Below are 57,671 nucleotides of genomic sequence, written 5' to 3'. Positions count from 1 at the left end.
TGCGCGCGGAGTGGCAGTCGACCAGCAAGTGGCACCAGTCGACCAGCCGGACCGCCGGCTTCGCGCGCACTTCGGACGGGTCGGCCGAGATCGTCGCGGCGAACCCGACCCTGAGCGCCTACCGCGACCACCACATGCCGTACTACGAGAAGCTGCGTGCTGCCGCGCTGCGGCCGTGAGTCCGCGGGCAGGAACGGACAGGGCGATTGTCCGGCGGGTGCACAGAGCGGCATTTCGAGAATTCAAGACGCTCAGGGCGTGGGCGAAAGGAAGGACTGACCGTCCGGTCCTCGGCAGCCCCGGGCTGCTGAGACTTGAGGAGGTCTGTAATGAGGTGGGTCACTTGACGGAAATCTCGGCACTCCCCGCCGGAATCGGACTGTACGACACGGTCGACATCTCCGGCCATCGCAACAACACGGCCATTTCGGCGGCGACGGAGACCGGCGCGGGCGCATTCAATGTGTGGAGGAACTCTTTTGCCGCCGAATACCTGCCCGCGGGCGGAAGTCTCGTCCACGTGGACGGCGTTCCCTTTGAGTTCCCCCCGGTCTGTGAAGGGCCGGACAACATTCGCTGCGCCGGGCAGTTCATCCGTGTCCCCGAGGGCCGTTACGACTGGATCCATGTGCTGGCGGCGTCCGAACGCCGCAGCGAGGACACCGTCGAGCTGAACTTCGCCGACGGCTCGGTCGACGCGGAAGCGCTCCGGGTCTCCGACTTCTGGGCGGCACCTCCGTGGTTCGGAGAGGTCAGGGCTTTCGAGAGCCTCGTCATGCACTACCCGCACCACGTGCAGCGCGGCATCCCTGCGGTCATGTGGGCGCAGCGGGTCCCGGTGACCCGGCGCGCCGGTCTCACCGGCATCCTGCTGCCCCGCAACGTCGCGGTGCATGTCTTCGCCCTCACCCTGCAGCGGACGGAGTCCTGACATGACCGTCGAGGCGACGGCACGTACGTACACGATCACCGGTCCTGAACCCGAGCTCTGGTATCGCGACCTCATCAGCTGCCTGCAGGCCACGTTCGGTTCGGTGCTGGCCCGGGCGGGCGCCGACCCGCTGGCCGTGCTCGGCGCAGGCTGGGAGTTCCTGCACGTGCCGGGAGACGTCAGGTCCGAAGAGTTCTACTACCCGTGCGCCGACGGGGACCTGGGCCGTGCCCTCGCCCCGCACCACGATCTGGGCGCCCGCTGGTGGCAGCCCGCGGACGAGGACGACGTGTGGCGGGAGGTGCGCGAGCAGCTGGCCGCCGACCGGCTCGTCATCGCCGCCGTGGACAATTTCCACCTGCCGTTCAGGCCCGCGTACGGGGATGTGCACGCCGCGCACCTCGTGGTGATCCACGGTCTGGACGAGACGCGTGGCGTGGTCCACGTCTCGGACGCGATGCCGCCCGCCTTTCGCGGCGCCGTTCCCATCCAGGCGTTCCTGCGCAGCTGGGGCTCGGCCAATCCCACCGACGTGCAGGACGCCTTCTTCAGCGACTCGAAGATCGGCCGGCGCTGCCTCGACGTCCGTCTCGGCACGCAACCGGCGCCCCTGACACCGGAGCTGCTGGGCGGATACCTGCGCGCCAACACCGAGGGCTTCACCACGGAGACCTCCGCCCGTACGGGGCTCTCCGGGTACGACGCGTTCGCCGCGGAACTGGCAGAGCGGTGCCGGGCCGGGGACGCGGGAGCGCTGCGCGAGCTGTACCCGTTCGGCTGGGCCATGCAGGCCCAGGCCTCGCTCCACGGCGAACTGCTGCGCCGCTGCGGCCGTGACTGGGACGACCCGGTGCTCGCCGGGGCGGGCCGCGCGGTCGAGTCCGTTGCCCACGCGTGGACCGGCCTGCGGTTCACCGGCGCGCACGGCCTCGACGCACCGCGCGCGGTCACGGCCGACATCTCGCACCACGCCACGCTGCTGCGCGGTGCCTACGCGCGCGCGATCGACGCCGTCGGCGCGGCGGCGGCACGGCTGTGACCCCACCCGGACCGACCTCCGCGACCGAGCGGAATGGAGAGTGATGAGCAAGCTGGCAGCGTTCGGCGGCACGGCGTCCGTGCCGAGGGACCGGCGCCATGTGCAGTGGCCGCTGATCGAGGACGAGGACCGGAAGGCCGTCCTCGACGCACTCGACGGCCCCCGCCTGGTGTCGGACACCGACGGCGTGAACGCGGTGTCCCAACTCGAGGAGTACTGGGCCCGCCGCTTCGGCCACGAGACGTGCGTCGCGGTGTCCAACGGCACCGCGGCCCTGGCCCTCGCCCTGGCCGCGCTCGGCATCGGTCCCGGCGACGAGGTGATCGTGCCCGCGTTCAGCTTCATCGCCACCGGGCTCGCCCCCGTCCACCAGATGGCGGTGCCGGTCTTCGCCGACATCGACCCGGTCACCTTCAACATCGATCCGGACGACGTCGAGCGCCGGATCACCCACCGGACCAAGGCGATCATCCCCGTGCACCTGCACGGCGCGCCCGCCGACATGGACCGGCTCACCGCGATCGCCCGCAAGCACGGCCTCGCGATCGTCGAGGACGCCGCCCAGGCTCCCGGCGCGACGCACCGCGGACGGCCGGTCGGCGCCATCGGTGACGCGGGCGCCTTCAGCCTCCAGGTCAGCAAGAACATACCGACCTGTGGCGAGGGCGGCCTGGTGGTCACCCAGGACGCCGGACTGGCCGCGGAGATCCGCCGCGGACGGCAGTTCGGCGAGGACATCGTGGCCGGCCGGGACCGCGACTACATCTCGTACGGCCTGGGCTGGAACTACAAGATGAACGCCCTCCAGGCCGCCTTCACCATGACGCAGCTCGACCGGTTCGACGCCTACGAACGGGCCCGGCAGGAGAACGTCACGGGCTTCCTCGCGCGCCTGGCCGGGCTGCCGGGCCTGACGGTGCCCACCGCACTGCCGGACACCACTCACGCCTGGCACATCCTGCGCTTCCGCTTCGACCCTGCCGCGTTCGGCCTCGACGGCGTGCGGCCCGAGGCGCTGCGCTCGGCGCTGCGGCGGCTGCTGCGCGCCGAGGGCGTCCCGATGTCGCAGTACCAGCTGATGCCGCTGCCCGACCAGAAGGTCTTCGTGGACCGCGTCGGCTTCGGCTCCGGCCACCCGTGGTCCGTGACCGGTGCGAGCGGTACGACCGCGGGCGAGGGCTACCCGGTGACCCGTGCGGTCATCGCCGACTCGCTCACCATCCAGAAGCGCCATCTCCACCCGGGCGCCGGCGAACTGCTCGGCCTGTACGCCGACGCCTTCGAGAAGGTCTGGGCGAACCGGGACATGGTGGCCACGCTCGCGAAGGCGGCCTCATGACCGTCACCCGGATCCGGGAGCGGGAGACCCTGCAGGCGGTCGCCGCACGCATCCGCTCGCACGTCGTCGACATGTGCGCGGGGCCCGAAGGCGGCCACCTCGGCGGCGCGTTCTCCAGCGCCGACATCCTCGCCGCGCTGTACTCCTCGGTGCTGATGGTGGACCCGCAGCGGCCGGACGACCCGGATCGCGACCGCTTCCTCCTCAGCAAGGGCCACGCCGCCGTCGGTCTCTACGCGACGCTGGCCGAACACGGCTTCTTCCCGGTCGAGGAACTCGCCGGATACGGACGCCCCGGCAGCAGGCTGATGGGCCATCCGGTGCGCGCGGTGCCCGGTGTGGAGCTGCCGACCGGTTCGCTCGGTCACGGACTCGCGCTGGGCTGCGGGTTCGCGCTGGCCGCCCGGTACGCCGGCCGTGACGCGCGCACCTTCGTACTGCTCGGTGACGGCGAGCTCCAGGAGGGCTCGGTGTGGGAGGCGGCCATCGCGGCCGCGTCGCTGCGCCTCGACCGGCTCGTGGCGGTGGTGGACCGCAACGGGCTCCAGCTGACCGGGGCCACCGAGGGGATCGCCCCGATGGAACCACTGGCCGACCGCTGGCGCAGTTTCGGATGGGCGGTGCGCGACGTGGACGGCCATGACCCGGACCGACTCGCGGACCACCTCAACGCCGCACCGTGGGAACCGGGCAAGCCGAGCGTGCTGATCGCCCGCACGGTCAAGGGCCAGGGCCTTCCCTTCCTCGCCGGCCGCAGCGCCAGTCACTACGTGACCCTGTCGCCCCGCAATCACGCGCGGGCGGCCCGCGCACTGCAAGCCATGGAGGCCACCGGATGACGCGCGCGACCCGAGAGGCCTACCGGGACAGCCTGCTGCCCCTGCTCCGGCGGCATCCCGAACTGATCTGCCTGGACTCCGACACCGGTCTCTTCAACGCCGAGTACGCCGCGACCGCCGGCGACCAGTACCTCAACCTCGGCATCGCCGAGCAGAACCTCATGGGCGTGGCGGCGGGGATGGCCGCGTGCGGGCGGATCCCGTTCGTCAACACGATGGCGGCCTTCGCCACGTCCCGGGCGCTGGAAGCAATCAAGATCGACATCGCCTACAACAAGCTGCCGGTCCGCATCATGGCCACCCACGGCGGTCTCGCCGCGGGCCACCTCGGCCCGACGCACCAGGCCCTGGAAGACCTCGCCGTGATGCGGGTACTGCCCGGAATGACCGTGGTGGTGCCCGCCGACGCCGCCGCCACGGAGGCGTTCGTCGAGCAGAGCCTGAACCTGGCCGGACCGCTCTACGTCCGGCTCGGCCGCAAACCGACCCCGGCACTGCCCGCGGCCCCGCCACCGGTCATCGGAAAGGCGCAGACACTGCGGCAGGGCGGCGACGTGGTCCTCGCGAGCTGCGGACCCTACCCGGTACTCGCCTGCCTCGCGGCAGCGGACGTCCTCGCCGGACAGGGCATCGAGGCCACCGTGCTGAACATGCACACGCTGCGCCCGTTCGACACGGAGACGCTGGTGACCGCGGCCCGCCCCGCCTCGCTCGTCGTGACGCTGGAAGAGCACTGGCGCAGCGGCGGCCTCGGCGGCGCGGTCGCCGAGACTCTGGCGGAGGCGGCGCCCACCCGGGTGCTGAGGCTGGGGATGCCGGACCGGTTCGTCGACGAGGTGGGCAACCAGGAACACCTCGTCGCACATTACGACCTCACCGCGGAGCAGGTCGTCAGGGCGGTCCGTACCGCCCTCGACACGGAGGCCCGCTCCGGCAGGACCGATCGAAGGGAACTCATCTCGTGACCGCGACCATGACCAAGACCACCGCACAGGCCTGTCCGGAGTGCGAGGAACAGGTACGGATCGGCGATTCGGTGCGGCTCAACGAGATCCTGGAGTGCGTGGGCTGCCGCAGCGAACTGGAGATCGTGGCACTGAACCCCACGGTGCTCGCCCTCGCCCCCGAGGTCGAAGAGGACTGGGGCGAGTAGGCCCGGGGCAGACCGCCGGCAGGAAAGCCGAACGGCGGCGCAGCACCAAGGAACGCGACGGCTCCTCCACAGGACCCGGTCCTCCGGCGGCAGGCCTTCAGAGCCGGCCGCCGCGGACCGGGTCCGCTTCCTCGCAGCCGCACACACGAACCCCGAAGCCCCTTCTGGGCCATCTCCCAAGCACACCCCGAACCAAGGAGGCGCCATCCGTGGCTGACCGAAACCCCCCGCTCGAGGTCGAGGAGCTGCGCCGCCTCGTGGACAGCGGCGAGATCCACACGGTCATCCTCGCCTTTCCCGACATGCAGGGGCGCCTGCAGGGCAAGAGGTTCGCCGCCCCGTTCTTCCTCGCCGAGGTGCTCGAGCACGGCACCGAGGGCTGCAACTACCTGCTCGCGGTGGACGCCGACATGAACACCGTCGACGGGTACGCCATGTCGTCCTGGGAGCGCGGCTACGGCGACTTCGCGATGCGGCCCGACACCGCCACGCTGCGCCGCGTCCCCTGGCAGCCCGGCACCGCGCTGGTCGTCGCCGACCTCGCCTGGAACGACGGCTCGCCGGTCGCCGAAGCGCCGCGCCGGATCCTGCGCCGGCAGATCGAGCGCCTCGCCCAGGCCGGACTGGAGAAGGAGGGGCAGAGGTGGACTGCGCAGGTCGGCACGGAGCTGGAGTTCATCGTCTTCCGCGACACCTACGAAGACGCCTGGAAGCGCGCCTACCACGACCTCACCCCGGCCAATCTGTACAACATCGACTACTCGGTCCTCGGCACCGGCCGCGTCGAGCCCCTCCTCGCCCGCATCCGCAACGACATGGCGGGCGCCGGGCTCACGGTCGAGTCCGCCAAGGGCGAGTGCAACCTCGGCCAGCAGGAGATCGTCTTCCGCTACGACGAGGCGCTCGCCACCTGCGACCAGCACGCCATCTACAAGACCGGCGCCAAGGAGATCGCCTCCCAGGAGGGCATGGCGCTCACCTTCATGGCGAAGTTCAACGAGCGCGAGGGCAACTCCTGCCACATCCACCTCTCCCTGACGAACGAGGCGGGGCGCCCGGTGATGGCCGGGGACGGCCTCGGCGGCATGTCCCCGGTGATGGAGCACTTCCTCGCCGGGCAGCTCGCCGCCCTGCGTGACTTCACGCTCCTCTATGCGCCCCACATCAACTCCTACAAGCGGTTCCGGCCCGGCTCCTTCGCGCCCACGGCCGCCGCCTGGGGCTTCGACAACCGCACGTGCGCACTGCGCGTCGTCGGCCGCGGCCCGTCGCTGCGCCTGGAGAACCGGGTGCCCGGCGGTGACGTCAACCCCCACCTCGCCGTGGCCGGCCTCATCGCCGCCGGCTTGTACGGCATCGAGAACGAGCTGCCCCTGCCGGCACCCTGCGCGGGCAACGCCTACTCCGCCGCCGACGGCGTGCGCGTCCCGACCGTCCCCACGACGCTGGGCGAAGCCGCTGCTCTCTGGGAACGCAGCGAGATCGCCCGCGAGGCCTTCGGGGACGACGTCGTCGAGCACTACCGGAACATGGCGCGCGTCGAACTGGACGCGTTCGACGGCGCGGTCACCGACTGGGAGCGGTTCCGCTCCTTCGAGCGCATGTGAGGGAACGGCTGTGGACCTGACGGGCACCGGAGCACGCGTTGTGGACGACGTGCACGTCTGGGCGCTGCAGCTGCCGGCCGGTGTCCCGGACGCGTGGCTCGACCGGTCGGTCCTGGACGAGGGGGAGCGCCGTCGCATGGCGGCCCTCACCCACGACGGTGACCGTGTGCTCTACGGGTTCGCCCACGTGGCGCTCCGTGTGGTCCTGGCGGCTCTGACCGGCGCGGCACCCGGCGCACTACGCTTCGCCCGCGCCCCCTGCCCTTGCTGCCGGGAGCCCCACGGGCGGCCCGTCCTGCCCTCCGCACCCCTGGAGTTCTCGCTGTCACACAGCCGGGATCTGGTGCTGATCGGAGTCGCGCCGGTCCCGATCGGCGTCGATGCGGAGCCCGTGCCGGACCCGGAGGCCGCGGCGCAGCTCGCGCACTTGCTGCATCCGTCGGAAAGCGCGGAAGTCGAGGCTGCGGCCCCGGAAGACCGGCCGGCAGCCTTCGCCCGCCTGTGGGCTCGCAAGGAGGCCTATCTGAAGGGCCTGGGCACCGGCCTTCGCCGCGGCCTCGCGGTGGACGACGTACGCGCCGGCCTGCCGGGCTGGCAGCTCACCGACGTCCCGCTGGGCACCGGATACGCCGCTGCCGTTGCGGTGAATTCCCCGGAACCCTGCGCGGTCCGCATGCACCGCGCCCTTCCGGCGTGCCCGGACGTGACGGCGACCGGCAGCTGATCAGGCGGTACCGGCGCCGGACGGCCAGGCGGGAGGAGCCCGGGCCGCGCGCTCGTGGTCCGCTCCACCGGTCGGGTGGAGCGGACCACGGGGCGCCGCCAAGCCGTGGTCACGCCGCCAGCGAAGCGCTCGCGGTGACCACCGATGACGTCCTGGGCCCTGCCGCCCGGTCAAGACCACCGGGGCCGGCCCTCACGCGCCGATCATCCCGGCGGCGAGCGTCGCCCCGTCCTGCGGGTCGATGAGCAGGAACGAGCCGGTCCGCCGGTTCTCCAGGTAGTCGTCGACGGCGAGCGGCTCGGCGGTGCGGATCCGCACGCCGCCGATGTCGTTGACGGCCAGGACGTCATCGCAGGGCAGCCGGTGCGCGTCGGTGACGTCCAGGCGGTAGTCGATCTGCTCCACCATCGCGGGGACCGTCCTGGTGGTGTGCTTGAGCAGCACCCGCTGGCGCGTGCGCAGCGGACGGTCGTGCAGGTTGCAGACCTTGGCGCTGAGGTGACGGACCGTCCGGGGAGCGGCGCCCGCGGTCAGCATGTCGCCCCGGGAGATGTCGACGTCGTCGGCGAGCCGGACGGCCACCGGCTGGAGTGCCCTCACGGTGTCGGTCTCGCGGCCGAGCACGCTGAGGCCGGCGACCGTGGAGGCCGTCCCGGACGGCTGCACGACCACGGGGTCGCCGACCCTGAGCAGGCCGGAGGCGAGCTGCCCGGTCAGCCAGCGTTCCACCGACTGCCGGTCGCCGGAGGGGTTGCGGATCACGTACTGCACCGGAAGCCGCACCGGCATGTCGGCCGGTTCTGCGCCGAGCGGCACGTTCTCCAGATGGGACAGCAGCGTGTCACCGCCGTACCAGTCCATGCGTGCCGACGGTACGACGACGTTGTCGCCCGTCAGCGCCGACATCGGGATGGCGGTGACGTCGGCGATGCCCAGCTTGCCCGCCCGCTCGGCGAACTCCTCCGCGATCTCGGCGAAGACCGACTCCCGGTAGCCGACGGTGTCCATTTTGTTGACCGCCAGCACGACCTGCGGGACCCGGAGCAGGGCCGCGATCGCGCAGTGCTTCATCGTCTGGGCGACCACCCCCTGGCGCGCGTCGACGAGGATCACCGCCAGGTCCGCGGTGGACGCACCGGTGACCATGTTGCGCGTGAACTGCACGTGGCCCGGTGTGTCCGCGAGGATGAACCGCCGCTTGGGCGTCGCGAAGTAGCGGTAGGCCACGTCGATGGTGATGCCCTGCTCCCGTTCCGCCCGCAGGCCGTCGGTGAGCAGCGCCAGGTCGGGCCCGTCCTGGCCCCGCCTGCGTGAGACCTCCTCGATGGCCGCCGCCTGGTCGGCGAGAACGGACTTGGTGTCGTACAGCAGCCGTCCGACCAACGTGGACTTGCCGTCGTCGACCGACCCGCAGGTGGCCAGCCGCAGCAGGCCACCCGGGAACCGGCCGGACGCGCCGCCCTGAACTGCCTTCTCCATGACGCCTGTTGACATGTCTAGAAGTACCCTTCTCGCTTGCGGTCCTCCATGGCTGCCTCGGACAGCCGGTCGTCGGCCCGGCTCGCACCGCGCTCGGTCACCCGGCTCGCCGCGATCTCCGCGATCACGGCGCCGACCGCCCCGGCCGACGAGTCGACTGCGCCGGTGCAGGACATGTCACCCACCGTCCGGTACCGGACCTGGCGCTCGCACAGGGACTCGTCGTCCCGGGGGCCGCCCCAGTCACCGGGCGCCAGCCACATGCCGTCGCGCCGGAACACCTTGCGCCAGTGCGCGAAGTAGATCTCCGGCAGCTCGATGCCCTCCTGCTCGATGTACTGCCAGACGTCGAGTTCGGTCCAGTTGGACAGGGGGAAGACCCGGACGTGCTCGCCCGGCTGGTGGCGCCCGTTGTACAGCTGCCACAGCTCGGGCCGCTGCCGGCGCGGATCCCAGCCGCCGAACTCGTCCCGCAGGCTGAAGATCCGCTCCTTGGCGCGGGCCTTCTCCTCGTCGCGCCTGCCGCCGCCGAAGACCGCACCGAAGCGGCCCTCACGGACTGCGTCCAGCAGGGGTACGGTCTGCAGCGGGTTGCGGGTGCCGTCGGGCCGCTCGCGGAGCCTTCCGTCGTCGATGTACGACTGTACGGACGCCACGTCGAGGCGGAGTCCGTGCTTCTCGACGATGCGGTCGCGGTAGGCGATCACCTCGGGGAAGTTGTGGCCGGTGTCCACGTGCAGCAGCGAGAACGGCAGTGGCGCCGGAGCGAACGCCTTGAGCGCCACGTGCAGCATGACGATCGAGTCCTTGCCGCCGGAGAACAGCAGCGTCGACCGGTCGAATTCTCCCGCCACCTCACGGAAGACGTGTGCCGCCTCGGCTTCCAGGGCTTCGAGGTGGGTCATGGGGGAGGGTGCCGGGGAGTGCTGCGGGCCGGCGGGCGCGGCCGGGGTCATGACGCTCATGACAGACCTTCCTCGGTGAGCAGCGCGTGCACCTGCCGGACCGACTCCTCGACGGTCAGGTCCTGCGTGTGGAGGCGCAGCCGGGGGCGGACCGGCGCCTCGTAGGGGTCGTCCGCGCCGGTGAGACCGCTGAGTCCGCCCGCGGCCTGCATGGCGTACAGGCCCTTCACGTCCCGGTCCGCGCAGATCTCCACCGGAGTCGCCACATGCACCTCGAGGTAGGGGACGCCCTGTGCGGCGTGCCGGTCACGCACCGCGTCCCGTGACATCGCGTACGGAGCGATCACCGGCACCAGCACGGTGACGCCGTGTGCGGCGAGCAGGCCGGCCACGTAGCCGATCCGACGCACGTTGGTGTCCCGGTCCTCCTTCGAGAAGCCCAGTTCCGCCGAGAGCGCCGCACGGACCTCGTCGCCGTCGAGTACCTGCACGCGGTGTCCCTCGGCCTGCAGCCGCTCGGCGAGGCCCACCGCGATGGTGGTCTTGCCTGCGCTCGGCAGTCCGGTCAGCCATACCGTGCCGCCCTGCCACGCGGCTGGTTTGCCATTCGGTTCGGTCATGCGCGGATCTCCGTTTCGCGGGAGCTGTGGACCGGCTCGTCGGCAGGGGCGATGCGCACCGTGGTGCCGGCTCCTGCGAGTGCCCGGCTGACGGGGTCGGGGGTACGTCCGTCCGCGATGCGCACGGTGCCGACACCGCCGGCGAGTGCCTCGCGTGCGGCGATGAGCTTGAGTGCCATGCCGCCGGTGGCGGACGGGTCGGGCGGGCCGGTCGGGGATACGTGATGGGTGCCCTGCACGCTGGTGGGGTCGTCGGGGTCGGCGAGTACGCCGGGTGCCCCGGTGAGCAGCAGGAGCCGGTCGGCGCCGAGCGCGACGGCGAGCGCCGCCGCGGCACGGTCGGCGTCGACGTTGACCGGGTGGTCGTGTTCGTCGATGGCGGGCGGCGAGACGACCGGGACGTGACCGATGCGCAGCAGCGTCTCGAGCAGTTCGGTCCGGACGGTGGTGAGCCGGCCGCTGTGGTTGTCGCGGATGAGCACGGTGCGGCCGTCGACGACGGTGCGGATGACGGACTTGCGGCGGGCGCGGAGCATGCCGCCGTCCATGCCGGTGAGTCCGACCGCGGGCACGTCGTGGCGGGCGAGCTCCGCGACCAGCTTGGGTTTGACCGAGCCGGTCAGCGCGAGGACGACCACGTCGAGCGTGGCCGGGTCGGTGTAGCGCGTGGTGACGTTGTCCGGGGCGACGAGTGTGCGCTGCGGCACGCCGAGTTCCCCGGCGAGCCGCCTGATCTCTCCGGAGCCTCCGTGGACCAGGACGACGGAGTGCCCTTCGCGGACGAGGCGGGCGATGTCGGCACAGATGCCCGCGGCGTCGACGGCCGGATTGCCGCCGCACTTGACGACGGTGAGTGGTGTGCTGGTCACGATCTCTCCGGTGGGCGGGGGCGGGAGGGCTGGGTGCAACTAAAGGGGGTGGAGGCCGGGGAAGGTCAGGCCGAGTGCTTCGGGCCGGCCCATGCGGATGTTGAGGCACTGGACGGCGTTGCCCGCACCGCCCTTGACGAGGTTGTCGAGGGCGCCGATGGCGGTCAGGCGCCCGGTGTCCTCGTCCAGTGCGTACCCGACGTCGCAGAAGTTGGATCCCAGGAGGATCTTCGGGTCGGGATAGCGGAAGATGCCGCGCTGGTGGGCGACGACGCGGACGAAGGGTTCCTCGGCGTACTGCCGGCGGTAGGCCCGCCGGACGGCGGCTTTGTCGACGCCGGGACGCAGGGTGGCGTGGCAGATGGTCTGGACCCCGCGGACGGCTTCGACGCCCGTGGCGGTCATCCTTGCCGGCACTCCCAGGTGCTGGGAGATCTCCGCCTCGTGACGGTGGCTGGTGGGAGCGAACACCCGCATCGCGCCGCTGCGTTCGGCGTGCAGATTCGCCGGGCCGGCGGTGGACCCGGAGCCGCTGGAGCCGGTGCGGGCGTCGATCTGGACCCCCGCACCCGTCTCGATCAGACCGTGCTCGACGAGCGGGTGGAGGGCCAGCACGCCGGACGTGGCCATGCAGCCGGGCACGCTGATCAGGTTCGCGCTGCGCAGCCGCTCGCGGTGCAGTTCGGGCAGGCCGGGCACGAAGGCGTCCAGCAGATGCGGGGCCTGGTGCTCCTCGCCGTAATAGCGCTCGAAGGCCGACGGGTCGTCGAGGCGGAAGTCACCGGTCAGGTCGATGACGAGTTCGGCCCGCTGGGTCCAGTGGTCGATCTGGGTCATCACGGCCCGGTGCGGCAGGGCCAGGAAGACCGCGTCGCACTCGCCGACCTCGTCGGCGGAGCAGAACAGCAGATCGGTGGAGGCCCGCAGATTCGGATGCACCCCGTCGACCCGCTTGCCGGGGAAACGCGAGGAAACCGCGCCGACCACCTCGACCTCGGGGTGACCGATCAGCAGTCGCAGCAGCTCTCCGCCGATATAGCCGGCCGCTCCGGCCACCGCCACCCTTATCACGACTCCACCCCGATCAAGAATTCGCTCAAGGCCACGGCCATGCGGCTCTCCCTTTCACTCACACATGCCTGATCGACCGGCGCAACCGTCCGCCGCATCGAAAACGCAACCTACGAACCCATCCGCCCCGGACACGTCCGCGGCAAAAGCATTCCCGATGACGCATCGGGATGACATTCCGGCCGCATGACTACGCGTCCCGATTACTCGGCGGCAATCCCGTCCGTGTCACCCTGAAAGACGCACCGGAATGTTGCGACGCGCCCTTCTGCTCCGGCTTACCCGCCGGAGGGCGGCGAGCGTGTGAACCACGCAGAATCTGCACCCGGCTCCGGTCCGCGAGGGCAGGGCTCGCCCTGTTTCGTCAATCGATCGTCCATCACTGCCGAACACCAACCCTGGAGGGTCACGGCGTGAAATCCGTACTCATCTTCTCCAAGCTGCATTTCGGCGGCGTGGCTCTTGTCGCCGAACAGCTGCGAGCCCGTGGGCTGCGTTCGGTGCTGGTCTCCGAACTGCCCGACAACCGTCACCGCGACACATGCGACGACCATGTCCTGGTCGACTGGGAGAGCGAGGATTTGTCCGTCCTCACGACCCGGCTCGAACAGCGTGGGATCGTCCCCGTGGCGGTCGTCAACATGCTCGAATCACTGGCCTCCTGGCATATGGGCCTGGCCGCGCACTACGGCATTCCGGGCGCCGAAGAGAGTCGCCGCGTGCTGCTCGACAAGGTGCTGGTTCGAGAGCGCATGCAGGCCCTGGGGCTGTCCGGCATTCGCTTCTCCGACGACCCGGCGACCGCGGACTTCTTCCCCGCCATCGTCAAACCCTCGCGTGATTCCGGGGCCTCGCGGCTGGTAAGCCGAGTGGACGGTCCGCAGGAGCTCCTCGCCTACCGGCACCGCCTGGCCGACGCCGGCCTGGCCGACACCGAGCTGATCATCGAGGAGTACCTGCCCGGAGTCGAGTTCTCCGTGGACGGCCCCGTCGTCGACGGCCGGTTCCATCCGGTCCTGGCGGTCGAGAAGCCCGAACACGACGACGTCAGGCACCATGACGCGGGACTCGAGTTCCATCCGCCCCAGCAGGACCACGTCCGCGAGGGCGTGCGCGTCCTGTGCGAGAGGATCACCGCGCTCTGCACCGACCTCCGTCTCGGCCCTGTCTGGCTGCACCTGGAGGGCCGGGCCGCCGAGGACGGCCGCACGGAGCTCATCGAGATCAATCCACGCCCCGGCGGCGGCATGATCCCCGCAGCGGTCCGCGAGATCAGCGGGATCGACCCGATCGAGGCACTGGTCTCCATGGCACTCGGGGAATTCACGCTGGATGGTCCGATTCCTCTTCGGGACCGGCCGGTCATCGGCTGGATCGACATGGAAGGCAGCGAGCTCGGCACCGTCCAGGTGGACACCACGGAGGCCGATCTGCGCGAGCTGCCCGGCGTGGTCGGCGCACTGATCACCAACGGCTACCGGATCACGGACTTGGAGCAGGAGAACTTCTTCCTCCGCTTCGCGGTCGTCGCCGATTCCGTGAGCCGGTTGCGCGAACGCGTGGAGACCGTCCGGAGCAAGGTCGAATACCGCATCACGCCGCCGCCGGCGAGTTGAACGACCGGGCGGGCAGGGCCCGCAGTCGCGGCGGACCGACGAAATCCCAGCGTGAAGAACCCCACCGAGGTGGAGGCAGGGAGGGTGAGTGACCACCGACGCAACGACCTGGGCGTACACGGGTCGGCGATACACCATGTACCGCTTTCCGGCAGATGTGGAACGCGACCTGAAGGAGCTGAACAAACCTGACAATGTGCGCGCGTTGCTGGCATGGCTCGCGGACCTGGTGTGGATGGCCGGCTGTGTCCTGCTGTGCGTGTACGGATCGTATGGGTTCTATCCCCTGGCAGCCCTCGTCATCGGTGCCAGGCAACGCGGCTTGTCGACGATCCTCCACGATTGTGCGCACGGGGTCGGCATATCGAATCGCAGGCTGCAGATGTTCGTCGGCACCGTGCTGACCGCGTACCCGATTTTCCAGCAGCACTACGCGTACAAGGTGTCGCACGTCTACACGCACCACCCCCGCCTCGGCAGCCCCGAGCTCGATCCCGACCTGCGTTTCTTCATCGAGCAGGGCGCCTATCGGCAGGACACGGCGCCGTCGTACATACGGCGGGTCGTGCTGATGCCGCTGCTCGGTTCCCAGACGTGGGCCTATATCCGCTACCTCGTCCGCAACCGCTACCGGGTCCTCACCGGGGCGGAGAAGAATTCGGCCTCCGCCAACCCCGTGCAGCGGCGCAAGCGGATTCTCGACGGGCTCGGATTCTGGATGTTCTGGACGACCGTCGCCGGTGCGGCCTGGCAGGGGGACTGGCTCCTCGAACTGCTGCTCTTCTGGGTCGTCCCGTATCTGACGAGTTTCCAGATCCTGGGCTGGTACATCGAGCTGTCGGAGCACACTCCTTTGGTGCGGGACTCCTCGGTGGACCTCTACATGACACGCAACCGCAAGAGCCGCCCGTGGGAGCGGCTGCTCACCGGGATTCACAACGACCATTACCACCTGGAGCACCATCTCGACCCGCGCACGCCCTTCTACCGTCTGCCGCAGGCTCGCGAGATACGCATGCGCGATCCCAAGTACGCAGAGGTGGACGCCCAGTTCGGTGGCCTGTGGCACCGAGGTCCACAGGGGCAGCCGAGCGCGATCACCGCGATAGTCCGCTCCATGGTCCGGGAAAAGGAGTACAAGAATGCCGCAGCATGAGGCACCCATGAAGGCCAAGACATTCCGTACCGCGGAGACGGCCGCCGTTCACGGCGGATACGAATGGCGGCTCGGCATCACACCGCCGATCGTCACGCCGATCTTCCAGACCTCCGCGTACGAACTGCCCAGTACGGCGGACGCGGCCGGGATCTTCGACCTCCAGCAGGACGGACATGCCTACTCGCGCCTGAACAACCCCACGTGCGATGTGCTCGAGGAGCGCATGGCCGCCGTGGAGGGGGCCGCCGCCGGGCTCGCCGTGGCCTCCGGCCAGGCGGCGATCGCGCTCGCCGTGCTGAACCTGTGCCAGGCCGGGGACAACATCGTCAGCTCCAACGAGCTGTACGGCGGCACGTGGAACCTGCTGGCCAACACCTTCAAGCGGATGGGCATCGAGACCCGCTTCGTCAGTCCTTCGGACCCGAAGAACTTCGCCGCCGCCACGGACGAGCGCACCCGCTGCTACTTCGGGGAGACCCTGCCCAATCCGCGGCTGAGCGTGTTCCCCATCGAGGCCGTCGCAGAGCTGGGGGAGCAGGCGGGGGTGCCGCTGATCCTCGACAACACGATGGTCCCGTACGTGTGCCGGCCGATGGAGCACGGTGCCCACATCGTGGTCTACTCCGCCACCAAGTACATCGGCGGGCACGGATCGACCCTCGGCGGGCTCATCCTCGACTCCGGACGCTTCGACTGGGAGGCCCACGCGGAGCGCCACCCGCTGCTGACCCGGCCGGACGCGGCGCACGGCGGAACGGTGTGGACGCGTACCGGCAAGCACCTGGACACCGCGCTCGGGCGGAGCAGCTATCTGCTCAAGGCCCGCGAGACCCTGATGCGCGACCTGGGCCCCTGCCTCAGCCCGTTCAACGCCTGGCTGCTGCTCCAGGGCATGGAGACGCTGCACCTGCGGATGCGTGCCCACGGGGAGAACGCGACCGCAGTGGCACGCTTCCTCGAGAAGCACCCCAAGGTGGGCGCGGTGCGCCATCCCAGTCTCGCCACCGGCGAGCAGGCCGAGCTCGCCGCCCGCTACTTCGGTGCGAACGGCGGGCCGCTCGTCCAGTTCGAGCTGACCGGCGGACGGGAAGCCGGCTGCAGGTTCATCGAGTCGCTCGGACTCATCTCGCATGCGACGAACGTCGGTGACGTCCGCTCACTCGCCACCCACCCCGCCTCGACCACCCATGCCCAGCTCCCCGAGCAGGAGCAGCTCGCTGCCGGAGTCACCCAGGGATCCATCCGCCTCGCCGTCGGCATCGAGCACGTCGACGATCTGCTGGCCGACCTCGGTCAGGCGTTGGACCGCTCATGACCCGGCCGCTCGTCGCTCTCGCGTGCTCGGCCGAGACCTGGGACGACGTACGGCACGACGCGGTGCGCCACGCCTACGTCGCCGCGCTGGAGGAGGCGGCCGAGTGCGACGTCGCCCTCATCCCGGGGGCCGGCCACACCTTCGCCGCCCACCTCGACCGGTACGACGGACTGGTGCTCGGCGGTCATGAGACGAACGTCGCGCCCGAGCGCTACGCGGCGTCGTCCGGGCCCGGCCCGTTCGATCCCGATCGCGACGCACTCGCGCTCGCGCTGATCCCGGCGGCCGTCGGGGCCGGTCTCCCCGTCCTCGGCATCTGCCGAGGACTGCAGGAGCTGAACGTCGCCCACGGCGGCACCCTGCGCACCCTCGAACCGGGGACTCATCGCGAGGACCTCTCGCTGCCCCGGGACGAGCAGTACCTTCCCGCCCACGTGATCCGGATCGTCGTGGGCGGACTGCTGGACGAGCTGACCGACCGCGTCGGTTCGGCTCGGGTGAACTCCCTCCACGGCCAAGCGATCGACCGTCTGGGCGAGGGGCTTCGGATCGAAGCCGTGGCTCCGGACGGCGTCATCGAGGCGGTGTCCGTCACCGAAGGCGGCCACCCCTTCGGGTTCGCCGTGCAGTGGCACCCCGAGTGGTACGCCACCACGGACCCGCTGTCGAGGAGGATCTTCCACGCTTTCGGTGAGGCCGTCCGGAAACACACGGCGGGCCGCTGACTTCTGGAGAACTGACAATCTTGAACACGTCTCTCGCCACCGAAGACCCCAGGGCCACCACCCCCGGCCTGCCCGCAGCCCTCAGCCGTCATCTGGAGGTCGCCACCCTCTTCACCCGGGACAGTCCGCTCGTCCTCGAGTCGGGCCGTTCGCTCTCCCACGTGCAGGTCGCCTACGAGCAGTACGGGACCCCCTCGCCCCACCACGACAACACGGTGTTCGTCTGCCATGCCCTGACCGGGGACTCACACCCGGCGCAGCACGACCCGGACGACATCCCCGGGTGGTGGGACGTGATGGTCGGCCCGGGCCGGCCCATCGACACCGACGTCTTCCACGTCGTGTCCGCCAACGTGCTGGGCGGCTGTGCGGGAACGACGGGGCCGCTGTCCCCGGGGGCGACCGGCCGGCCGCTCGGACCGGACTTCCCCGAGATCACGGTCCCGGACATCGTCACCGTGCACCGGGCGCTGCTCGCGCATCTCGGCATCGGCCGCCTGCACGCGGTGGTCGGCGGCTCGCTGGGCGGCATGCAGGCGCTGGAGTGGCTGCTGCGCCATCCCGGCGACGCGAGGCGCTTCGTGCTCATCGGGACGGCGCCCCGGCTGACCACCGACGGTCTGGCGGCCCACGCGGTCGGCCGGGCGGCGATCCGCTCCGACCCGCACTTCGACGACGGCCGGTACGTGGACGGTCTCTTCGGGCCGGGCCCCCGACAGGGCCTCGGGATCGCACGGATGGTCGCCCACCTCACGTACATGTCTCCCGAATCACTGGAGGCCAAGTTCGGGCGCTCCGTCCAGATCGGCTCCGAGCCCGTCGGGCCGGCGCACGGACGCTATGCCGTCGAGCGCTACCTCGAGCACCAGGCCGGCAAGTTCGTGGACCGCTTCGACGCCAACACCTATCTCCACCTCACGAGCGCGATGGACCGGTTCGACGCCTTCGCCCGACCGCACGTCCTGTCACCGGACGCCGATCCCGCGGTCCACGTGTTCAGCTTCGCCTCGGACCGGCTCTTCGGCAGCGACGTCACCGGGGAACTCCTGGACGAGCTGACGGCCACGGGGCTCACGGAAGTCACCCACTACCGGGACACCACGTCGAGCGCCGGTCATGACGCCTTTCTGCTGGAGGTCCCCGGATACCTGGACGAGCTGAGAGCCGTCCTCACGCCGCCGGCCGTGTGACGCCGTACGCCCGGAGCAGTGCACACCTTCATCCGCAACGTCTGTAGGGACATGTCTTGATCGAGAACACGCCGACCGCGGTGAACACCCAGGGAGGGGACCTGAGGGGTCTCCTCGACCGGGAGTACCTGGACCTGGGGACCTGTGTGAACCGCTACGGTCCGCCTCCCGTCGTGGAGGCCGCACTGCGGTCCATCAGGCCGGAGCACCTCCTCGCGCACCCCTACGGATCCGAGGAGCGCTTCACCGGGGCCTACGCGGACTTCATGCGGACGGCGCCGGAGCAGCTGATACCCGGACGCGGGATCACCGAGTTCATCCGCGTCCTCGCCGAGGTTCTGCCGACGGAGCAGGTCGCCGTCATCACGCCCGACTACACCGACACCATCCGCTGGTTCCCCACGCACCTGGACCCGCCGCCGGGCACCGTGGAGACGCCCCGGTCGCGCCTGGACCGGGTGGCCGCAGGAATGCGGAGCCATCCCTACGTCTTCCTGTCCAACCCGAACAATCCGCTGGGCTTCCATCTGCACCGGGACGATCTGGCGGAGATCTGCCGCGCCAACCCGGACTCGGTCCTCATCGTCGACGAGGCGTACATCGAGTTCCTGCCCGAGCACCGCGAACTCTCGATGACGCAGACCGGCCTGACGAACGTGGTCGTGCTGCGTTCCCCGAACAAGTTCTTCGGCATCGCCGGCACCCGCACCGGCGCGCTGTGGACGCTGAACCCGGAGATCCACGCGAAGGTGGCCGAGCGCAAGCGCAACTGGTCCCTCTCGTACGTCGACGTGGCCCTGGCGACCGCCGCCCTCGCCGACACCGAGTGGGAAGAGCGCACCCGGTCCGCGCTGCTGATCAACGCCCTCGTCCTGGAGGAGATCCTCGGCGACCGGTTCCCCGGACTGGTGCGCGGCGTCCCCGTGCACTACCGCTTCATCGCCGTCGACGACCCCGTCGAGGCGCACCGGTTCTTCCTCGACCACGGAGTGGCCGTACGGGCCTTCGACGGCACGCAGCCGGGGCGTGTCTCCGGGCTGCGCATCACGGCACCCACCGCCGTGGAGCTGGCGGACCTCAAGGCCTCGATGACGCCGCAGTTGTCGTACGCGTGAGCGACCTCCGACGGCATGATGCCGCCCCCGTCCTTCGGCGGGGGCGGCATCATGCCGTCGGACGTCGCCCGGGCACGCGAGTGGCCGGGGGCGCTCGTGCCCCCGGCCACTCGTCGCGCCACGTGCTACGCGGCGTTCTGCCTGCGTGCGTCGATCAGCAGGGCGAGGTCCGCAATGCTCTTGTCGCCGATCAGCTCGCCCATCTCCACCTGGACCGAGGTCTCCTGGAGGATGCGGTACTGCACGCCGACCGTCTGCAGCGAGGTGGCCGCGAGCTCGCGCAGGGTCCGCGCGGCGACCTCCTCGGGCCCGGACAACTGCAGCACCCCCCGGACGGTGTCCTGCAGCCACGACAGCGTGGTGGGCCCGGCGTCGACACTCTTGTGCACTTCGGTGACTCCTTCGTGGGGTGACTGGAGGCGGGGGCGGCTCATGCGGCCCGCAGCAGGACGCACATCCGCAGCCCTGACACGCTCGACGCCAGCAGGTAGAGCCCGCCCGGGCGGACACCGCCGGCCGACTGCCGGTCGACGAGGTTGATCAGCGGGTCCGCGGCGAAGCAGTGGCCGACCCTGGTGACGTTGGAGGTGTCCAGCTGGGACGGGTGGAACCCGGCCTGGAGCTCCTTCATCGTCACGATCGGCAGGAAGATGTTGTTGTGCAGCAGCCCGTCGATCTCCTCGACGCCGATGCCGGCCTCGGCGAAGAGGCGCTGGTTGGCCGCCCTGGCCAGGTCGGCGCTGATCTCGGTGCCCCGGAGCATGGCGGCCGGGTCCTGGGCGTGCGCGTCGGCGACCCACCCGTAGGACTCGGGAGCGCCGTCCACCGGCTGTGAGACCAGGCAGGCGGCCGCGCCGTCGCTGAACAGGGCGAAGTCGGCCAGCCGCGCGGACTCGTCGGGCACCGCGTCGGTGGTGATCACCAGCACGGTCCGGTGCCGGCCCGCGGCGACCATGGTGGCAGCCGTCTGCAGACCGGTGAGCAGGGTCGCGCACCGGTTCAGGGTGATCCCGGTGACCGGGACACCGCCGAGTCCGAGACCGTGCAGGACCGCCGCGACCAGGTCACCGTGCGCCCCGACCTCGCCGGGGAAGGTGGTGGAGCACAGGACGAGCGCGTCGACCGCGTCCGGTGCGACGCCCGCCGCGTCGAGGGTCTGCCGGCCGGCCTGCACGGCGAGCGCGGCCGTGCCGCGTTCCGTACGGTGCACGGTGCCCCAGCCCCACATGCCGGCATCGGGCAGCATCCGCCGCTCGTCGACGAATTCGGCGAATCCCTTGATCGCGGAGTGATCCGTCGCGATCTCGCCGAGGACATACCTGGGCGCGCGCAGCACCACGCGTCGGTTTTCGGCCATCCTCATGTCAGCTCAACCGTCGGTGCAGGAAATCGCCGATCAGACGCATCGCGTTCCTGGACGTCTCGAGCACCGCCGAGAGCTGGAGAAAGCCGTGCGGCAGGTCCTTGTACGGGTGGAACTCCACCGGCACACCCGCGCCGGAAAGCAATTTCGCGTACTCCTCGCCCTCGTCGTACAGCGGGCAGTACTCGGCGGTCATGAGCAGAGCCGGCGGAAGTCCGCTGTGATCGGCCGCCTTGGCGGGTGAGGCATAAGGAGATTCGCCGTCGGCGGGATAGGCGAGGTAATGCCCCCAGAACCAGGCCGAAGACTGCGCGTTGAAGAACATCGGATCGACGTTGTCCCGCATGGACTGCGTCGTGGCGTCATGGCGCGTCGGCGGGTAGACGAGCACCTGGGCGGAGACCTTCGGCCCGCCCTTGTCCCGGGCCATCAGGGCCATGACCGCGGCGAGATTGCCGCCGGAGCTGTCCCCGGCCACGGCCATGCGGGCAGGGTCGGCACCGAGTTCGGACGCGTGCTCGCCCACCCACTCCAGGGCGGCGTAGCAGTCGTCGATCGCGGCCGGGAACGGGTTCTCGGGCGCGAGCCGGTAGCCGACGGACACGACCACGCAAGGGGTCAGGGCGGCCACCGCGCGGCAGATCGCCTCGCACGTGTCCAGGGAACCGACGACCCAGCCGCCGCCGAAGAAGTACACCACCACGGGGAGCGGGCCGTCGTTCGCGCTCTCGCTCTGCGGGCGGTACACCCGCAGGGTCAGCGGACCGGCCGGACCGTCGATGTCGAAGTCGAATACCTCTTTGGGTTCTTCCACCCAATCCCAGATTTCGGCTTCGGTATCCCGATCTGCCACCCGGGCCCGGTCCACCGGCATGGTGTACAGCGGCTTGAATCCATTGGTGACGCGATATTCCCTGATTCCCGTGTAGATGGGGTCAAGTGGCATGAAAGATTCCTCAGCTCCCGGGGCTTGTCAAGAAAATCCGGTCCACCATCGAGAGTGGCACGGACCCGGACCGCGCCCGGGTAACCCGGACGATTAGCCGAGGTGAGAGGGGGTCAGCATAATGTGTGCCACACAATGAACTTGCCGCGGACGCAGGGGAGTCTGCGCGCTCGTAGCGTCCCTTTGGCCCGAGAAGGCGGCTAGGGGGTGTTGCGAAAGTCCCGCACGGCGCCCACGGCGCCCGGCACGCCCTCTCGCCGCACCGGCCGAAGCCCCGAGTACGCCCAGTACGAGGGCCTTCGCCCGGCACGCCGAGAGCACGCACCGGACACCGCGGGCACCGCACAGGCCCTTCGCAACACCCCCTAGGCACGGAACAAAGGAGACACGGCGTGAGTACCATGGAGTCGGATCGGCCGAGCATAGAAAAACCGCGGCTCCGTGACACGCTGCGCGGCCTGCCCCGCCGGGTCTGGGTCGTCAGTCTCGGCAGCCTGATCCTGAGCGCCGGCAGCTTTCTTCCCTCGTTCATCGTGCTCTATCTGGCCGGGAACGGACACTCTTCGTCGGCCGCGGGGCTCGTCCTCGGCGCGTCCGGCGTGGGCAGTGTCCTGGGCAGCGTCATCGGCGGCCACCTCACCGACACCATCGGCCGGCGCGCGGCCATCCTGCTGTCCGTCGTGGCCACCGCGGGCCTGACGGCGATGGTGCCGTTCGTCGGTCCGATCGCACTCATCGTCGTGCTGGTCGGTCTCATCGGCCTGGTGTCGCAGATCCACCGGCCGGCCATGGCCGCGGTGCTTGTCGACTCCGTGACTGCGGACCAACGGCTGGCCGCCTTCGGCGTGCTGAGGTTCGCCCAGAACATCGGCGTCGCCCTGGGCGGCGCCGTCGGCGGCGTGGTCGCCAGCATGTCCTACGTGGGGCTGTTCCTCGGCGAGGCCGCGGCGCTGCTGCTGTTCGGCCTGATCGTGACCGTGCTGCTGCGGGACGCGCCCGCTGTGCAGACCGACGCCGAGGAGGCGGAGAAGGACACGGAGGCCGGGTACCGGCAGGCGCTCGGCGACCGCACCCTGGTGCGCTTTCTGCTGATGAGCGTGTTCGCCATGTTCGTCTACATCCAGACCACCGTCGGCCTGCCCCTGCACGTCGGTGACGTGGGCATGAGCGCCCGCGATTTCGGTCTCCTCATGGCGCTCAACGGCGTGCTGGTGGTGCTCTTCGAACTGCCCCTGATCGGCGTGGTCTCCAAGTACCGGCCGCACTACGTCCTGGCCGTCGGCAACCTGTTCACCTGCGTCGGTCTCGCCCTGACCGGGTTCACGACCGGCATGGGCCTGCTGGCGGTGACGGTGCTGATCTGGACGATCGGCGAGATGGTGTACTCCTCCGTCGCCCAAGCCCATCTGGCGAGTCTGACCCCGCCCGGCATGACCGGGCGCTACCAGGGGCTGTACGGCGCCGCGTACACGGTCGGCACGGGCGCGGGGCCGGTCATCGGCGGTGCCCTGTACACGCTCGCGCCCTGGGCGCTGTGGGTCATGGTCGGCGTCCTCGGGCTGGTGAGCGCCCAGCTCTGCCTGCGACTGCGCCGCCCGGACGACGTGGTGGCCGTCGCGCATTCCTGATAGTTCCCCATGTGACAGGAGAGAACCGGTGAGTGACTTCGAAGGACTCGTGGCGATCGTCACGGGCGGTGCCCAGGGCATCGGTCTGGCCACGGCGAGACTGCTGACCAGCAGGGGCGCGAAGGTTGCCGTCCTCGATCTCAGGACGGAGGGCCTTCCGGACGACCTCTTCGGCGTCCGGGCCGACGTCGGCGACGACGCACAGGTCGAGGCGGCGGTGGAGGCCGTGGTCGAGCGGTTCGGCCGCCTCGACATCGTGGTGAACAACGCCGGCGTGGCGGCGGTCGGCGACGTCGCCACGAACAGCTCCGAGGAGTGGCTGAACGTCCTGAACGTCAACGTGGTCGGCATGGTCAGGGTCTCGCGGTACGCCCTGCCGCATCTGCGCCGCTCGCCCGCCGCGGCGATCGTCAACACGTGCTCGATCGTGGCGTGGGCCGGACACCAGGCGCGTGCGCTGTATTCGGCCAGCAAGGGCGCCGTGTACTCGATGACCCTGGCCATGGCGGCGGACCACGCCCGCGAGGGCGTGCGCGTCAACTGCGTCGCGCCCGGCACGGCGGACACCCCGTGGGTGCAGACACAGCTGCAGAGGACCGCGGATCCGGAGGCTGCACGGGAGTCGCTGCTCGACTTCGTCGTGCCGGGCCGGCTGGTGACGGCCGACGAGGTGGCGGGTGCGATCGCCTACCTGGCGAGCCCGCTGTCGAGCGCCTCCGTCGGCATGATGCTCGCCGTGGACGGCGGCCAGCACAGCCTGCGCCTGCGGCCGCAGAACCAGCAGCACCTCATCGGGCGCTGACCCGAACCCGCGGAAGTGCCTTCCGAGCCGGGACGACGAACCCTGTCGAGGAGTTCTGCCGGTCCGGCCGGAAGGCACTTCCGCGTGCGGCGTGTCGGTACGCGTCCCGGGGTCACGTCTCCGCAGGCGGTGCAGGGACGAGGGGCGAGACGATCACGGCCCGGCCCGGTGCAGGGAGTGCACTTGCTCCGGCACGGCGGACGGGTCGCCCGGCCACAGCCGCATTTCCCCCAGGTCCGGGCGCAGGATCACGGCCGCGACGGTGCGCTCGCGCCGGATGTCGCCGTTGTCCGGCACCAGGATCGGCGGGGTCGCGAGGAGCCGGTGATGGCCCTCGGTGTCGTCGGCCTTCGGGATGCCCGCGTCGAGGACTGTCTGAAGGCGCCGCCTGGAGGAGTTCTTGGCGAAGATGTTTATCTCGTCCTGCTCGGCGAGCCCGGCGTCCAGGAAGTGGTTGGTGTGAACCAGTTCGTCGCCTTCGAGGACGCGTCGCCGCGCGCCCGTCGCCTCGACGCACACCGCCCGGTCCACGCCGCAGATCGTGAACGCCCGCGAGCTGGCCAGCGGCATCTCCCGAAGGGTCTCGACGGCCTGCTCGACGGTGTCGGCGGTGTCGAGGACGTGCCGGATCGCCAGGTAGGGGGGCACGCCCGGCTGCCAGTCGCCGCCGAGGACGAGGTTGATGCCCACGGCGATCCCGGCGTCGTTGACACCGAGGTAGCCGAGGAGACCGGCGAAGCTGAGCACCAGGGAGCGGTGGCGCGGCCCGGAGACCGACAGCACGGCGATCTGGTCGTCGAGGTTGCCGTTCAGGTCGACCGTCTGGGCGAGCACCGGCGCGGCGCCGGCCGAGGCGTACGTGGTGCAGTCCCCGGCGGTGACCCGGCTGTAGCCGATCAGCTCGCGGCGCAGTTGCAGCAGCCAGGCCGCGTCGCGGTCGATCCCGGCGCCGGCGGCGAGGCCGTCGATCTCGGTGGCCAGGTCCGGCAGCACGTCGGCGATCACCGTACGGTGGGCCGCAATGCCGGGCCGCAGCGCATCGAGGTCGACCGCCCGGTCCGTGAGGTGGCCCAGTCGCGCGAGCGAGTCGCCCAGAAAGCCGCGGAGCCGCCCGGCCAGCGCATGCCCGTGGGTGAGGCCACGGGCATGCGGCGGGCCGGACAGCTCCAGAAGCGGCGCGTCGGTCACGCGCACGGGTTGACCGCCCTGCCGACGCCGCCGAGCTGCTCCTCGACCGAGGGCCATTCGGCGCGGAGCACCGAGTAGTAGATCGCGTCGCGCCTGCGTCCCTCGGGCATCGGGTTGAAACTGCGCATGACGCCTTCCTCGTACGCGCCGATCTTGCGCAGTCCGGCGCGCGCCTGCAGGTTGAGGACGTCGGTCTTGAACTCGACGCGCTCGGCGCCCAGGACGTCGAAGGCGTGCCGGAGCAGCAGGTACTTGGCCCAGCGGTTGATGTCCTTGCCCTGGAAGTCGACGCCGAGCCAGGACCAGCCGATCTCCAGTCGCCCGTCGGCTTCGCTCAGGTTTCCGTAGCTGGAGCTGCCGGCGACCTGTCCTGTGCTCTTGTCGACGATGATGTAGACCGCGCGCTTGCCGCCGGCCTGGTCAGCGAGCATGGCGTCAAAAAACTGGTCAAAATCAGCGTCGCTCTCGACACGGGAAACGAAGTACGTCCAGATCCGGTCGTCGAATGCGATCTTGCGTACGGGTCCACGGTCTTCCTCCGAGATCGGGTGGAGTTCGACGTGCTCGTTTTCGAGGAGCGCGGAGGCGTGCCGGCTCCAGTGGCTGGTGGTCAAGGAACTCATCCCTTCAGGGGAGCGTGGGGGCGGAGGGCGTCGACGACATCGCCGAGGGTGCGCATCCCGGCGAGGTCGTCCTCGGTGAAGTTGCCGAGACCGACCTCGGCGGCCTTGCACAGGGAGGTCAGGAACAGCACCTTGTTGAGGGAGGTGATCCCGTACGTCTCCACGAGGTCCTCGCCGAGGTCGAGGCCCGCGGGGTCCGGGTGGTCGCGCAGCACCTGGGAGAGCTTTTCGCGGGCCAGGGTGTCGAGGTCAGTGGGCATGGATGCCTGCCTTCGGGTTGTCGATCCGGTCTCGGTAGCGGTCCGCGATGCGTTTGCGGATCGGTTTGAACTGCGACGTGAGGAGCCCGCCCTCGACGGTGAACGGCTCGTCGGCGACGATCACGCGGATGATCCGCTCGTCGCGCTCCGACGCGGCGTTGACCGCGGCGAGGGCCTCGTCGATCACGGCCGTGTCGACCGGTCCCGGGTGGGGTGAGACGACGGCGACCAGTCCGGCCGGGCTCGGGCAGTAGACGACGCATTCGGCCACCGCGCCGGTGTCGCGGAACCGTGTCTCGATCGGCCTGACGATGATCTTCTTGGCGTTGTCGAGGACGATGACGTCGTCGCTGCGGCCGAGGATGTAGAGGAACCCGTCCTCGTCGAGGCGGCCGAGGTCCCCGGTGCGGACGATGCCGCCCGGCCGGAACACCGACTCGCTGTCGCCCGGTGCGGCGTACGTGTACGCGGTGTTGACCGGGTGGTCGCTGCGGACGCAAACCACGCCCTCGTCGTCGATGATGACCTCTTTTCCGGGCAGCACCCGGCCGACGCTGCCCTCGCGGTGGGCGCCGGGGTGGTTCTTGGTGGTGATGCAGGTCTCGTTGAGACCGTAGCCCTCGAAGATCGCGAGGCCGGCCTCGTCGTAGAACCTGAGCGTCGCCGGGTCGGCGGGGGCCGAGCCCGTCCACAGATAGCGGATGCGGTCGCCGAAGAGCTCGGCGGCGGCCTTGGCCGGTTCGACGCCGCCGGCGATGACGCCCTCGATGTGCCGCTTGGCCGTGTCGAAGAAGGCGGGGACGCCCATGACGACGGTGGGACGGACGGCCGGCAGCACGGCGAAGACGGACTGGTACGTCGTGATCGTGATGTCGTGGCCCCAGTGCAGCGCCGAGTACAGCCAGTAGCGCTGCTGGAGGAGCGAGAGCGGCAGGAACGTCAGGACGTCGTCGCCCGGCCCGTGCTCGAACAGGCTCTGGACGGCGTGCAGCGAGGAGTCGATGCTGCCGGCGGTGGCCTCGAGTCCCTTGGGGACGCCGGTGGATCCGGACGTGAACTTGACGGTCGTGCACTGCGTCGCGGCCCACTGCACCGGCTCGAACCCGTCGGCGTCCTCCTCGGCGTAGCCGGTGACGGCCGAGATCGGCAGGACCCGGGACGGGGCGTCGCCGGGCAGCCGGACATCGGTGTAGAGGGCGTCGAGGGCGTAACCCGCGACCAGTTCGGCGTCGGGGCTGAACTTGCCGGGCTCGAACCCCGCGGTCTGCGCCCCGAGCATGAGTGCGGCGACGTCGAGCAGGACCCATTCGAGCCGGTTGGCCGAGAGGATGCCGATCCGGTCGCCCGCGCCGACGCCCCGGCGGCTCAGCGCCGCGGCGACGGACCTGGCACGGTCGTGGAACTCGGCCAGCGGCAAGGTGGTGCGGTGCCCTAGTCCGGTGACGGTGAGGGAGCCGTCGTGCGCGGGCCGCTCGGCGATGATCCGGTTGATGATCGATGCGGTCATCGCTGCCCGCCGGTGCCGAAGAAGCGGGTGCCCGCGAGGGTGCAGCGGCTACCGGGCTCGACCAGGTCGACCGTGTCGGGCCAGCTGTCGATCGCCGGGATGCCGAGGGCGGTGGCGAGCCCGGCCGAGAAGCGCGGCATCAGCGGCGCCGACGCGATGGCGAGCAGGCGGGCCGCGGCCAGTTCGAGGGCGAGGGCGGTGCGTGCCTCGGAGCTCCACCGGCCGTCGTGCGCGAGGGCCGACTGCCGGCGGGAGAAGGCGCGGACATCGGTGACGATGCCGTCGAGTGCGGCCGCAGCAGCCGTCAGCGAGAAGCCCTCCGGGCTGAGGCCGGCCGTGACCTCGTCGAGCCGTATCGACAGGCAGGCCAGGAACGCGGTGTGCTCGGTCGTCCAGGTGCCCGCGTCGGGGACGACCCCGCCGAAGTGCTGCTCGACGCGCTCGCCGAGACCGGTGAGCCACTCCTGCCACTCGCCGACGAGCGTGTCCGCGCAGGCGCGGTCGAACTCGGCGCGGCGGAAGTCGGTGCGCTCACCCTCGGGACGGGTGCGCGAGAGGTAGTAGCGCACCGCGTCGACGGTGTCGGGCGTGAGGATCTCCTTGCCCCAGATCGCGTGCCTCCGGCTGGTGGAGAACTTCTGGCCCTCCAGCAGGTAGAACTCGTTGACGTGGTAGTCGATGTCCGGGTTCCACCCGGGGTGGGCGAGCCCGTACAGGACCGGGTAGAGGATCGCGTGGTAGAAGCTGTTGTCGTACCCGAAGAAGTGGACGATCTTCCAGTCCTTGGAGGGCGCCTCCTTCGACCACTGCTTCCCCAGCCCGGCGCCGAGCTCCTCGATGCCGTGCAGGAAGCCGTAACTCATCTCCGGCCAGACCCAGATGACCTGTCCGTCCAGGTCGCCCCCGGCGGGCCGCACGCCCCAGTCGGAGGGGTGCGAGACCGGCAGGTCGAGCGTCTTGCGGGCGAAGACCCGATCGGCCAGTTCGCGCAGCCGGACCGGAACCCGGCCCCGCTTGTGGTGGTCGGCGACCGTGTCGGCGAACTCGTGCAGCGGCAGGGTGTAGCGCTCGACTTCGGCGGTCTTCGGCGCGGCACTGCTCAGGCGTGAGCTCGGGTCGACGAGGTCGGCGACGAGGTTGGGCTCGCCGCACTCCTCGCAGATGTTGCCGCCCGCGCCGTGCGAGCACCTGGGGCAGGTGCCGCCGACGTTGACCTCGTACAGGTAGTCGCCGGTTTCGGCGTCGAGCAGGGCGGGCGTCGCCTTGGGGCCGACCTGCCCGGAGTCGACGAGCCGGGTGAAGTAGCGCTGCAGGCCCTCGCGGTAGCCGTCCTCCACGCTCGTGGCGTAGTACTCGTCGACGCTGATGTCCATCGCCTTGAGCGTCGCGGCGATCTCGGCGGAGAAGTGCGCGGCGACCTCGGCGTTCGTGGAGCCCTCGCGGGCGGCGACGGCCGTCACATAGCTCTGGAAGTCGTCACTGCCGGTCAGGTGCCATGCCTGGTTGCCGACGAGGCGCTGGTAGCGGACGTAGACGTCGGCGCCGAGGTAGGGGCCGGAGAGGTGGCCGAGATGAAGGTCGCCGTTGGGGGTCGGCGGGGTGGAGAAGACGAACTGGGGACGGTCGGTGTGGTTCGCGCGGACGCGCGACGTCGCCGAGGCCCGGGTGCGGGCCGAGTCGCGCCAGTACTGGGTGAAGAAGACCAGGTCGGTCTCACCGGTGTTGGCGATGACGTGCGACTCGAACGGCTCGAACAGCACCACGGTGCCGGGCCGGGCCGGGTGGCTGCGGCCGTCGACGGTCAGCTCGCCCGTGCCGGCGACGATGACGAAGAACTCGGTCTCGTCGTGCCGGTCGGTGCGCGAGGCGGCACCCGGGGCGACCCGACCCCAGCCGGCACCCACGCCGAGCCCCTCGACCGAGGACATCTCGATGCCGAAGGCTTCGGACAGTTCGGATTCGCTGTACTGGTTGAGGATCATGACTGCCTCTGCATTGGCTGGGAGAAGGTCCCGGTCGGTGTGAGATCCAGGGCGGCGACGGTCTCGGCGGCGATGGCCGGGGCCAGGCGGTAGCCGGCGCCGTTCGCGGCTCCGGCGAAGACCAGGCCGGGCCGCAGCTCGGCGACGACGGGTTCGCGGTGGGGGCTGTACGCGTCGCAGAACACCCGGCCCGAGGTGCACCGGGCCACCAGGCCGGGTGCGAAGCGGCCCAGGACGGCCCGGGCGTCGTCGAGGTCGGACGGCTCCAGGACCAGGCCGACGTCGTCGGGGGCGACGTCCCACCGGTCGCAGGTGTAGCTGAACAGGTAGTGGCCGCGCTCGGGGAGCGGCAGCAGGAAGGCGTCCTCGTCGTGGAAGATCGTGAGCGGATCGTGGGGACCGGGAGCCGATTCGAGATGGGCGGCGACGACCTTCTTGACGCGCAGCCCGAGCGGAGCGACCAGGCCGGCCCAGGCAGGGTGCGCGATCCACGGACCGGGGGCCAGGACGACCCGGCGGGCGAGCAGCTCCTGCCCCTGGCCGAGGGTGAGGCGGTGGTACGCACCGTCGGAGGAGAGTTCCCTGACCTCGCACCCCTCCAGAACGGTCACCCGGTCGCGCAGCTCGGCCAGCACGCGCCCGGCGACCGCCTGGACGTCCGCATGGTGGCACCCGTCCAGCTCCCATGCCCGGGCGCCCGGCGGGGCCGCCCAGCCGCGCCCCGGATCGGCCGGGTCGGTCTCGTCACCGAGCCGCAGGTACGTGGTGGAGAGCGCCTCGGCGTCGCCGGCCGCGACGACCGTCGCGTCCAGCGTGCGGATCGGCAGGCCCAGTTCGGCGCTCAGCCGCTCCCAGACCCGCTCGGAGTGCTCGGACATGGACCGGACGCGTTCGGTCGCACCGCGCGGGAAGTGGACACCGGCCGAGCGGCTGGAGGCGCCCTCGCCGATCAGGCCGCGTTCCAGGACGGCGACGGTCGCTCCGGGGAACGCCGCGAGCGCTTCGCGGGCGATGAGCGCACCGATGACTCCGCCGCCGACGACGGCGACGTCTACGCGGTCCACTGCGTGCCCCGTCCGCTCTTGGCCGACCAGTCGATGAACGACATCGCCAGTTCGGGGGAGCTGCTGCCGCGCAGACGGTTGGCGATGCGCTGGGCCCGCCAGGCGTTCAGGCTCAGGTTCACATCGGGCAGGCCGCGCTGGCCGCGCACCGCGTTCTGCACGAAGATCTTCCGGTCCGGCGGGCCGTCCCAGGAGATCGCGAAGTCCTCGTCGACGCGGACCTCGCCGTTCTCGGACTGGATGCGGTCCATCAGGGGATCCAGGAACTTCTTGGGTGCGGGGCGGAAGCCGGTCGCCCACACCACCGCGTCGACCGGAAGACACTGGCTCTGCCCCGACTCGTCGTTGTGGCGCAGCGTCACCTCGAAGGTCCCGCCGGCCGTGCGATCGGTGGACACGACGGTCCGGTTGGGCAGGAGCCCGAAGCGGTGCTCGTCCCGCTCGATGAACTGGAGCCGGTACAGCTGCTGGTAGATGGCCCGGAGGGTCGACTCGGAAATCCCGTCCGAGCTCAGCAGGTGGGCCGAGTTGAGCTCGGCGCGCTTGGACTCGGACAGCCGGTAGAAGTACTCGGAGTACTCCGGCATGTAGAAGTCGTTGGTGAAGGTCGAGTCGTCGATCGGGAAGTAGTTGCGGCGCCTGGAGACCCACGAGACCCAGGCCGGGCGCTGGGACTCGGGCCGCGAGATCAGGTCGAGGAAGGCCTCGGCCCCGGACTGCCCGCCGCCGACCACGGCGACCCGCTTGCCCGCCAGATCCTCCGCGTTGCGCAGGTACTGGCTGACGTGGAAATGGCCGGCACCCAGGTGCGGGACGGCGAACTCGGGCACCCACGGCACGGTGCCGACGCCCACGGCGATGTTGTCGGCGGTGACCTGGCGACGATCGGTGGTCACGCGGAAGACGCCGTCGAACTCGACCCGTTCGACCGTCTCGGAGAAGACCACGTTCTCGTTCTTCTCGGCCGCCCAGGCCAGGTAGTTGCGGAACTCGGTCCGCGGCACCTCGGCGAACTGGGCGTTGAGGAAGTGGTATATCCGGCCGTGCTCGTGCAGATACGAGAGGAAGGAGAACCGGTTGGTCGGGTCGGAGAGGCTCACCAGATCCTTGAAGATCGAGACCTGGAGGGTCGCGCCGGTGATCAGCTGGTCGTCGTGCCAGGTGAAGCTCGGCTTGCGGTCGAAGAAGAGGTTCGGCTGGTCCGAATCGCCGTGCAGCAGCGAGGCCAGACTCAGGTTGGCCGGTCCTGCGCCGATACCGACGATCCGGAGATGACTGGTCTGCTCGGCGGCACGGGACGCCGTCAGTGGCTTCGGTACAGGTCCCACGTCAAGTCCTTCCTCTGGTGGTGGCTGTTGAGCCCGTTGGGCGACGCCTTGGTGAGGCGCCGTTGGTTTCCGGCAGGGGGCCGGGATCGGTGACGTGCCGGCGGCCGGTCCCGGCCGCGCTTCACAGGGCGTCGGCGATCGTCATCTCGATGACTTCGGAGGACCCTTCGTAGATCCGGAGGGACCGGATCTGGCGGTAGAGCCGCTCCATCGGACTGCCGGCGACGAGCCCGGCGGCACCGAAGATCTGGACGGAGGCGTCGACGATCTCGCCCGCGGCCTCGGTGGCGTAGAGCTTGGCCGTGGAGGAGTGCCTGGCGTGATCGTGGCCGAGGTCCGAGGCCCAGGCGGCGCGGGCGGTCAGCAGCGCGGCGGCCGAGAGCTTGACGTCCATCTGTGCGAGCGAGGACCTGACGAGCTGGAGATCGGCGAGCCGGCCGCCGTACGCCTTGCGGGTACGGGCATGGTCGCGGGCGAGCCGGAAGGAGCGCCGGGCGAAGCCGAGCGCGGCGGCGGCCACGGTCGCGCGGGCCCGTTCGAGGATGTCGAGCGCGACCACGAGGCCCTGGCCGCGCTCGCCGAGTACGGCCTCGGGGCCCACGCGGACGTCGTTGAAGGCCAGCTCGGCCCAGGAGCGGGGCGCGATCGCGCCGATGGGCTCGGCTTGGAGGCCGGGGGCGTTGCCGTCGACCACGAAGGTGGTCAGGCCCAGCGGTCCCGGGCCGTCCCCCGTGCGCGCGAGGACGACGCACACATCCGCGATGTCGCCCTGCGCGATCCAGCTCTTGGTCCCGTTGAGGACGAACCCGTCTCCGTCGGGGGCCGCCGTGAGCACCGCGGCGGCGAGGTCGGAGCCCGCGCCGGGCTCGGAGAGCGCCAGGGCCCCCGCGCGGGTCCCGTCGGCCAGGCCCGGCAGTTCACGGCGACGCTGCTCGTCCGTGCCGTGGCGGGCTATCGCGGCGGCGGTGAGCTCCTGGATCGAGTACGCGAAATCGGCCAGGTCCTCGTGATGGGCCAGGGCCTGGCGCCTCAGGCACAGGGACCTCAGGTCGGAGTCCGGCTGGTCGGGGTCGAGGTGGCGCAGCCAGCCCGACCGGCCGAGCTCGGCGAGCAGAGACCGTCCGGCGGCGGCGGGATCGGTGGTGTCCAGCGTCGCCCACGCCTCTGCCCGGGCCGCGCACCACTGCCCGATCTCGTGGGCGAGCGCGCGGTGGGCGTCGTCGTACAGCGGCAGAGCGAGGACATCGGGGTCGAACACTTCAGCAGGACTCATCGTGATCCTCACTCGGATGGTCGATGCGGCGACCGGCTCGGAAAAGGGATGGAAGAGGGCATCGAGCCGATCGGTTCGGCCGACTCCGGCGGATGAGGCGGGCTCCTGCCGAAAGGCCGTCCGCCGCGTCAAAGGGAAGCTACGGCCACTCCGGCGCCGGGTACGTCCGCGACAAGTTCATCCGCCGGGGCGCATGGCAGGTACGGCACTCCGGTGCCACTGCGCACGCTGTTTACCCGGATCGGCGTGGAATCCGGATCCGAGAAGTACTCCGCGATCGAGATTGAGTACCGTGATGTCGCCGTCTGCGGGGGCGCAGCGGGTCAGAAGTCCGCCGTATCCGGACGCCATCAGAAGGACGCCCCAATTGACGATCCAGGGGTGCAGTCTCCCGTCGGGACCGGGGAAGAGCTCGGGTTCCGGGTGGACGCGCCGTTGCACCACGTACGGGCCGTCGAGGGCGTCCTGGAGCAGCCTCCGCCATTTCTCCGGGGTGATCTCCGAGTCCCAGCCGGGGACGATTCCCTGGCCGCCGTGCAACAGCACGGGCTTGAGGATGAGCTCCTGCTGACGGGCCACCGCGTGATCCAGCAGCGGGGTTTCGGTACCGTCCTCCAGAATGACGTTTCCCGAGGTCACAGAGGACGTCCAGGGCAGCAGCCGGTCGATGACATCCCGTTCCTCGTCCGAGAACAGATGACGGTTCCCGCGGTCGGAGAGCATCGCCAGCGCGGCTTTGCTGCCGTACAGCTCCGACTCGATCGAGGTGAACATGCGCACCTCGCCGGCCTCCAGTGCGCCCAGCAGGGGCTCGAGGAGCGCGTCGGTGTCGTCGTCGAGCAGGTCCTCGATCATGAACTGGCGGTAGACGACGTCGACCGGGCGCTCCCCGAGCCAGAGCCTTCCGCTGTGCCGCTCCAACTGCGCGACGTGACACGGGTGCGCCTCCATGCCGCGCTCCGCCCACACCTGGACGAGAACGTTGAAGTAGCGCTCCGTCTCCTCGTAGTTGCCGGGCCATTCGGTCAGCGCGACGACGGGTCGGGCATCGGGCGCAAGGCCCGTCTCCTGCCGGACGGTGCGGATCTGCTCCGCCACCGTGTCGATGTAGGAGAGCTCTTCCTCGGCGACGAACCGGCTGAACTCGGGGTCCGCGAGGAGGCCGCGGCAGGCCTCACCGCCCTCGAAGCCGACCGTGCTGCCCAGGTTGAACTCCATGACCCGGAAACCCGATCGATCCAGGTAGAGATCCGCCCGCCCCATGGTGGTCGGCGCACCGGCCGCAGCGGTGGACGAGCGTTCAATGGCGCGTATCTGCGACTTCTCCATGCCGTTCGCACGGGCGAAGGCGGCGATGTCGCCGCCGAAGAGCCGGCGCGGCAGGCTGTGGAGCGCTTCGCGCAGCACTTCCAGGTCGCGTGTCAGCTGCCGGATCTCGTCCGCGCCGAGAAACACCGGACGAAGGGCGTGATTCCCTCCGGTGATCAGGCGTATGAATTCGCTCTCCTGGACCGGGCGCATGACGTGCCCGAACCGCTCCAGATATCTCTCGGTGAGTGCGTGCTCGCGTGCCATTCTCGGTAACTCCCCTCAGGGCCGGATCTGCATCCGGACCGGCGTCAAGAGTGGCACGGGAGGGGTTCGCATCACCTCATCAAGATCGGTAGTCGAGCAGGTGGCGGGTCAACGCGCCGGGTAATCCTTGCGCATACCCGATCCGTTTTCTCGTAAGCCGGATGGATCGCGGATATGAGCCTGTCGTGGACGCGCGGAGTGCGGGTGGGTTTTTAGGTTGCATTCCCATGTCCGCGTCGTCGCCCACCAGCGCGGCATCTTCCCGGTACGACCCGGATCCACCTCTCAGGGACCAGCCCGACTCAGAAGGGAAGCAGTAGACGATGCCGACGAGCCTCGATACGCGAACGAATCGAGTGGCGATTGTCGACGCCTATTCGACAGGGAGTTTCCTGCCGGCCGTACTGGAGCAGTACGGCATCGAGTGCGTGCACGTCCGGTCGCCCCATCCCGACGTCATCCTGTCGCGCGACCCCGAGGGTTTCGTCCACGACGTCCGCCACGACGGCGACGTGGCGGCGATGGCGTCCGTCCTGCGCGAGCACGGGGTGAGCCATGTGATCGCCGGTCAGGAGGCGGGTGTCGAGCTGGCCGACCAGCTCTCCGCCGAACTCGGGACTCCCGGCAACGGGATGACCCGGCCGACGGCCCGCCGCAACAAGTACGAGATGGTGCTGGCGTTGCGCGACGCGGGCCTGGCACACGCGGCCAGCATGGTCTCGAGCGATGCCGACGAGATGGTCGCGTGGGTCGAGGCGACGGTGGGCTATCCGGTCGTCGTGAAACCGGTCGCCAGCTCCAGCACGGACAACGTCGTGGCGTGTTCGTCCCCGGAGCAGGTTCGCGCTGCCCACGAGAAAATCATGAACAGTGCCGATCGGCACGGGATGCCCAACACGACGGTGCTCGCGCAGGAATTCCTGGAAGGGGATGAATACTTCGTCAACACCGTCAGCCGTGGCGGCGGGCACCACACGGTTGAGATCTGCCGGTATTACAAACTTCGCATCCCCGGCGGCCACATCATCAGCGACTACAACGAGCCGCTGGCACCGGACGATCCGATTGCCAAGGAGCTGGAGTCCTACACCCACCAGGTCCTGGACGCCCTGGAGGTTCACAACGCGGCCGGTCACACCGAGGTCATGCTGACCTCCAGGGGGCCGGTGCTCGTCGAAAGCGCCGCACGCATGGGCGGTGGCCAGGTTCTCGACATCAACACACGCTGCTACGGCACCAACCAGGTGGAGCTCCTCGCTCTGTCCGTGGCGAAACCGGAGGAATTCGACCGCCTGCCCACCACCGCGTACCGGATTCTGGAGCACCATCGCTTCGTGCACCTCATCAATCCGAGGGAACACGGCGTCGTCCCGTCCCGCGAGGCGATGGCCGCCATTCGCGCTCTGCCGTCCCACGTCTTCACCGTCATGAGGCATCCGGAAAGGAAGCAGATTCCGCGGACGATCGACATCGCCACACAGCCGGGGTTCGTATTCCTCATGTCCGACGACCCGGCTCAGGTCGTCGCCGACTATCGGCAGCTGCGGAAGATCGAACGGGACTTCCTCTACGAACCCGACCGGCCGATCTGAGGGGACCCGGCCGGCGCCTGCGGTCCCGGCCGCGGGGGCTGTGCGCAGCCGTGTGGTCCGGGGCTCCCGGGTTGCGGTGCCGGCCGGGCGGTCGCCGCCGTGCGACGATGCGGATATGAATCGCCTGGCCAACTCCCAGTCACCGTACCTGCTTCAGCACGCCGGCAATCCGGTGGACTGGTGGCCCTGGGAGCAGGAGGCGTTCGAGGAGGCGAGGCGGCGCAACGTACCCGTTCTGCTGTCGGTCGGCTACTCGGCGTGCCACTGGTGTCACGTCATGGCGCACGAGTCCTTCGAGGACGAGGCGACGGCCGCGTACATGAACGAGCACTTCGTCAACGTCAAGGTGGACCGGGAGGAGCGGCCCGACGTCGACTCCGTCTACATGGAGGCGGTGCAGGCGGCGACCGGGCAGGGCGGCTGGCCGATGACGGTGTTCATGACCCCGGCCGCCGAGCCGTTCTACTTCGGCACGTACTTCCCGCCCGAGCAGCGGCACGGGATGCCCTCGTTCCGGCAGGTGCTGGAGGGCGTGCAGAACGCCTGGACCGGCCGGCCGGACGAGGTCGCCGAGGTGGCCGGGCGGATCGTGCGGGACCTCGCCGGGCGGCAGCTCGACTACGGGAAGGCCGCCGTGCCCGGCCCGGAAGAGCTGGCGCAGGCGCTGCTCGGGCTGACCCGCGACTACGACGCCGTGCACGGCGGGTTCGGCGGCGCCCCCAAGTTCCCGCCGTCGATGGCGGTCGAGTTCCTGCTGCGCCACCACGCCCGCACCGGCGCCGAGGGGGCCCTCCAGATGGCCGCCGACACCTGCGAGGCGATGGCCCGCGGCGGCATCTACGACCAGCTCGGCGGCGGCTTCGCCCGCTACTCGGTGGACCGCGCCTGGGTGGTGCCGCACTTCGAGAAGATGCTGTACGACAACGCCCTGCTGTGCCGCGTGTACGCCCACCTGTGGCGGGCCACCGGCTCCGACCTGGCCCGCCGGGTGGCGCTGGAGACGGCCGACTTCATGGTGCGGGAGCTGCGCACGCAGGAGGGCGGGTTCGCGTCCGCGCTCGACGCCGACAGCGAGGACCCGGCGACCGGCGGGCACGAAGAGGGCGCGTACTACGCGTGGACGCCCGCGCAGCTCGCCGAGGTCCTCGGCCCCGAGGACGGGGCGCTGGCCGCCGGGTACTTCGGGGTGACCGAGGAGGGCACGTTCGAGCACGGGAAGTCGGTGCTCCAGCTGCCGCAGGACGGCCCGGCGGTGGACGCGGACCGGCTGGCCGGGCTGAAGGAGCGGCTGCTCGCGGCCCGCGCCGGGCGGCCGGCACCGGGCCGCGACGACAAGGTGGTGGCCGCCTGGAACGGTCTGGCGATCGCCGCGCTCGCCGAGACCGGCGCCTTCTTCGACCGGCCGGACCTGGTGGAGCGCGCCACCGAGGCCGCCGACCTGCTGGTCCGGGTGCACTTCGACGCCTCGGCCGGCCGGGCCCGGCTGGCCCGCACCAGCCGGGACGGCCGGGCCGGGGCCAACGCCGGCGTGCTGGAGGACTACGCCGATGTCGCGGAGGGCTTCCTCGCGCTGGCCGCCGTCACGGGGGAGGGGGTCTGGCTGGAGTTCGCGGGCTTCCTCACCGACCTGGTCCTGGACCGGTTCACCGCCGAGGACGGCACCCTGTACGACACCGCGCACGACGCCGAGCAGCTGATCAGGCGGCCGCAGGACCCGACGGACAACGCCGCGCCGTCCGGCTGGACGGCTGCGGTGGGCGCGCTGCTGTCGTACGCCGCGCACACCGGCTCGGAGGCGCACCGCACGGCGGCCGAGCGGGCCCTCGGGGTGGTGCACGCGCTGGGTCCGCGGGCGCCCCGGTTCATCGGCTGGGGACTGGCCGTCGCGGAGGCGCTGCTCGACGGGCCGCGGGAGGTCGCGGTCGTGGGCCACCCGGAGGACCCGGCGACGGCCGCGCTGCACCGCACGGCGCTGCTGGGCTCGGCGCCCGGAGCGGTCGTTGCGGTGGGCGCGCCGGCCCGGCCCGGGGACCGGGAGGCGGAGTTCCCGCTGCTGGCGGACCGGACCCTGGTCGGGGACCGGCCGGCGGCGTACGTGTGCCGGCACTTCACGTGCGAGCGGCCGACGACCGACCCGGCGGAGCTGGCCGGGCAGCTGGGACCGGCCCGCGGGTAGCGGAGGGCCGGGCGGGGGCGCGGGGGGCGGTTCCCCAGCGCCTCACGCGTGCGAGTAGGCCGCCAGCGAGATCCCCACGTAGTGGGTGACGAACGCGGCCAGGGTCAGCGAGTGGAAGACCTCGTGGAAGCCGAAGAAGCGCGGCGACGGGTCGGGCCGCTTGAGCCCGTAGATGACCCCGCCCGCGCTGTACAGCAGCCCGCCGACGACGACCAGCACCAGCACCGCGATCCCGCCGGTGCGCAGGAAGTCGGGCAGGAAGAAGACCGCGGCCCAGCCCATCGCGATGTAGCAGGGGGTGTACAGCCAGCGCGGGGCGCCGACCCAGAAGACCCGGAACGCGATGCCCGCGGCCGCCGCGATCCACACCGCCCACAGGAGCGTCCGTCCGGTGGAGGGTGGGAGGAGCAGCACCGTCAGCGGGGTATAGGTCCCTGCGATGATCAGAAAAATGTTGGCGTGGTCGAGCCGCCGCAGCACGGCTTCGCCCCGCGGACCCCAGGTGCCCCGGTGGTAGATCGCGCTCACGCCGAACAGCAGGCACGCGGTCAGGATGTAGACGCCGCACGCCACCCGGGCCCGCGTCGACTCGGTGAATGCCATCAGGACCAGCCCTGCGACCAGCACCGCGGGGAACATCCCGGCGTGCAGCCAGCCGCGCATCAACGGCTTGACGGGGGCGAGTGAAGTCATGGCCACATGCTACCTACGGGTCCGTAGGTTTCCGCCCGGCGCCCCGATAGTGCGCTTTACGGAAGATTGACGGAAGTGGCGATGCTCACGTGAGAGGTCCTCTGGACATATGCGCACACGCACCGGATGATCAGATGAGTGCGGTCGGCACCGGATGAGCGGAGCGCGAAGCGTCCGGGTCGCAGCCCCCACGGGGCATACACCAAACGAATCCCTCAACAAGGAGCAATCGTGGCGCGCGACAACGCGGCTCCCACTTCCGTCCCGACGAACCACACGGAGCTCGTCTCCTGGGTGGAGGAAATCGCAGCCCTGACCGAGCCCGACCGGATCGTCTGGTGCGACGGTTCCGAAGCCGAGTACGAGCGCCTGTGCGAGGAGCTCGTCGAGAAGGGCACGTTCAAGAAGCTCGACGAGGTCAAGCGCCCGAACTCGTACTACGCCGCCTCCGACCCGACCGACGTCGCGCGCGTCGAGGACCGGACCTTCATCTGCTCCGAGAAGGAGGAGGACGCGGGCCCGACCAACCACTGGAAGGCCCCGGCGGAGATGAAGGACATCTTCGCGGGCGAGAAGGGCATCTTCCGCGGCTCCATGAAGGGCCGCACGATGTACGTCGTGCCCTTCTGCATGGGCCCCCTCGGCTCCGAGCTCTCCGCCATCGGCGTCGAGATCACCGACTCCGCGTACGTCGCCGTCGCGATGCGCACCATGACCCGCATGGGACAGCCGGTCCTGGACGAGCTCGGCAGCGACGGCTTCTTCGTCAAGGCCGTCCACACCCTCGGCGCTCCGCTCGCCGAGGGCGAGGCCGACGTGCCGTGGCCCTGCAACACCACCAAGTACATCTCGCACTTCCCGGAGACCCGCGAGATCTGGTCGTTCGGCTCGGGCTACGGCGGCAACGCCCTGCTCGGCAAGAAGTGCTACGCCCTGCGCATCGCGTCCGTCATGGCCCGCGACGAGGGCTGGCTCGCCGAGCACATGCTCATCCTGAAGCTCACCCCGCCGCAGGGCGAGGCCCGCTACGTCGCCGCCGCCTTCCCGTCGGCCTGCGGCAAGACCAACCTGGCCATGCTGGAGCCCACGATCCCCGGCTGGACCGTCGAGACCATCGGTGACGACATCGCCTGGATGCGGTTCGGCGAGGACGGCCGCCTCTACGCGATCAACCCCGAGGCCGGCTTCTTCGGCGTCGCACCCGGCACCGGCGAGCACACCAACGCCAACGCCATGAAGACGATGTACGCGAACACCGTCTTCACCAACGTCGCGCTCACCCCCGACGGCGGCGACGTCTGGTGGGAGGGCATGACCGAAGAGGCGCCCGCCCACCTGATCGACTGGAAGGGCAACGCCTGGACCCCGGAGTCCGGCACCCCGGCCGCCCACCCCAACGCCCGCTTCGCCGTCCCGGCCTCGCAGTGCCCGACGATCGCCCCCGAGTGGGAGGACCCCAAGGGCGTCCCGATCTCCGCGATCCTCTTCGGCGGCCGCCGCGCCTCCGCCGTCCCCCTGGTCACCGAGTCCTTCGACTGGAACCACGGCGTCTTCATCGGCTCGAACATCGCCTCCGAGAAGACCGCCGCCGCCGAGGGCAAGGTCGGCGAGCTGCGCCGCGACCCGTTCGCCATGCTGCCGTTCTGCGGCTACAACATGGGCGACTACATGGCCCACTGGGTGAAGGTCGCCGCCGACAAGGACCAGGCGAAGCTCCCGAAGATCTACTACGTGAACTGGTTCCGCAAGAACGACGCGGGCAAGTTCGTGTGGCCCGGCTTCGGCGAGAACAGCCGCGTCCTGAAGTGGATCGTCGGCCGCCTCGACGGCACCGCCGAGGGCGTCGAGACCCCCATCGGCGTCCTGCCGACCAAGGCGGCCCTCGACCTCGACGGCCTCGACATCTCCGAAGCCGACCTGGAGTTCCTCCTCACGGTCGACAAGGAGGTCTGGCGCGAGGAGGCCGCCCTGGTCCCCGAGCACCTCAACACCTACGGCGACCACACGCCGAAGGAGCTGTGGGACCAGTACCACGCGCTCGTCGAGCGCCTGGGCTGATCCGCCCCGCCCCGTCACACCGGGGCGACCGAGAACGTGGGAGCCCCCGACCAAGCGGCGCCCACCGCGATGGGAATCCCCGACCACGGCATTCCCGCCGCAGCACACCGCCCGTCTGACCGGTCCTGTCCGGCCGGATCAGGAGCGTCCGCGCTCCTCCAGATAGGCCGTGTGCGTCTGCTGACGGCGGGCCTCCCTGTCCTGGAGGTCCGCCGTCAGGCGTTCCGCCTCGCCGAAGAGCACCGTCAGCTGCCGCTCCAGGTGCCGCTCCGGCGGCTCGGCGCCCGGCTGCAGACGGTTCCACCAGCGGGCCCGGTTGTAGGTGTCCACGCACTCCGGCAGGTCCCGGCGCACCGCCCGCGCCAGGACGTGCACCGCCTCCGGGTCCGTCGCCAGCACGTCCGCCACCCAGCCCGGGTCGAGCAGCGCCTCGTACCGGGCCAGCAGCTCGGTGAGCCGGCCGGCCGCCGCGGGCGGCAGCTCCACCTCGTCCAGGTAGCCGCGCAGCGCCGCGAAGTCCCCGCGCAGCGGGTCGAACTCCTCCGCCGGGTCGAACTCCGGGACGACCGGCCGGTCCGGCGGCGCGAGCAGCGCGCCCGCGCCGTACAGCCCGGCCACCACCACCGGCCAGTACGTGCCCGCCAGCCCGGTGAACGTGAGGGCCAGCCCGGCCAGCCCGCCGGCGCTGCCGGCCAGGTTCTTGCGGGACTCCAGCCAGGCCAGCACCCGGCCGCCGAAGCTGCTACTGGTAGCCACGGATCTCCTCGAAGGCGCCGTCCAGCGAGCCGTTCCCGCCGGTCGCGTCGAACAGCCGGCCGCCGGTCAGCTCGGCGATGTGCGCCAGCTCGGCACGGTCCGAATCGCCGAACAGAACCGCGAACACCGGGGTGTTGCGCTGGTCCGCCGGCAGCTTCGCGTAGAACTCGTCGAAGTGCCCCGCGGCCACGCCCTCCGTGTTCTCCCCGTCCGTCATCAGCACGATCGAGGTGAACGCGTCGGCGCGCTCCTTGCCGAGGTGCCGGTAGGCGGCCTCCAGGCTGCTGTACACGGCCGTGCCGCCCTCCGGGCGCAGCGCGGCCACGTCGGCCGTGATCGCCTTCAGCGCCGCACCGGGCCGCCCGGGCTCCACCACGTGCGTACGGACCGACTTCACGTCCGAGCCGAACGGCACCAGCGTCACCTCCTCGCGGTCCCGGAACCGCCGGCCCGGCGCCGAACTCCCGGTCCCCGTCAGCTCGGTGAGCGCGTCCCGCAGGCGGCCGATCCGGTTCCCGTCCTCCATCGACCCCGACGTGTCGAGCACGTACACGGTCCGCGACGGCCGCCGCAGCTCGTTCTCGTAACTCGCGAGCAGCCCGTCGGCGACCGAGCGGGAGCCGGGGAACGGCAGCTCGCGCCGCTTGTCCGCGGCCAGCCCCGGCGCCGGCGCCACCCCGGGCGCCACCGGACGCCGGAACGTCTCCGCCGTGATCGTCCGCTGCACCACCGGCCGCCGCAGGTACGCGGTCAGCGCCCGGCCCGACGCACGCGCCCCGGCCGGGGCGGAGGCGAGCAGGGTGAACGGGTAGTCCGCGGTCACCACCCCGTCGCGGGGCCGGATCACCGTCAGCCCGGCGTTCCCGGTCCGGTTCATCGACGTCAGCACCGACTCGTAGTTGACCAGCGCGTCCACCGTGCCGCGCCGCCGGTACGCGTCGGCCAGCCAGCCCGACGAGCCCGAGGTCAGCTGCTGCCCGGTGAAGAACTCCTTCAGCTGCGGCGAGGCCTTCCTCACGTCCGCGTCGGTCAGCGCGGCCTGCGCCCCCGACAGCCCCGACGCCACGGAGACCAGCGCGGCGAAACCGGAGTTGGAGCGGACCGGGTCGGTCATCCCGTAGGTCAGCTTCCCGGCGGCGACCGCGTCGTGCACGGCCCGCCAGGTCACCTCCGCCGGCTTCCAGCCCAGCCGGGCCACCGCAGAGGTCTTCACCCCCAGCGCGACCGGCGAGGTCATCACCGGCGTCTCCGAGGCCAGCTTCCCCGCCGCCTCCGGCCGCAGCCGCAGGTAGTCGTTGGACGACAGCCAGGCCGCGTCGTACCGGCCGTCGGCCTTGCCCGAGGCCACCAGTTCGGCCGCGTCCAGGGTGCCCATGGAGGTCAGTTCGACGGTGACGCCGGTCTCCTTGCGGGCCGCCGCCAGCACGTCCTTCATGTCGTCGAGCTCGCTGGAGGCCAGCACCCGCAGGGTGCCCTCCCGGTAGACGCTCTCCTGCTCCGGCTCGTCCTCGGCCGTGCACGCCGCGACGCCCACGAGCACCGCCATCGCCACGACCAGCGCGACCAGTTGGTGGCCGCCGTACGCGGACCGCCGCAGCCGCCCGTCGAAGGCGCCGAAACCGTCCGGCATCATGCGCCACCGCCTTCCGGCGCACCCGCGGTACGGGTCCGCGCCAGGTGCGCGGACGCCGCCTGCAGCTCGCCGGTCAGCGCCTCGACGGTGGCCGCCATGCTCTCGGTGGCCTGCACCTTGTACGTGTCGATCGCGTCGAGCGTCTTGTAGATCTGCCCGAACGCGGCCCGCAGCGTCTCCGCGCCGACCGCCGGGTCGGCCGCGATCCGCTGGATCTCGCCGCTCTGCGAGCCGATCATCTCGGCGTTGCCGCGGATCAGGTCCTCGGTGGTGCTGCGCAGCGTGTCGACCTGCTCGATGACCTTGCGCTGGCCGTCCAGCGCGGAGGCCAGCATCACGGCGATCCGCAGCGCCGACACGGTCGTCGTCGCCGCCCGCTCCACGCCCTTGATCAGCTCGTCGTTGTTGCGGCGCACCACGTCCATCGCCAGGTAGCCCTGCGCGCACACGGCCAGCTGGGTCAGCAGGTCCTGGTGCTTCTGCCGGACCGGGAACAGCACGTCCGCGCGCAGCGCGTCGGCCTGCGCCGGGTCGCCCGGCTCGGTCTCGGCGATCCGCTGCGCCACCGCCCCGTCCAGGGCCTCGGTCAGCACGGCGTACTCCTGGAGCCTGCCCATCGTCTCCCAGAGCCGGGTCCGCTCGGTGTGCAGCGCCGCGTTGTCGCGCCGCAGCTCGTCCTGGCCGCTGCGCAGCGAGCCGACGATCTTGTTCAGGGTGGCCTGGGAGGAGGCGTACTTGGCGACGTGGTCGCGGAACCTGCTGCCGCCCGGCAGCTTCGACAGCAGTCGGCCGACGCCCTTGCCGGGCCGGTCGCGCGGGTCGAGGTCCCCGACGGTGCGGCGCAGCTCCACCAGGGAGCCGGCCACCCGGGCCTGCGCGTCGCCGTCCGCGTCCCGGCCCAGGGCCCGCACGGCCCGGTCGAGCATCCGGTTGGACTGCTGGGCGGCACTGCGGATCTCCCCGGCGCCGAGGCCGGCGATCTCGCCGATCCGGGCGGCGAACTCGGGGGAGCGGGCGTCGAGTCCGGCGAGGCCGCCGACGTACTCGCCGGCCCGCCGGGCCATCTCCTCCTGCACGCCGTCCTGTAGCGGCACCAGCCCGGCGGCCTGCTCCTTGCGGACGGCGGGCACCGGCTCGGGCGCGGTCAGCACCAGCGGTGCGTCCCCGGGCGGGGTGAGCGGGGTTGCGGTCACGGTGTCCTTGCCCTTCAGTTCGTGCCCGTGGCCCGGCGGGCGAGCGCCTGCAGGACGGGGAGGGTCGGCGCGCTCACCTGGCGGATTCCGCTCAGCTCCCGGGCGAGGTATCCGGTGTGCTGCGCGGTGGCGGCGGCGAACTCGGCGCGGGCGCCCTGCGGGCGGAACCCGTGCCTGACGGCCAGCTGCCGCAGCCGCTTGTCGTTGGCCAGCAGGTCTCCGAGCGCCCGGGCGTCGTCGTTGAACGGCACCAGGGTGTGGTCGCTGTTGACCGTGGTGTCCGGGTAGAGGACGACCAGGTCGCCGGGGTCCTGCTGCTGGAGCAGCAGGGCCGCGATCTGCGACTCGTACACGAGGATCAGCGGGTCGCCGGCGCCGCTGATGAAGTCCCGGAACGGCTCGTCGGTGCTCTGTGCCAGGGCCCCCTGGACGGCGTACAGCTTGCGCATCAGCGGGGCGTTGGCGGCGATCGCCGCCTCGTCGGCGACGGTCTTGGTGCCGTTGGCGACGAAGGAGGTGGCGGAGAGCCAGAGGGCTCCGGAGTTGGAGGTGTTGGGGTCGGTGGTCTTCACGAAGACCGTGCCGGTCAGCTCGGGGTGCCCGGCGGAGCCCTTGAGCTGCTGCCAGGTGCGGTCCTCGGCGGCGGCCTTCAGATAGGCGCCCATCCGCAGCCGGCCGGTGTGCGCGCCCTTCAGCTGCGCGAGCCCGTTGTCGGCGAGCACCTTCGCCGCGGCGCTGCGGGTCACCACGACCAGCGGGGAGTAGAACGGGCGGGCCGGCTGCGCCCCCTTCGGCGCGGCCTTCGCCAGGATCCGCCGGGCCGGCTCGCTGCTGCCGGGGAAGGCGAAGTCGTACTCCTTCAGGGGCAGCCGGTCCATGGCCCACGAGCCGGACGTCTCGGTCTGCACGGTGAAGCCCTTGTCGGCCAGGGCCTTCACGACCTCGGGGTCGGTGAAGAACTCGCTCTTCTCCGATCCGATCACTCCGCGCACGGTCTTCGTTGCCGTGCCGTCTGAGCCCTGACCTCCGCGACCCGCGATGACGGCGGCGGCCACGCCACCGATCAGCACGATCGCCAGGGCGATTCCCAGGATGCGTCTCACGGGGGCAGCGTGCTCGCGGAAACCCACATTCCAGAGGGAGTTGGGTGAACGACCGGTGACGAAGCGGTCCCCGTTCGGCTGCCGGGCGGTGTCCTGCGGCCCGGCCCTGCCGCACGGCGGGCGGCCGATACGGGTTCGGGCGGCGGTGGCTGGGAATGATCGGGCCATGTCGTACGGCAGACCCGGTGCACGTCCGGGTGAGTGGCGCGGGTGGCAGGTGGCCCTCGTGCTGGTGGCGGCGCTGCTGGTGTTCGCCCCGTTCGTGCTCTACTCGTGGGCGGCCATCGGGCCGCAGACGCGCCCTGAGGCGCAGGAGACGCGTGAGGCGGCCGGCCCGCCCGCGCGCGACGTGGCCCTGACCGGATGCCGAGTGGATCCGGCCACCCGGCGGGTGTCGGCGGAGATAGCGGTGACGGCGGCCGCGGCGCACCGGGGCACGTACCGGGTGACGGTGGACTTCCGGCGGGCCGAGCAGGCGGCGGGCGAGGGCGCGAAGGGCCTGGCGCTGGTCGACGTACGGGAGGCCGCGGCGGGCGCGGTGCGCAGCGGGCGGGCGGTGGGGCCGGTGTGGCCGCGCGGGGTGGTGCCGTACTGCGGGGTGTACGCGGTGGCGGTGACGGCGGGTCCGTGAGGGCTCCGGCCGTCCGGCCGTGCGTCGTGGCTCCCGGGCCGTCCGCCCGTGCGTCGTGGCTCCCGGTCCGAGGCCTCCGCGGCCCCGGACCGGGGCCGATCAGGAAGCCGCGGCGAGGTCCAGCGCGGCGGTGTGGGCGTCCATGCGCTCGGCGGCGAGGATCGCGGCCGAGGTGTCGGGGCGCGAGGCGGCGACGAGCAGGGCGCGGGCGGCGGTGTCGTGGGCGCGGCGGTGCAGGGCGGCGGAGCTCTGGCGGCTGTGGCCGGCGTGCCGGGCCGGCGGGGCGCCGCGCAGTCGGGCGACCTGGCGGGCGATGGCCTCGGCGGGTTCTTCGAGGCCGAGTTCGTCGGTGAGGGCGAGCAGTGCGGACAGGTGCCCGGCCAGCTGGATGTCCAGCTCCTCACCGCGGCTGCGGTGCGGGAAGTCGGCCGGGCGACCGGCGCGGCCGGGCACGCCGTGGCCCGGCTTGGTGCGGGTCGGTTCGTACATGGATGGCCTCCTGGCAGGGTCAGGAGGCCAATCCTACCTTGGATCGGTTCTAAAGTAGAGATCGGTCCAGTTTTTGTCGGGTCTTTGCCGGGCGTCCGCTGGGGACGCCCGGCGCCGGGATCCGGGAGGTGCGGGCTACGGCTGGCCGTACCCGTCGAGGAAGCTGCCGATCCGGGTGACCGCGTCGGCCAGGTCCTTGGCGTTCGGCAGGGTGACGATGCGGAAGTGGTCGGGCTCGGGCCAGTTGAAGCCGGTGCCGTGCACCACCATGATCTTCTCGGCCCGGAGCAGGTCGAGGACCATCTGCCGGTCGTCCTTGATCTTGTAGACGGCCGGGTCCAGGCGCGGGAACAGGTAGAGCGCGCCCTTGGGCTTCACGCAGGTGATGCCCGGGATCTGCGTCAGCAGGTCGTACGCCGTGTCCCGCTGCTCCAGCAGCCGGCCCTCGGGCAGCACCAGATCGGTGATCGACTGGCGGCCGCCGAGCGCGGTGGCCACGGCGTGCTGGGCGGGCATGTTCGCGCACAGCCGCATGTTCGCGAGGATCGTCAGCCCCTCGATGTACGAGGCGGCGTGCGACTTCGGGCCGCACACGGCCATCCAGCCGGAGCGGTAGCCGGCCACCCGGTAGTTCTTCGAGAGCCCGTTGAAGGTCAGGCACAGCAGGTCGGGGGCGATCGCCGCGGTGTTCGTGTGGGTGGCGCCGTCGTACAGGATCCGGTCGTAGATCTCGTCGGAGCAGACCACGAGGTTGTGGCGGCGGGCGATGTCCGTGAGCCCGCGCAGCATCTCGTCGCCGTAGACGGCGCCGGTCGGGTTGTTCGGGTTGATGATCACGAGCGCGCGGGTGCGGTCGGTGATCTTGCGCTCGATGTCGGCGAGGTCCGGCATCCAGTCGGACTGCTCGTCGCACCGGTAGTGCACCGCGGTGCCGCCGGCCAGGCTGACGGAGGCGGTCCACAGCGGGTAGTCCGGCGCCGGGACGAGCACCTCGTCGCCGTCGTCCAGGAGCGCCTGCATGGACATCTGGATCAGCTCGGACACGCCGTTGCCGAGGTAGATGTCCTCGACGTCCAGCTCGATGCCCTTGGTCTGGTAATGCTGCATGACCGCACGGCGTGCCGACAGCAGGCCCTTCGCGTCCCCGTACCCGTGGGCGTTGCCCAGGTTGCGGAGCATGTCCTCGAGGATCTCGGGCGGGCACTCGAAACCGAATGCCGCGGGGTTGCCCGTGTTCAGCTTGAGGATGCGATGACCTGCTGCTTCGAGCCGCATGGCCTCTTCGAGAACCGGGCCGCGGATTTCGTAGCAGACATTGGCGAGCTTCGTTGACTGGATCACCTGCATGACGGGAGCTTACGGCCCCCCTCCGCGCCCCGCCCCGTGTTTTGCCGCGCCGTAGCCCCGCCTAAATGTCCCGTTTCGGGCAACCTTTGGCCGCGACCCCCCTCCCCCCTTGGAAACGGATGCCCGCCGCGCCTCCGGACCTGCGGATTGCGCTCCCCGCGGGGCGCGCGTGGGTGGCGGTGTTGCCCTCGTCACTGTGGCGGGAGGGGTGCCGCCCGGAGGGGGCCGCGGGCCCCTCCGGAGTGCGGACGCGGCCGGGGGGTGCGCGACCGTAGCGCCGGGGTGGTGGTCTGGACCAAGCTTTTCCCATGGACTTGGAGTTGAGGCATCTCAAGACGGTCCGGACGATTGCGGATGAGGGCTCGCTGACCAAGGCGGCCACCGTGCTCGGGCTGGCGCAGCCCGCGCTGAGCGCGCAGCTCAAGCGGATCGAGCGGGCGCTGGGCGGGCTGCTGTTCGAGCGGGGACGGGACGGGGTGCGGGCCACCGCGCTCGGGGAGCTGGTGCTGGAGCGGGCCCGGGTGGTGCTGCCCGCGGTCTGCGGGCTCCAGGAGGAGGCCGTGCGGTTCGCCGCGGCCGGGGCCGGCGGCGGCTACCGGCTCGGCGGCACCCACGGCCCGCTGCTCGGCGGCCTGGTCGACCGGCTGGCCGCCGCCGACCCCGGCGCGCCCGTCACCACGCACACCTCCTGGTCCGAGCGGGACATCGCCGGGGCGGTCACCGCCGGCCGCCTCGACTTCGCACTCGTCGGCGTCTGCGGCGAGAGCGCGCCGCCGGAGGCGGGCCGGCTGGCGTGGGCGGAAGTGGCCCGCGACCCGGTGTACGTGATGCTGGCCGAGGACCACCCGCTGGCCCCCCGCACCGAAATCGAGCTGGCCGAGCTGGCAGCCGAGGCCTGGACGGACGTACCCGGCGACGGCTGCTTCGGCGACTGCTTCGCCGCCGCCTGCGTCCGGGCCGGATTCACCCCGGCCTGCGTGTACGAGACCGACACCGCCTCCTGCGTCCACCTGGTCCAGGTGGGCCGGGCGGTCGGGCTGTGCCGGGCCACCTTCCCGGCCACCCCCGGCCTGGTCACCCGCCCGCTCACCGGCACCCCGCTGACCTGGCGCCACCTGCTCGGCTGGCACCCCGACGCGCCGGCCGCCCCCCGCGCACCCGCCGTCACCGCCCACGCCCGCGCCGCCCACACGGCGGCCCTGGCCCGCAGCGCGGGGCGCACCGCGCGGGTGCAGGGCCCGGCGCCGGACCGGGCATAGCGCCGGGGAAGGGGTCAAGTGGAGGGTGGGGGCGGCGAGTTGGGCTTCCTACGGTGAGGGGAATCCCCATCTCGCTCCCCCCAGGAGACCCCCCATGCATCGCTTCGATCCCCCCGGCCGCCCCGGCCGCCCCGATGGCCCTGACGGCCCCCGACGCCCCGCCCATTCCGGCGCGACCACCACCGGCCGGCCCCGGTCCGTTGCCCCGGTGCCGGCCCGGCGGGGGCTCCTGCCCGGGCGCGGGCGGGCCGCCGGTGCCGGGGTCGCGGCCCTGGCGCTCGCGCTGACCGGGCTGTACGCCGGGCAGTCGGCGGGGGCGGCCGCACCCGCCGCCAAGTCCGCGACGGTGGCGCTCGGGGCCGCCGCCGCGCCCGCCGAGGTGCTCGGCGCCATGCAGCGGGACCTCGGACTGACCCGCGCCCAGGCGGTGACCCGGCTCGGGAACGAGGCCGAGGCCGGTGCGGTCGCCGCCCGCCTCCAGGCCCGGCTGCAGGGCGCGTACGCCGGTGCCTGGCTGGACGGCGCCACCTCCGCCACCCTGACCGTCGCCACCACCCGCAGCGCCGACACCGCCGGGATCCGGGCGGCCGGCGCGCGGGCCGTCGTCGTCGGCCGCAGCCTCGGCGAGCTGGCCCGCGGGAAGGCGGCCCTGGACCGGGTCGCGGGCTCCGACACCCCCGTCCGGTACGTGGACCCGCGCAGCAACGCACTGGTCGTCGAAGAGGTCCGGGCCGGGGCGGGCGCCGCGGCGGCGGTCCGCGCCGGGCTGCGGCCGCAGGACGTCCGGATCGTCCGGGTGCAGCAGGCCCCGCGCCCGCTGTACGACCTGCGGGGCGGTGACGCGTACTACATGAACGGCTCGGGCCGCTGCTCGGTCGGCTTCCCGGTGACCCGCGGCACCACCCACGGCTTCGCGACCGCGGGCCACTGCGGCCGGGCGGGCACCACCACGACCGGCTTCAACCGGGTCGCGCAGGGCTCCTTCCAGGGCTCGACGTTCCCCGGCAGCGACATGGCCTGGGTGGCCGCCAACAGCCAGTGGACGGCCACCCCGTACGTGAAGGGCTCGGGCGGGGCGAACGTCCAGGTCACCGGCTCGGTGCTGCAGCCCGTCGGCGCGTCGGTGTGCCGGTCCGGCTCCACCACCGGCTGGCACTGCGGCACCATCCAGCAGCACGGCACGAGCGTGACCTACCCGGAGGGCACGATCTCCGGCGTGACCCGTACTACCGTGTGCGCCGAGCCGGGCGACTCGGGCGGCTCGTACATCTCCGGCAGCCAGGCGCAGGGCGTCACCTCGGGCGGGTCCGGCAACTGCTCCAGCGGCGGCACGACGTTCTTCCAGCCGCTGAACCCGCTCCTCCAGACCTACGGGCTGACCCTCCGGACCAGCGGGACCGACCCCGGGCCCGGCCCCGGCGACCCCGAGCCCGGCGGCACCTGGAAGGCCGGCACGGTCTACGCGGCCGGTGCGACGGTCACCTACGGCGGGGCGACCTACCGCTGCCTCCAGGGGCACCAGGCCCAGCCGGGCTGGGAGCCCCCGGCCGTCCCGGCCCTCTGGCAGCGCGTCTAGCCACTGCCCGCACGCCGGTGCGCCGCGGCCGCCTGAGGGGGGCGCCCGCGGCGCACCCCTTCCGGCGGCCGGCCGGCCCACAAGCCCGGGGCTCCGCCCCGCACCCCGGTCCTCAAACGCCGGACGGGCTTGATTTGCCACAGGCCCGGCGGACCGAGCGGCCTGCCAGGACATCCGTGCGGCGCCCCTCGCGGATGACGAAGCGGCCGTCGATCAGCACGTGGGGGATGCCCAGCGGGAGGGCCCGCGGCCGGGCGTACGTGGAGCCCGCCGCGACCGTCAGCGGATCGAAGAGGACCAGGTCCGCGCGCAGCCCCTCGCGGACCAGGCCGCGGTCGCGCAGCCCCAGGCGGGCCGCGGGCCGGGCCGAGAGGTGGGCGACGCACTGCTCCAGCGTCAGGACGCCCAGCTCGCGGACGTAGCGGCCGAGGTAGTGGGGGAAGGTCCCGTACGCCCGCGGGTGCGGCTTCGCGCCCTGGAGGATGCCGTCCGAGCCCCCCGTGTGCACCGGATGCCGCATGATCGCCCGCACGTTGTCCTCGTGGCCGACGTGCTGGAGCACGGCCGTGCCCAGCCGGTCGTCGAGCAGCAGCCGCCGGGCCGTCTCCCAGCCGTCCAGCCGCCGCCCCACCAGGTGCCCCAGGGACGGGTCCCGGACCCCGGAGACCTCTATCGAGGACCAGTCGACCGGCACCCCGTGGCAGCCGTCCGACCCGGTCACCTCCATCGCCGTACGGATCCGCCCGGCCGCCACCGGATCGGCCAGCCGGGCCAGCACCGCCGCCGGCCCGCCCTCGTTCGCCCAGGACGGCAGCAGCGCCACCAGCGTGGTGCAGCCCGGCGTGTACGGGTACGTGTCGAGCGTGATGTCCGCGCCGGCCGCCAGCGCCGTGTCCAGCAGGGCCAGCAGCTCCCCGGCCCGGCCCGCGTTCTCCGGGAAGTTCATCGTCGCGTGCGCCAGGTGCAGCGCGCAGCCCGCCGCCCGGGCCACCGCCACCGTCTCCGCGTACGCCTCCAGCGCCCGGTGCCCGTACGAGCGGTGGTGCGGGCACCAGTAGCCGCCGTACCGGGCCACCACCGTGCACAGCTCGGCGAGTTCGGAGCCGTCCGCGTACATCCCGGGCGTGTACGTCAGCCCCGACGACATGCCGACCGCGCCCTGCTCCAGGCCCTCCGCGACCAGCTGCCGCATCCGGTCCAGCTCGGCGGCCGTCGCCGGTCGGTCGTCCCAGCCGACGGCGTACGCGCGGACCGTGCCCTGCGGCACCAGATAGGCGGCGTTGACGGCGATGCCCCGGTCGAGCCGGTCGAGGTACCCGCCGACCGTCCGCCAGTCCATGTCGAGGTCCGCGCCGTCCCCGTTCCACCCGGCGATGGCCGCCCGCACCCCGTCGAGGGTGCGGGCGTCGGCCGGCGCGTACGACATCCCGTCCTGGCCCAGCACCTCCAGGGTGACGCCCTGTGCGGCCTTCGCACTGTGGTCGGGGTCCCGCAGCAGCGCCAGGTCGCTGTGCGCGTGCATGTCGGTGAAACCGGGCGCCAGCGCCAGCCCGGCCGCGTCCACGGTCCGCCGGCCGCCGAGCGGCACCCGGCCCGGACGCCGCCGGATCTCGGCGATCCGGCCTTCGTGCACCCCGACGTCCGCGGTGTACGAGGGCCCGCCGGTGCCGTCGACGACGCGTGCCCCGCGCAGCACGAGGTCCACGGCGGCCGCCTAGAAGAACGTGCGGACGTAGTCGACGGCCGTACCGTCCGCGTCGACCAGCGGGATCAGCGGCCACTTCTCGAAGATCGTGCACGGGTGCGACATGCCGAGCGCCACCCAGTCGCCGACCTGCACCGCGTCCGCCGTGTCGGTCTCCAGCCAGGCGTGCTGGTCGGACAGCTTCACCACGCGGATCCCGGCGGCGTCCCGCGCGGTCCCGTCGAGTCCGTCGCGGACCGCCGTCACCTCCGGCAGCCCGAGGTCGTACGCGATGTCCCGCTTGCCGGCGTTCAGGAACGCCTGCCCGGGCGCGGGCCGGGAGACGACCTGCGCCCACAGCCGGAACGCCGGCAGCAGCCCGCCCTCGTCCGGCACCCGGTTGAACGGGGTCAGCCGGGTGTACCAGCCGTGGTCGTGGGAGACGTACGCGCCCGACCGCAGCAGCTTCAGGACCGGCCGGGACAGCTCGGGGAGGTCCGCGAACACCTCGGCGACGGAGTCGAACCAGGCGCTGCCGCCCGCGCTCACCACGATCTCCTCGACGTCGGGGCCGAACAGCCCCGCCTTGTCGAACTCCGCGGCCAGCCCGGTCAGCCGGCGCAGCCACGCCGTCACCTTCGCCCCGTCGGCGTCCGGCACCTCGGCCTCGTAGCCGGCCACGCCCACCAGCCGCAGGTGCGCCGCCGCGGCCGCCGCGCCGGCGACCTCCCGGCAGTCGGCCTCGGTCCGGGCGCCGGTCCGGGCCCCCTCGCCGCCGCCCAGTTCCACGACCACGTCCACCGGACGGGTGGCGTCCGCCGCGGCCAGCGCGCGGTCCATCAGCTGCACGCCGCGCACCGAGTCCACGTAGCAGACGAACCGGAAGCCGGGGTCGGCGGCGAGCTCGCCGGCCAGCCAGCGGAGCGCGGCCGGGTCGACCAGCTCGTTGGCGAGGAAGATCCGCGAGATCCCGAACGCCCGGTAGACGCGCGCCTGGTGCGGCACGGCCGCGGTGATCCCCCAGGCGCCGTGCGCGAGCTGCCGCTCGAACAGCTGCGGCGCCATGCACGTCTTGCCGTGCGGCGCGAACGCCAGCCCGTGCCGGGAGCTGTACTCCTCCAGGGCGCGCAGGTTGTGCTCCAGCGCGTCCGCGTCGAGGGTGAGGACCGGGGTGGTGAACCCGCCGGTGAACAGGTCCCGGCGCTGCCCGGCCAGCTCGCCCACGGTCAGGCCCGCGGCCCCGGCGTCCGGCGGGAGACCCTTGAAGCGGTGGTCGACGGGCTCCTGGGCGAGGGCGCGGACGGCGTCGCCGGCCATGGGTTCCTCCTCCTGACAGGCACGTTGCACGATCCGCAACGCGCGTTGCACAGACTGCTGCACGCTGTCTAACATCCCGGGTGACGACGGGTCAATGCGCGGCACCGGGGGAGGACGTACGTGAGCCAGAGCGTCGAGCGGGCCCTGCGGATCCTGCCGCTCCTGGCCCGCGGACCGGCCGACCTGGGCCGGGTCGCCGACGAACTCGGCGTCCACAAGAGCACCGCGCTGCGGCTGCTGCGGACCCTGCACGAGCACGGCTTCGCGTACCGGCAGCCCGACCACCGCTACCGGCTGGGCGCCCGCCTCTTCACCCTCGCCGCCGAGGCCGTCGAGCACCTCGACATCCGCGGGATCGCCCACCCCCACCTGGTGGAACTGGGCGAGCGCACCGGGCACACCGTCCACCTGGCCGTCCACCAGGACGACGAGGTGCTGTACATCGACAAGGTGGACAGCCGTTACCCGGTGCGCATGTACTCCCGTATCGGCAGGCCGGTCGCGGTCACGGTGGCCGCCGTCGCCAAGCTGCTGATCGCCGACCTGCCGGCCGCCGAGCGCCGGGCCCTGGCCGAGCGGCTCGACTACCCGGCGTACACCGCGCGCTCCACCCCGGACGCGGCCGCCTACCTGCGCGAGCTGGAGACCGTACGGGCCCAGGGCTGGGCCGCGGACCTCGGCGGGCACGAGGAGACCATCAACTGCCTGGCCGCCCCGGTCCGCGGCCCGGACGGCCGGGTCGTGGCCGCGCTCTCGGTGTCCGCGCCGGCCGTGCTGCTCCCGGCCGGGGAGCTGCTCGCCCTGCTGCCGCTGGTTCGCCGTACCGCCCTGGCCGTGGGCCGCGACTACAGCGGCGAGACGCCGGACCGGCCCGAGACCCCGGGGGCGGCGGACGCCTCCGGCACCGACGAAGCGCACGAACAGTGAGGACCCGCCCGTGAGCGAGCAGTTCCCGAAGACGGCCGTCACCCCCGCCGGCCACACCGCCCCGCCCGCCGCGTTCTCGCACGGCGTCCGCAAGGGCAACATCCTCCAGGTTGCCGGCCAGGTCGGCTTCCTCCCGGCGGTCCCCGGACAGCCGCCGACCCCGGCCGGGCCGACCCTGCGCGAGCAGACCCTCCAGACCCTGGAGAACGTCCGCGCGGTGCTGGAGGCCGGCGGTGCCGGCTGGGACGACGTGATGATGCTGCGCGTCTACCTCACCGACACCGGCCACTTCGCCGAGATGAACGAGATCTGGAACGCCTACTTCGAGGAGCAGGGCCTCAAGGAGGCGCCGGCCGCCCGCACCACCGTCTACGTGGGCCTGCCCGCCGGCCTGCTCGTCGAGATCGACGCCCTGGCGGTCCTGGGCTGACCGGGCCGGCCGCCCGGCCCGGAACGCACCGAGGGCCGGCTCCGCACGGGGGCCGGCCCGCGGCGCACGCTCAGGCGTCAGGACTCAGGAGCCGTCAGGGCTCAGGAGCAGTACTGCGCCTCCTTGCCGATGGACCGGTACATGCAGTCCGCGTTCTCCAGCAGCTGGAGCACGGCGTCCCGGTTGCGCGCGGTCTCGCGCTCGATGACCTCGTCGGGCGGGTAGAAGCCGCCGCCGCCGGACTCCGGGTACATCTCGAAGGTGTATCCGAAGATCTTGTGCACGCCCCACAGGTAGTCGTCGATGGTGCCGTCGGTGATGTAGAGGTCGCTGGACTGCTCGGGGGTGTAGCCGTTGCTCGCGGCCATCCCCTGGCCGACCTTCTTGAAGGCCGCCAGGTCGTCGGCGGTCAGGCCGGGCGCGGTGTCGTTGTAGGTGTAGCCGAACGGCCAGAGCACCAGTTCGCTGTACGTGTGGAAGTCGATCGCGGCCTTGATCTGCTGCTTGCCGCCCACGACCCGGCTGCGCACGAAGTCGGAGACCACCTTCACCTCGGGGGCCGACTCGGCGGCGGTGCCGCGGTAGGTCTCGGAGCTCTTGCTGCCGCTGGAGCCGCCGCAGCAGCCCCACTTGTAGTTCCAGTTCCGGTTCTCGTCGGTGCCGACGTACGAGGAGCCGGAGTTGGGCTGCCGGTTCTTGCGCCAGGACCGGTACGAGCCGGAGGCGATGTCGTACTCGCCGCCGTCCGGGTTGAGGTCCGGGATGATCCAGATCTCGCGGTTGTTCACCATGTTGGTGATCCGGGAGTCGCTGCCGTAGCCGGCGCCGAACTCGCGCAGCAGGTAGAGCGCCATCTCGACGGTCAGGTGCTCGCGGGCGTGCTGGTGGTGGGTGAACAGGACCTCGGGCTCGGCCTCGTCGGTCGCCACGTTGTCGCTGATCTTGATGGCGACCAGGTCGCGGCCCTGGTACGACTTCCCGATGACCCGCTTGCTCATGATGTTCGGGTACGCCGCGAGCCGCTGCTCGATCTCCGCGCTCATCTCGGCGTAGTTGTGGTACCGCGAGTCGGCGGACGGGAAGTCCATCGGGGAGGCGGCGACCCCCGGCAGCGAGCGCTCCGGGGGCCCGGGCAGCGGGGTCAGCTTGTAGCCGCGGGCCCGGAGCTTCTTCGCCTGGAGGGTGTCGGCGCTGACGACCACCGTGTGGTCGTGGACCTCGTCGATCGAGACCCCGTAGGCGAGCAGGGCGGTCCGGTCGGCGACGGTGGCGGGCCCGTGGACCGTGTACTGGACGATCGCCTCGTCCTGGGTCGCGGTGGAGGGGCTGGGCGGTGCGGAGGCGGTGGCACTGGTGCCGAGGGCGGGTGCGCCGAGGGCGAGTGCGAGGACTGCCGCCAGGGTGGCGGCCTTCCGGCCCCGGCTGCCGCGGATGCGTAGCCGCATGCGATCTCCTGGGTGTGGAGGTGTGGGGGTGGCTCCGTGCGGACGCGCACAGCGTGCGCCTGTGTCATGTCCGGGTCAAGAGTTCGGTTCCGGCCAGCGGCGGGGGGGGGGGGGGGGCGGGCCCCGG

Annotated in this window: 52 protein-coding genes (1 of these 52 running past the window's edge); 25 read left to right on the top strand and 27 right to left on the bottom strand. The window is 71.5% G+C overall.

Annotated features, from left to right (window positions below):
* The 9 genes from LG634_RS25610 to LG634_RS25570 all read left to right on the top strand — a co-directional run.
* On the top strand, positions 1 to 179 hold the 3' portion of the coding sequence (locus LG634_RS25610) for a sulfotransferase-like domain-containing protein (protein WP_226736740.1). Its footprint begins 553 nt before the window's first position; the window shows 179 of its 732 coding nt (coding positions 554-732); its start codon lies off the left edge, out of view; it ends in the stop codon at positions 177 to 179.
* 38 nt (positions 180 to 217) lie between these two features.
* Positions 218 to 931 carry a beta-sandwich domain-containing protein gene (locus LG634_RS25605; RefSeq protein ID WP_226736737.1) on the top strand — a complete coding sequence of 238 codons (714 nt, stop codon included), beginning with the start codon at positions 218 to 220 and terminating at the stop codon, positions 929 to 931.
* Between the two features lies 1 nt (position 932).
* A complete protein-coding gene (locus LG634_RS25600) occupies positions 933 to 1,970 on the top strand; it encodes a BtrH N-terminal domain-containing protein (RefSeq protein ID WP_226736735.1) in 1,038 nt (345 codons plus the stop codon).
* 43 nt (positions 1,971 to 2,013) lie between these two features.
* Positions 2,014 to 3,309, top strand: coding sequence for a DegT/DnrJ/EryC1/StrS family aminotransferase (locus tag LG634_RS25595; RefSeq protein ID WP_226736733.1), 1,296 nt, complete (start codon positions 2,014 to 2,016; stop codon positions 3,307 to 3,309).
* Positions 3,306 to 4,148, top strand: a complete 843-nt coding sequence (locus tag LG634_RS25590; protein ID WP_226736731.1) for a transketolase — start codon at positions 3,306 to 3,308, stop codon at positions 4,146 to 4,148. The genes LG634_RS25595 and LG634_RS25590 overlap by 4 nt, the downstream gene beginning before the upstream one ends.
* Positions 4,145 to 5,113: a transketolase family protein gene (locus LG634_RS25585; RefSeq protein WP_226736729.1), complete on the top strand. Its 969-nt coding sequence runs from the start codon at positions 4,145 to 4,147 to the stop codon at positions 5,111 to 5,113. The genes LG634_RS25590 and LG634_RS25585 overlap by 4 nt, the downstream gene beginning before the upstream one ends.
* Before the next feature lie 8 nt (positions 5,114 to 5,121).
* Positions 5,122 to 5,301 (top strand): lysine biosynthesis protein LysW, encoded by a 180-nt coding sequence (locus LG634_RS25580; protein ID WP_264203582.1) that lies wholly within the window; start codon positions 5,122 to 5,124, stop codon positions 5,299 to 5,301.
* A 209-nt stretch (positions 5,302 to 5,510) separates the two neighbouring features.
* Entirely contained in the window at positions 5,511 to 6,908 is a 1,398-nt protein-coding gene (locus LG634_RS25575; protein WP_226736726.1) for a glutamine synthetase family protein, read from the top strand.
* A 10-nt stretch (positions 6,909 to 6,918) separates the two neighbouring features.
* A complete protein-coding gene (locus tag LG634_RS25570) occupies positions 6,919 to 7,632 on the top strand; it encodes a 4'-phosphopantetheinyl transferase family protein (RefSeq protein WP_226736724.1) in 714 nt (237 codons plus the stop codon).
* 192 nt (positions 7,633 to 7,824) lie between these two features.
* On the opposite strand, the gene LG634_RS25565 is transcribed toward LG634_RS25570, so the two are convergent.
* From LG634_RS25565 to argC, 5 genes are read right to left on the bottom strand one after another with little or no spacing between them, the layout of a single operon-like run.
* Positions 7,825 to 9,111 carry a sulfate adenylyltransferase subunit 1 gene (locus LG634_RS25565; protein ID WP_226736722.1) on the bottom strand — a complete coding sequence of 429 codons (1,287 nt, stop codon included), beginning with the start codon at positions 9,109 to 9,111 and terminating at the stop codon, positions 7,825 to 7,827.
* Positions 9,112 to 9,128: 17 nt separating this feature from the next.
* Entirely contained in the window at positions 9,129 to 10,067 is a 939-nt protein-coding gene (cysD, locus tag LG634_RS25560; RefSeq protein WP_226736762.1) for a sulfate adenylyltransferase subunit CysD, read from the bottom strand.
* Between the two features lie 5 nt (positions 10,068 to 10,072).
* Complete coding sequence (cysC, locus tag LG634_RS25555) at positions 10,073 to 10,636, bottom strand: adenylyl-sulfate kinase (RefSeq protein ID WP_226736721.1); 564 nt, start codon at positions 10,634 to 10,636, stop codon at positions 10,073 to 10,075.
* Positions 10,633 to 11,505, bottom strand: a complete 873-nt coding sequence (locus tag LG634_RS25550; protein WP_226736719.1) for a [LysW]-aminoadipate kinase — start codon at positions 11,503 to 11,505, stop codon at positions 10,633 to 10,635. The genes cysC and LG634_RS25550 overlap by 4 nt, the downstream gene beginning before the upstream one ends.
* A 39-nt stretch (positions 11,506 to 11,544) precedes the next feature.
* Positions 11,545 to 12,576: an N-acetyl-gamma-glutamyl-phosphate reductase gene (gene argC / locus LG634_RS25545; protein WP_226736717.1), complete on the bottom strand. Its 1,032-nt coding sequence runs from the start codon at positions 12,574 to 12,576 to the stop codon at positions 11,545 to 11,547.
* Between the two features lie 413 nt (positions 12,577 to 12,989).
* On the opposite strand from argC, the gene LG634_RS25540 reads away from it, so the two are divergent.
* The 6 genes from LG634_RS25540 to LG634_RS25515 all read left to right on the top strand — a co-directional run bounded on the left by LG634_RS25540 (position 12,990) and on the right by LG634_RS25515 (position 19,696).
* Complete coding sequence (locus tag LG634_RS25540; protein ID WP_226736715.1) at positions 12,990 to 14,192, top strand: ATP-grasp domain-containing protein; 1,203 nt, start codon at positions 12,990 to 12,992, stop codon at positions 14,190 to 14,192.
* An 88-nt stretch (positions 14,193 to 14,280) separates the two neighbouring features.
* Positions 14,281 to 15,348, top strand: a complete 1,068-nt coding sequence (locus LG634_RS25535; RefSeq protein WP_226736713.1) for a fatty acid desaturase family protein — start codon at positions 14,281 to 14,283, stop codon at positions 15,346 to 15,348.
* On the top strand, positions 15,335 to 16,666 hold the full coding sequence (locus LG634_RS25530) for an O-acetylhomoserine aminocarboxypropyltransferase/cysteine synthase family protein (RefSeq protein WP_226736711.1): 1,332 nt from the start codon (positions 15,335 to 15,337) through the stop codon (positions 16,664 to 16,666). The genes LG634_RS25535 and LG634_RS25530 overlap by 14 nt, the downstream gene beginning before the upstream one ends.
* Complete coding sequence (locus tag LG634_RS25525; protein ID WP_226736709.1) at positions 16,663 to 17,391, top strand: gamma-glutamyl-gamma-aminobutyrate hydrolase family protein; 729 nt, start codon at positions 16,663 to 16,665, stop codon at positions 17,389 to 17,391. The genes LG634_RS25530 and LG634_RS25525 overlap by 4 nt, the downstream gene beginning before the upstream one ends.
* A 20-nt stretch (positions 17,392 to 17,411) precedes the next feature.
* On the top strand, positions 17,412 to 18,581 hold the full coding sequence (gene metX / locus LG634_RS25520) for a homoserine O-acetyltransferase MetX (protein WP_226736707.1): 1,170 nt from the start codon (positions 17,412 to 17,414) through the stop codon (positions 18,579 to 18,581).
* Between the two features lie 56 nt (positions 18,582 to 18,637).
* Positions 18,638 to 19,696, top strand: coding sequence for an aminotransferase class I/II-fold pyridoxal phosphate-dependent enzyme (locus LG634_RS25515; RefSeq protein ID WP_226736706.1), 1,059 nt, complete (start codon positions 18,638 to 18,640; stop codon positions 19,694 to 19,696).
* 125 nt (positions 19,697 to 19,821) lie between these two features.
* Here the strand turns inward: LG634_RS25515 and LG634_RS25510 are convergent, their stop codons facing one another.
* Genes LG634_RS25510 through lipP1 form a run of 3 tightly spaced genes read right to left on the bottom strand, consistent with a single transcriptional unit; the run spans position 19,822 to position 22,005 of the window.
* The gene (locus tag LG634_RS25510; protein ID WP_226736704.1) at positions 19,822 to 20,085 is read right to left on the bottom strand and encodes a phosphopantetheine-binding protein; all 264 of its coding nucleotides are present in this window, start codon (positions 20,083 to 20,085) and stop codon (positions 19,822 to 19,824) included.
* Positions 20,086 to 20,126: 41 nt separating this feature from the next.
* Positions 20,127 to 21,059, bottom strand: a complete 933-nt coding sequence (locus LG634_RS25505) for a beta-ketoacyl-[acyl-carrier-protein] synthase family protein (protein ID WP_226736702.1) — start codon at positions 21,057 to 21,059, stop codon at positions 20,127 to 20,129.
* A 1-nt stretch (position 21,060) separates the two neighbouring features.
* Positions 21,061 to 22,005, bottom strand: coding sequence for a LipP1 family hormone-sensitive lipase (gene lipP1, locus LG634_RS25500; RefSeq protein ID WP_226736700.1), 945 nt, complete (start codon positions 22,003 to 22,005; stop codon positions 21,061 to 21,063).
* 401 nt (positions 22,006 to 22,406) lie between these two features.
* Between lipP1 and LG634_RS25495 the strand changes: the two genes are divergently transcribed.
* Positions 22,407 to 23,633 (top strand): MFS transporter, encoded by a 1,227-nt coding sequence (locus LG634_RS25495; RefSeq protein WP_226736760.1) that lies wholly within the window; start codon positions 22,407 to 22,409, stop codon positions 23,631 to 23,633.
* Between the two features lie 28 nt (positions 23,634 to 23,661).
* Positions 23,662 to 24,435, top strand: coding sequence for an SDR family NAD(P)-dependent oxidoreductase (locus LG634_RS25490; protein WP_226736698.1), 774 nt, complete (start codon positions 23,662 to 23,664; stop codon positions 24,433 to 24,435).
* A gap of 153 nt (positions 24,436 to 24,588) precedes the next feature.
* Here the strand turns inward: LG634_RS25490 and LG634_RS25485 are convergent, their stop codons facing one another.
* From LG634_RS25485 to LG634_RS25445, 9 genes are all read right to left on the bottom strand, one after another.
* Entirely contained in the window at positions 24,589 to 25,623 is a 1,035-nt protein-coding gene (locus tag LG634_RS25485; RefSeq protein ID WP_226736696.1) for a C45 family autoproteolytic acyltransferase/hydrolase, read from the bottom strand.
* Positions 25,620 to 26,246, bottom strand: a complete 627-nt coding sequence (locus LG634_RS25480) for a GNAT family N-acetyltransferase (RefSeq protein ID WP_226736694.1) — start codon at positions 26,244 to 26,246, stop codon at positions 25,620 to 25,622. Before LG634_RS25480 ends, LG634_RS25485 begins: the two co-directional genes overlap by 4 nt.
* Entirely contained in the window at positions 26,243 to 26,506 is a 264-nt protein-coding gene (locus LG634_RS25475; RefSeq protein WP_226736692.1) for an acyl carrier protein, read from the bottom strand. The genes LG634_RS25480 and LG634_RS25475 overlap by 4 nt, the downstream gene beginning before the upstream one ends.
* On the bottom strand, positions 26,496 to 28,013 hold the full coding sequence (locus tag LG634_RS25470) for an AMP-binding protein (protein ID WP_226736690.1): 1,518 nt from the start codon (positions 28,011 to 28,013) through the stop codon (positions 26,496 to 26,498). The genes LG634_RS25475 and LG634_RS25470 overlap by 11 nt, the downstream gene beginning before the upstream one ends.
* Positions 28,010 to 29,995 (bottom strand): class I tRNA ligase family protein, encoded by a 1,986-nt coding sequence (locus LG634_RS25465; RefSeq protein WP_226736688.1) that lies wholly within the window; start codon positions 29,993 to 29,995, stop codon positions 28,010 to 28,012. Before LG634_RS25465 ends, LG634_RS25470 begins: the two co-directional genes overlap by 4 nt.
* A complete protein-coding gene (locus LG634_RS25460; RefSeq protein ID WP_226736687.1) occupies positions 29,992 to 31,059 on the bottom strand; it encodes an NAD(P)/FAD-dependent oxidoreductase in 1,068 nt (355 codons plus the stop codon). The genes LG634_RS25465 and LG634_RS25460 overlap by 4 nt, the downstream gene beginning before the upstream one ends.
* Entirely contained in the window at positions 31,047 to 32,387 is a 1,341-nt protein-coding gene (locus LG634_RS25455) for a lysine N(6)-hydroxylase/L-ornithine N(5)-oxygenase family protein (RefSeq protein ID WP_226736685.1), read from the bottom strand. The genes LG634_RS25460 and LG634_RS25455 overlap by 13 nt, the downstream gene beginning before the upstream one ends.
* A gap of 121 nt (positions 32,388 to 32,508) precedes the next feature.
* Positions 32,509 to 33,660, bottom strand: coding sequence for an acyl-CoA dehydrogenase family protein (locus LG634_RS25450; RefSeq protein ID WP_226736683.1), 1,152 nt, complete (start codon positions 33,658 to 33,660; stop codon positions 32,509 to 32,511).
* A 177-nt stretch (positions 33,661 to 33,837) separates the two neighbouring features.
* Entirely contained in the window at positions 33,838 to 35,235 is a 1,398-nt protein-coding gene (locus tag LG634_RS25445; RefSeq protein WP_226736681.1) for a hypothetical protein, read from the bottom strand.
* A gap of 356 nt (positions 35,236 to 35,591) precedes the next feature.
* Here LG634_RS25445 and LG634_RS25440 point away from each other — a divergent pair, with 356 nt between their 5' ends.
* Entirely contained in the window at positions 35,592 to 36,827 is a 1,236-nt protein-coding gene (locus LG634_RS25440) for an ATP-grasp domain-containing protein (RefSeq protein WP_308072663.1), read from the top strand.
* Between the two features lie 115 nt (positions 36,828 to 36,942).
* Positions 36,943 to 39,003: a thioredoxin domain-containing protein gene (locus LG634_RS25435; protein WP_226736677.1), complete on the top strand. Its 2,061-nt coding sequence runs from the start codon at positions 36,943 to 36,945 to the stop codon at positions 39,001 to 39,003.
* Between the two features lie 42 nt (positions 39,004 to 39,045).
* On the opposite strand, the gene trhA is transcribed toward LG634_RS25435, so the two are convergent.
* Positions 39,046 to 39,696 carry a PAQR family membrane homeostasis protein TrhA gene (trhA, locus tag LG634_RS25430; RefSeq protein WP_226736675.1) on the bottom strand — a complete coding sequence of 217 codons (651 nt, stop codon included), beginning with the start codon at positions 39,694 to 39,696 and terminating at the stop codon, positions 39,046 to 39,048.
* Between the two features lie 231 nt (positions 39,697 to 39,927).
* On the opposite strand from trhA, the gene LG634_RS25425 reads away from it, so the two are divergent.
* Entirely contained in the window at positions 39,928 to 41,754 is a 1,827-nt protein-coding gene (locus LG634_RS25425; protein ID WP_226736673.1) for a phosphoenolpyruvate carboxykinase (GTP), read from the top strand.
* Between the two features lie 138 nt (positions 41,755 to 41,892).
* Here LG634_RS25425 and LG634_RS25420 read toward each other — a convergent pair whose 3' ends face one another.
* The 4 genes from LG634_RS25420 to LG634_RS25405 all read right to left on the bottom strand — a co-directional run bounded on the left by LG634_RS25420 (position 41,893) and on the right by LG634_RS25405 (position 46,439).
* Complete coding sequence (locus LG634_RS25420; RefSeq protein ID WP_226736671.1) at positions 41,893 to 42,510, bottom strand: hypothetical protein; 618 nt, start codon at positions 42,508 to 42,510, stop codon at positions 41,893 to 41,895.
* The gene (locus LG634_RS25415) at positions 42,497 to 44,056 is read right to left on the bottom strand and encodes a substrate-binding and vWA domain-containing protein (RefSeq protein ID WP_226736758.1); all 1,560 of its coding nucleotides are present in this window, start codon (positions 44,054 to 44,056) and stop codon (positions 42,497 to 42,499) included. Before LG634_RS25415 ends, LG634_RS25420 begins: the two co-directional genes overlap by 14 nt.
* A gap of 83 nt (positions 44,057 to 44,139) precedes the next feature.
* Positions 44,140 to 45,336, bottom strand: coding sequence for a toxic anion resistance protein (locus tag LG634_RS25410; protein ID WP_226736670.1), 1,197 nt, complete (start codon positions 45,334 to 45,336; stop codon positions 44,140 to 44,142).
* Between the two features lie 14 nt (positions 45,337 to 45,350).
* The gene (locus LG634_RS25405; protein WP_226736668.1) at positions 45,351 to 46,439 is read right to left on the bottom strand and encodes a substrate-binding domain-containing protein; all 1,089 of its coding nucleotides are present in this window, start codon (positions 46,437 to 46,439) and stop codon (positions 45,351 to 45,353) included.
* Between the two features lie 166 nt (positions 46,440 to 46,605).
* On the opposite strand from LG634_RS25405, the gene LG634_RS25400 reads away from it, so the two are divergent.
* A complete protein-coding gene (locus tag LG634_RS25400) occupies positions 46,606 to 47,070 on the top strand; it encodes a hypothetical protein (RefSeq protein ID WP_226736666.1) in 465 nt (154 codons plus the stop codon).
* Positions 47,071 to 47,169: 99 nt separating this feature from the next.
* On the opposite strand, the gene LG634_RS25395 is transcribed toward LG634_RS25400, so the two are convergent.
* The gene (locus LG634_RS25395; protein WP_226736664.1) at positions 47,170 to 47,559 is read right to left on the bottom strand and encodes an SCO4983 family protein; all 390 of its coding nucleotides are present in this window, start codon (positions 47,557 to 47,559) and stop codon (positions 47,170 to 47,172) included.
* A gap of 135 nt (positions 47,560 to 47,694) precedes the next feature.
* Entirely contained in the window at positions 47,695 to 48,906 is a 1,212-nt protein-coding gene (locus tag LG634_RS25390; protein ID WP_226736662.1) for a pyridoxal phosphate-dependent aminotransferase, read from the bottom strand.
* A 308-nt stretch (positions 48,907 to 49,214) separates the two neighbouring features.
* Between LG634_RS25390 and LG634_RS25385 the strand changes: the two genes are divergently transcribed.
* The gene (locus tag LG634_RS25385) at positions 49,215 to 50,165 is read left to right on the top strand and encodes a LysR family transcriptional regulator (protein WP_226736660.1); all 951 of its coding nucleotides are present in this window, start codon (positions 49,215 to 49,217) and stop codon (positions 50,163 to 50,165) included.
* Positions 50,166 to 50,373: 208 nt separating this feature from the next.
* Positions 50,374 to 51,741: a carbohydrate-binding protein gene (locus LG634_RS25380; RefSeq protein WP_226736659.1), complete on the top strand. Its 1,368-nt coding sequence runs from the start codon at positions 50,374 to 50,376 to the stop codon at positions 51,739 to 51,741.
* A 112-nt stretch (positions 51,742 to 51,853) separates the two neighbouring features.
* Here the strand turns inward: LG634_RS25380 and LG634_RS25375 are convergent, their stop codons facing one another.
* Together LG634_RS25375 and LG634_RS25370 are read right to left on the bottom strand one after the other, a co-directional pair.
* The gene (locus LG634_RS25375; protein ID WP_226736657.1) at positions 51,854 to 53,446 is read right to left on the bottom strand and encodes an N-acyl-D-amino-acid deacylase family protein; all 1,593 of its coding nucleotides are present in this window, start codon (positions 53,444 to 53,446) and stop codon (positions 51,854 to 51,856) included.
* 9 nt (positions 53,447 to 53,455) lie between these two features.
* Positions 53,456 to 54,742 (bottom strand): alanine racemase, encoded by a 1,287-nt coding sequence (locus LG634_RS25370; protein ID WP_226736655.1) that lies wholly within the window; start codon positions 54,740 to 54,742, stop codon positions 53,456 to 53,458.
* 120 nt (positions 54,743 to 54,862) lie between these two features.
* Between LG634_RS25370 and LG634_RS25365 the strand changes: the two genes are divergently transcribed.
* Positions 54,863 to 55,669: an IclR family transcriptional regulator gene (locus LG634_RS25365; RefSeq protein ID WP_226736653.1), complete on the top strand. Its 807-nt coding sequence runs from the start codon at positions 54,863 to 54,865 to the stop codon at positions 55,667 to 55,669.
* A gap of 10 nt (positions 55,670 to 55,679) precedes the next feature.
* Positions 55,680 to 56,099, top strand: coding sequence for a RidA family protein (locus LG634_RS25360; RefSeq protein ID WP_226736651.1), 420 nt, complete (start codon positions 55,680 to 55,682; stop codon positions 56,097 to 56,099).
* A gap of 101 nt (positions 56,100 to 56,200) precedes the next feature.
* On the opposite strand, the gene LG634_RS25355 is transcribed toward LG634_RS25360, so the two are convergent.
* A complete protein-coding gene (locus LG634_RS25355) occupies positions 56,201 to 57,544 on the bottom strand; it encodes a M14 family metallopeptidase (protein WP_226736649.1) in 1,344 nt (447 codons plus the stop codon).
* Between the last annotated feature and the right edge of the window lie 127 nt (positions 57,545 to 57,671).

This window comes from Streptomyces bambusae, assembly GCF_020532645.1.
Taxonomy (GTDB): domain Bacteria; phylum Actinomycetota; class Actinomycetes; order Streptomycetales; family Streptomycetaceae; genus Streptomyces; species Streptomyces bambusae.
The sequence above is the reverse complement of the archived record's forward strand: the minus strand, read 5'-3'. Positions and strand labels throughout refer to the sequence as shown.

Coding starts and splice junctions, on each gene's coding strand:
- LG634_RS25495 (WP_226736760.1), top strand. CDS start 22,407: ATGGAGTCGGATCGGCCGAGCATAGAAAAACCGCGGCTCCGTGACACG.
- LG634_RS25585 (WP_226736729.1), top strand. CDS start 4,145: ATGACGCGCGCGACCCGAGAGGCCTACCGGGACAGCCTGCTGCCCCTG.
- lipP1 (WP_226736700.1), bottom strand. CDS start 22,005: ATGCCACTTGACCCCATCTACACGGGAATCAGGGAATATCGCGTCACC.
- LG634_RS25475 (WP_226736692.1), bottom strand. CDS start 26,506: ATGCCCACTGACCTCGACACCCTGGCCCGCGAAAAGCTCTCCCAGGTG.
- LG634_RS25395 (WP_226736664.1), bottom strand. CDS start 47,559: ATGTACGAACCGACCCGCACCAAGCCGGGCCACGGCGTGCCCGGCCGC.
- LG634_RS25390 (WP_226736662.1), bottom strand. CDS start 48,906: ATGCAGGTGATCCAGTCAACGAAGCTCGCCAATGTCTGCTACGAAATC.
- LG634_RS25525 (WP_226736709.1), top strand. CDS start 16,663: ATGACCCGGCCGCTCGTCGCTCTCGCGTGCTCGGCCGAGACCTGGGAC.
- cysC (WP_226736721.1), bottom strand. CDS start 10,636: ATGACCGAACCGAATGGCAAACCAGCCGCGTGGCAGGGCGGCACGGTA.
- LG634_RS25370 (WP_226736655.1), bottom strand. CDS start 54,742: ATGGCCGGCGACGCCGTCCGCGCCCTCGCCCAGGAGCCCGTCGACCAC.
- LG634_RS25470 (WP_226736690.1), bottom strand. CDS start 28,013: ATGACCGCATCGATCATCAACCGGATCATCGCCGAGCGGCCCGCGCAC.
- LG634_RS25565 (WP_226736722.1), bottom strand. CDS start 9,111: ATGGAGAAGGCAGTTCAGGGCGGCGCGTCCGGCCGGTTCCCGGGTGGC.
- LG634_RS25465 (WP_226736688.1), bottom strand. CDS start 29,995: ATGATCCTCAACCAGTACAGCGAATCCGAACTGTCCGAAGCCTTCGGC.
- LG634_RS25415 (WP_226736758.1), bottom strand. CDS start 44,056: ATGGCGGTGCTCGTGGGCGTCGCGGCGTGCACGGCCGAGGACGAGCCG.
- LG634_RS25530 (WP_226736711.1), top strand. CDS start 15,335: ATGCCGCAGCATGAGGCACCCATGAAGGCCAAGACATTCCGTACCGCG.
- LG634_RS25480 (WP_226736694.1), bottom strand. CDS start 26,246: ATGAGTTCCTTGACCACCAGCCACTGGAGCCGGCACGCCTCCGCGCTC.
- trhA (WP_226736675.1), bottom strand. CDS start 39,696: ATGACTTCACTCGCCCCCGTCAAGCCGTTGATGCGCGGCTGGCTGCAC.
- LG634_RS25580 (WP_264203582.1), top strand. CDS start 5,122: ATGACCAAGACCACCGCACAGGCCTGTCCGGAGTGCGAGGAACAGGTA.
- cysD (WP_226736762.1), bottom strand. CDS start 10,067: ATGACCCCGGCCGCGCCCGCCGGCCCGCAGCACTCCCCGGCACCCTCC.
- LG634_RS25505 (WP_226736702.1), bottom strand. CDS start 21,059: ATGAGGATGGCCGAAAACCGACGCGTGGTGCTGCGCGCGCCCAGGTAT.
- LG634_RS25600 (WP_226736735.1), top strand. CDS start 933: ATGACCGTCGAGGCGACGGCACGTACGTACACGATCACCGGTCCTGAA.
- LG634_RS25450 (WP_226736683.1), bottom strand. CDS start 33,660: ATGAGTCCTGCTGAAGTGTTCGACCCCGATGTCCTCGCTCTGCCGCTG.
- LG634_RS25590 (WP_226736731.1), top strand. CDS start 3,306: ATGACCGTCACCCGGATCCGGGAGCGGGAGACCCTGCAGGCGGTCGCC.
- LG634_RS25595 (WP_226736733.1), top strand. CDS start 2,014: ATGAGCAAGCTGGCAGCGTTCGGCGGCACGGCGTCCGTGCCGAGGGAC.
- LG634_RS25400 (WP_226736666.1), top strand. CDS start 46,606: ATGTCGTACGGCAGACCCGGTGCACGTCCGGGTGAGTGGCGCGGGTGG.
- LG634_RS25435 (WP_226736677.1), top strand. CDS start 36,943: ATGAATCGCCTGGCCAACTCCCAGTCACCGTACCTGCTTCAGCACGCC.
- LG634_RS25355 (WP_226736649.1), bottom strand. CDS start 57,544: ATGCGGCTACGCATCCGCGGCAGCCGGGGCCGGAAGGCCGCCACCCTG.
- LG634_RS25385 (WP_226736660.1), top strand. CDS start 49,215: ATGGACTTGGAGTTGAGGCATCTCAAGACGGTCCGGACGATTGCGGAT.
- LG634_RS25445 (WP_226736681.1), bottom strand. CDS start 35,235: ATGGCACGCGAGCACGCACTCACCGAGAGATATCTGGAGCGGTTCGGG.